General features: G+C 73.3%; 46 protein-coding genes and 1 pseudogene (2 of these 47 running past the window's edge). 25 read left to right on the top strand and 22 right to left on the bottom strand.

Annotated elements, in window-relative coordinates; genetic code table 11:
• Positions 1 to 2,002 carry the 5' portion of an ATP-dependent Clp protease ATP-binding subunit gene (locus tag IE244_RS09275; protein ID WP_191872387.1) on the bottom strand. 539 nt of this gene lie to the left of the window's left edge, so 2,002 of the gene's 2,541 nt are visible here — the first part of the coding sequence; it begins with the start codon at positions 2,000 to 2,002; its stop codon lies off the left edge, out of view.
• Between the two features lie 101 nt (positions 2,003 to 2,103).
• Positions 2,104 to 2,907: a type I methionyl aminopeptidase gene (gene map, locus IE244_RS09270; protein ID WP_191872385.1), complete on the bottom strand. Its 804-nt coding sequence runs from the start codon at positions 2,905 to 2,907 to the stop codon at positions 2,104 to 2,106.
• Between the two features lie 61 nt (positions 2,908 to 2,968).
• Here map and IE244_RS09265 point away from each other — a divergent pair, with 61 nt between their 5' ends.
• The 9 genes from IE244_RS09265 to IE244_RS09225 all read left to right on the top strand — a co-directional run bounded on the left by IE244_RS09265 (position 2,969) and on the right by IE244_RS09225 (position 14,465).
• Positions 2,969 to 3,220 (top strand): helix-turn-helix domain-containing protein, encoded by a 252-nt coding sequence (locus IE244_RS09265; RefSeq protein ID WP_191872383.1) that lies wholly within the window; start codon positions 2,969 to 2,971, stop codon positions 3,218 to 3,220.
• 138 nt (positions 3,221 to 3,358) lie between these two features.
• Positions 3,359 to 5,365 carry a hypothetical protein gene (locus IE244_RS09260; RefSeq protein ID WP_191872381.1) on the top strand — a complete coding sequence of 669 codons (2,007 nt, stop codon included), beginning with the start codon at positions 3,359 to 3,361 and terminating at the stop codon, positions 5,363 to 5,365.
• 207 nt (positions 5,366 to 5,572) lie between these two features.
• On the top strand, positions 5,573 to 6,415 hold the full coding sequence (locus tag IE244_RS09255) for a nitrilase-related carbon-nitrogen hydrolase (protein WP_191872379.1): 843 nt from the start codon (positions 5,573 to 5,575) through the stop codon (positions 6,413 to 6,415).
• The gene (locus tag IE244_RS09250; RefSeq protein ID WP_191872377.1) at positions 6,412 to 7,695 is read left to right on the top strand and encodes an aspartate aminotransferase family protein; all 1,284 of its coding nucleotides are present in this window, start codon (positions 6,412 to 6,414) and stop codon (positions 7,693 to 7,695) included. Before IE244_RS09255 ends, IE244_RS09250 begins: the two co-directional genes overlap by 4 nt.
• A 17-nt stretch (positions 7,696 to 7,712) precedes the next feature.
• A complete protein-coding gene (locus IE244_RS09245; protein WP_191872375.1) occupies positions 7,713 to 9,284 on the top strand; it encodes a PucR family transcriptional regulator in 1,572 nt (523 codons plus the stop codon).
• A gap of 155 nt (positions 9,285 to 9,439) precedes the next feature.
• On the top strand, positions 9,440 to 10,282 hold the full coding sequence (locus tag IE244_RS09240; RefSeq protein WP_191872372.1) for a nitrilase-related carbon-nitrogen hydrolase: 843 nt from the start codon (positions 9,440 to 9,442) through the stop codon (positions 10,280 to 10,282).
• Positions 10,283 to 10,388: 106 nt separating this feature from the next.
• A complete protein-coding gene (hydA, locus tag IE244_RS09235; RefSeq protein ID WP_191872370.1) occupies positions 10,389 to 11,792 on the top strand; it encodes a dihydropyrimidinase in 1,404 nt (467 codons plus the stop codon).
• A gap of 11 nt (positions 11,793 to 11,803) precedes the next feature.
• On the top strand, positions 11,804 to 12,823 hold the full coding sequence (locus tag IE244_RS09230; protein ID WP_191872368.1) for a TIGR03842 family LLM class F420-dependent oxidoreductase: 1,020 nt from the start codon (positions 11,804 to 11,806) through the stop codon (positions 12,821 to 12,823).
• Between the two features lie 115 nt (positions 12,824 to 12,938).
• A complete protein-coding gene (locus tag IE244_RS09225; protein ID WP_191872366.1) occupies positions 12,939 to 14,465 on the top strand; it encodes an NCS1 family nucleobase:cation symporter-1 in 1,527 nt (508 codons plus the stop codon).
• Positions 14,466 to 14,486: 21 nt separating this feature from the next.
• Here IE244_RS09225 and IE244_RS09220 read toward each other — a convergent pair whose 3' ends face one another.
• Together IE244_RS09220 and lplAB are read right to left on the bottom strand one after the other, a co-directional pair.
• Positions 14,487 to 15,194: a hypothetical protein gene (locus tag IE244_RS09220; RefSeq protein ID WP_191872364.1), complete on the bottom strand. Its 708-nt coding sequence runs from the start codon at positions 15,192 to 15,194 to the stop codon at positions 14,487 to 14,489.
• Positions 15,195 to 15,409: 215 nt separating this feature from the next.
• On the bottom strand, positions 15,410 to 16,474 hold the full coding sequence (gene lplAB, locus IE244_RS09215) for a lipoate-protein ligase LplAB (RefSeq protein WP_191872888.1): 1,065 nt from the start codon (positions 16,472 to 16,474) through the stop codon (positions 15,410 to 15,412).
• A 162-nt stretch (positions 16,475 to 16,636) separates the two neighbouring features.
• On the opposite strand from lplAB, the gene IE244_RS09210 reads away from it, so the two are divergent.
• The 4 genes from IE244_RS09210 to IE244_RS09195 all read left to right on the top strand — a co-directional run bounded on the left by IE244_RS09210 (position 16,637) and on the right by IE244_RS09195 (position 21,609).
• A complete protein-coding gene (locus IE244_RS09210) occupies positions 16,637 to 18,451 on the top strand; it encodes a gamma-glutamyltransferase family protein (protein ID WP_191872886.1) in 1,815 nt (604 codons plus the stop codon).
• Positions 18,452 to 18,544: 93 nt separating this feature from the next.
• Positions 18,545 to 19,390: an inositol monophosphatase family protein gene (locus IE244_RS09205; RefSeq protein WP_191872362.1), complete on the top strand. Its 846-nt coding sequence runs from the start codon at positions 18,545 to 18,547 to the stop codon at positions 19,388 to 19,390.
• 294 nt (positions 19,391 to 19,684) lie between these two features.
• On the top strand, positions 19,685 to 21,103 hold the full coding sequence (locus IE244_RS09200; RefSeq protein ID WP_191872360.1) for a phytoene desaturase family protein: 1,419 nt from the start codon (positions 19,685 to 19,687) through the stop codon (positions 21,101 to 21,103).
• A complete protein-coding gene (locus IE244_RS09195) occupies positions 21,100 to 21,609 on the top strand; it encodes an O-acetyl-ADP-ribose deacetylase (RefSeq protein WP_191872359.1) in 510 nt (169 codons plus the stop codon). Before IE244_RS09200 ends, IE244_RS09195 begins: the two co-directional genes overlap by 4 nt.
• A gap of 56 nt (positions 21,610 to 21,665) precedes the next feature.
• Here the strand turns inward: IE244_RS09195 and IE244_RS09190 are convergent, their stop codons facing one another.
• The 3 genes and pseudogenes from IE244_RS09190 to IE244_RS09180 all read right to left on the bottom strand — a co-directional run bounded on the left by IE244_RS09190 (position 21,666) and on the right by IE244_RS09180 (position 24,494).
• Entirely contained in the window at positions 21,666 to 23,132 is a 1,467-nt protein-coding gene (locus tag IE244_RS09190) for an aminotransferase-like domain-containing protein (protein ID WP_373305732.1), read from the bottom strand.
• A 396-nt stretch (positions 23,133 to 23,528) separates the two neighbouring features.
• A pseudogene (locus IE244_RS09185) lies at positions 23,529 to 23,756 on the bottom strand (GntR family transcriptional regulator); the annotation flags it as partial.
• A 36-nt stretch (positions 23,757 to 23,792) separates the two neighbouring features.
• Positions 23,793 to 24,494 carry a B3/B4 domain-containing protein gene (locus IE244_RS09180; protein WP_191872357.1) on the bottom strand — a complete coding sequence of 234 codons (702 nt, stop codon included), beginning with the start codon at positions 24,492 to 24,494 and terminating at the stop codon, positions 23,793 to 23,795.
• A 305-nt stretch (positions 24,495 to 24,799) separates the two neighbouring features.
• Between IE244_RS09180 and IE244_RS09175 the strand changes: the two genes are divergently transcribed.
• From IE244_RS09175 to IE244_RS09145, 7 genes are all read left to right on the top strand, one after another.
• Complete coding sequence (locus IE244_RS09175; RefSeq protein ID WP_191872355.1) at positions 24,800 to 25,696, top strand: methylenetetrahydrofolate reductase; 897 nt, start codon at positions 24,800 to 24,802, stop codon at positions 25,694 to 25,696.
• 257 nt (positions 25,697 to 25,953) lie between these two features.
• Entirely contained in the window at positions 25,954 to 27,222 is a 1,269-nt protein-coding gene (locus IE244_RS42740; RefSeq protein WP_191872353.1) for a hypothetical protein, read from the top strand.
• A gap of 8 nt (positions 27,223 to 27,230) precedes the next feature.
• On the top strand, positions 27,231 to 28,988 hold the full coding sequence (locus IE244_RS09165; protein WP_191872351.1) for an FHA domain-containing protein: 1,758 nt from the start codon (positions 27,231 to 27,233) through the stop codon (positions 28,986 to 28,988).
• A complete protein-coding gene (locus IE244_RS09160) occupies positions 28,985 to 30,577 on the top strand; it encodes a serine/threonine-protein kinase (protein ID WP_191872350.1) in 1,593 nt (530 codons plus the stop codon). Before IE244_RS09165 ends, IE244_RS09160 begins: the two co-directional genes overlap by 4 nt.
• A gap of 17 nt (positions 30,578 to 30,594) precedes the next feature.
• Positions 30,595 to 32,403 carry a serine/threonine-protein kinase gene (locus tag IE244_RS09155; RefSeq protein WP_191872348.1) on the top strand — a complete coding sequence of 603 codons (1,809 nt, stop codon included), beginning with the start codon at positions 30,595 to 30,597 and terminating at the stop codon, positions 32,401 to 32,403.
• Positions 32,404 to 32,490: 87 nt separating this feature from the next.
• On the top strand, positions 32,491 to 33,969 hold the full coding sequence (locus IE244_RS09150) for a DNA-3-methyladenine glycosylase 2 family protein (RefSeq protein WP_191872346.1): 1,479 nt from the start codon (positions 32,491 to 32,493) through the stop codon (positions 33,967 to 33,969).
• A 31-nt stretch (positions 33,970 to 34,000) separates the two neighbouring features.
• Positions 34,001 to 34,492, top strand: coding sequence for a methylated-DNA--[protein]-cysteine S-methyltransferase (locus IE244_RS09145; protein WP_191872884.1), 492 nt, complete (start codon positions 34,001 to 34,003; stop codon positions 34,490 to 34,492).
• A gap of 51 nt (positions 34,493 to 34,543) precedes the next feature.
• On the opposite strand, the gene IE244_RS09140 is transcribed toward IE244_RS09145, so the two are convergent.
• Both IE244_RS09140 and IE244_RS09135 read right to left on the bottom strand, forming a co-directional pair.
• A complete protein-coding gene (locus tag IE244_RS09140) occupies positions 34,544 to 35,503 on the bottom strand; it encodes a D-2-hydroxyacid dehydrogenase family protein (protein WP_191872344.1) in 960 nt (319 codons plus the stop codon).
• Between the two features lie 145 nt (positions 35,504 to 35,648).
• Entirely contained in the window at positions 35,649 to 36,386 is a 738-nt protein-coding gene (locus tag IE244_RS09135) for an SIR2 family NAD-dependent protein deacylase (RefSeq protein WP_191872342.1), read from the bottom strand.
• Positions 36,387 to 36,495: 109 nt separating this feature from the next.
• Here IE244_RS09135 and IE244_RS09130 point away from each other — a divergent pair, with 109 nt between their 5' ends.
• Entirely contained in the window at positions 36,496 to 36,876 is a 381-nt protein-coding gene (locus IE244_RS09130) for an antibiotic biosynthesis monooxygenase family protein (RefSeq protein WP_191872340.1), read from the top strand.
• 82 nt (positions 36,877 to 36,958) lie between these two features.
• Here IE244_RS09130 and IE244_RS09125 read toward each other — a convergent pair whose 3' ends face one another.
• Positions 36,959 to 37,453 carry an NUDIX domain-containing protein gene (locus tag IE244_RS09125; protein WP_191872338.1) on the bottom strand — a complete coding sequence of 165 codons (495 nt, stop codon included), beginning with the start codon at positions 37,451 to 37,453 and terminating at the stop codon, positions 36,959 to 36,961.
• 28 nt (positions 37,454 to 37,481) lie between these two features.
• Positions 37,482 to 38,558, bottom strand: a complete 1,077-nt coding sequence (locus IE244_RS09120) for an ADP-ribosylglycohydrolase family protein (RefSeq protein WP_191872336.1) — start codon at positions 38,556 to 38,558, stop codon at positions 37,482 to 37,484.
• Between the two features lie 165 nt (positions 38,559 to 38,723).
• On the opposite strand from IE244_RS09120, the gene IE244_RS09115 reads away from it, so the two are divergent.
• Positions 38,724 to 39,860 carry a glycerate kinase gene (locus tag IE244_RS09115; RefSeq protein WP_191872334.1) on the top strand — a complete coding sequence of 379 codons (1,137 nt, stop codon included), beginning with the start codon at positions 38,724 to 38,726 and terminating at the stop codon, positions 39,858 to 39,860.
• A gap of 156 nt (positions 39,861 to 40,016) precedes the next feature.
• On the opposite strand, the gene IE244_RS09110 is transcribed toward IE244_RS09115, so the two are convergent.
• Positions 40,017 to 40,928: a hypothetical protein gene (locus IE244_RS09110; protein WP_191872332.1), complete on the bottom strand. Its 912-nt coding sequence runs from the start codon at positions 40,926 to 40,928 to the stop codon at positions 40,017 to 40,019.
• Positions 40,925 to 41,320, bottom strand: a complete 396-nt coding sequence (locus IE244_RS09105) for a hypothetical protein (RefSeq protein WP_191872330.1) — start codon at positions 41,318 to 41,320, stop codon at positions 40,925 to 40,927. Before IE244_RS09105 ends, IE244_RS09110 begins: the two co-directional genes overlap by 4 nt.
• A gap of 99 nt (positions 41,321 to 41,419) precedes the next feature.
• Here IE244_RS09105 and IE244_RS09100 point away from each other — a divergent pair, with 99 nt between their 5' ends.
• Positions 41,420 to 44,734, top strand: a complete 3,315-nt coding sequence (locus tag IE244_RS09100; protein WP_191872328.1) for a CHAT domain-containing protein — start codon at positions 41,420 to 41,422, stop codon at positions 44,732 to 44,734.
• Between the two features lie 92 nt (positions 44,735 to 44,826).
• Positions 44,827 to 45,987 carry a tetratricopeptide repeat protein gene (locus IE244_RS09095; protein ID WP_191872326.1) on the top strand — a complete coding sequence of 387 codons (1,161 nt, stop codon included), beginning with the start codon at positions 44,827 to 44,829 and terminating at the stop codon, positions 45,985 to 45,987.
• Between the two features lie 93 nt (positions 45,988 to 46,080).
• On the opposite strand, the gene pssA is transcribed toward IE244_RS09095, so the two are convergent.
• The 9 genes from pssA to IE244_RS09050 all read right to left on the bottom strand — a co-directional run bounded on the left by pssA (position 46,081) and on the right by IE244_RS09050 (position 57,073).
• Positions 46,081 to 46,902 (bottom strand): CDP-diacylglycerol--serine O-phosphatidyltransferase, encoded by an 822-nt coding sequence (gene pssA, locus IE244_RS09090; protein WP_191872883.1) that lies wholly within the window; start codon positions 46,900 to 46,902, stop codon positions 46,081 to 46,083.
• Between the two features lie 22 nt (positions 46,903 to 46,924).
• Positions 46,925 to 47,581, bottom strand: coding sequence for a phosphatidylserine decarboxylase (locus IE244_RS09085; RefSeq protein WP_031168229.1), 657 nt, complete (start codon positions 47,579 to 47,581; stop codon positions 46,925 to 46,927).
• Between the two features lie 169 nt (positions 47,582 to 47,750).
• On the bottom strand, positions 47,751 to 48,956 hold the full coding sequence (locus IE244_RS09080) for an acyl-CoA dehydrogenase family protein (protein WP_191872324.1): 1,206 nt from the start codon (positions 48,954 to 48,956) through the stop codon (positions 47,751 to 47,753).
• Positions 48,957 to 48,959: 3 nt separating this feature from the next.
• Complete coding sequence (locus IE244_RS09075) at positions 48,960 to 49,487, bottom strand: MaoC family dehydratase (protein WP_031168225.1); 528 nt, start codon at positions 49,485 to 49,487, stop codon at positions 48,960 to 48,962.
• Between the two features lie 15 nt (positions 49,488 to 49,502).
• Positions 49,503 to 50,468 (bottom strand): HpcH/HpaI aldolase/citrate lyase family protein, encoded by a 966-nt coding sequence (locus IE244_RS09070; RefSeq protein WP_191872322.1) that lies wholly within the window; start codon positions 50,466 to 50,468, stop codon positions 49,503 to 49,505.
• Complete coding sequence (locus IE244_RS09065; protein WP_191872320.1) at positions 50,465 to 52,492, bottom strand: ethylmalonyl-CoA mutase; 2,028 nt, start codon at positions 52,490 to 52,492, stop codon at positions 50,465 to 50,467. The genes IE244_RS09070 and IE244_RS09065 overlap by 4 nt, the downstream gene beginning before the upstream one ends.
• A gap of 9 nt (positions 52,493 to 52,501) precedes the next feature.
• Positions 52,502 to 53,839, bottom strand: a complete 1,338-nt coding sequence (gene ccrA / locus IE244_RS09060) for a crotonyl-CoA carboxylase/reductase (RefSeq protein WP_191872882.1) — start codon at positions 53,837 to 53,839, stop codon at positions 52,502 to 52,504.
• Positions 53,840 to 54,288: 449 nt separating this feature from the next.
• Positions 54,289 to 55,107, bottom strand: a complete 819-nt coding sequence (locus tag IE244_RS09055) for a TetR family transcriptional regulator (protein ID WP_229854020.1) — start codon at positions 55,105 to 55,107, stop codon at positions 54,289 to 54,291.
• A 154-nt stretch (positions 55,108 to 55,261) separates the two neighbouring features.
• On the bottom strand, positions 55,262 to 57,073 hold the full coding sequence (locus IE244_RS09050; protein ID WP_191872316.1) for a 3-hydroxyacyl-CoA dehydrogenase family protein: 1,812 nt from the start codon (positions 57,071 to 57,073) through the stop codon (positions 55,262 to 55,264).
• A 418-nt stretch (positions 57,074 to 57,491) separates the two neighbouring features.
• On the opposite strand from IE244_RS09050, the gene IE244_RS09045 reads away from it, so the two are divergent.
• Positions 57,492 to 57,671, top strand: partial view of an adenylosuccinate lyase gene (locus tag IE244_RS09045; RefSeq protein ID WP_191872314.1) — the beginning only. Its footprint extends 405 nt past the window's final position; only the first 180 of its 585 coding nucleotides appear in the window; it begins with the start codon at positions 57,492 to 57,494; its stop codon lies off the right edge, out of view.

The raw sequence follows: 57,671 nt of genomic DNA, 5'->3' as shown, positions 1-57,671 counted from the left end.
GGCCGTCGTCCAGGACCTGGAGCAGGATGTTGAAGACGTCCGGGTGCGCCTTCTCCACCTCGTCGAGCAGGAGCAGCGAGTACGGGTGCCGGCGCACCACCTCGGTGAGCTGCCCGGCCTCCTCGTGCCCGACGTATCCGGGCGGGGCGCCGACCAGCCGGGAGACGGTGTGCCGCTCCTGGTACTCGCTCATGTCCAGGCGGACCATGCGGTCCTCGCTGCCGAACAGCGCGTCGGCGAGCGCCCGGGCCAGCTCGGTCTTGCCGACACCGGTCGGGCCGAGGAAGAGGAAGCTGCCGATCGGGCGGTGGGGGCTCGCGAGCCCCGCGCGGGAGCGCAGCACGGCCTCGGAGACCACGCCGACGGCCTCCTCCTGGCCGACGACCCGCCGGTGCAGATGCTCCTCCAGGCCGAGCAGCCGTTCCTTCTCCTCCTGGGTGAGGCGGCTGACCGGGATGCCGGTCCGCCGGGACACCACCTCGGCGACGGCCTCCGCCGTCACCTCCAGATCGAGCCCCTCGTCGGCCTTGTCGTCGCCGCTCGCCTCGGCGATCCGCTGCTTCAGCTCGCCGATCCGGTCGCGCAGCTGCTTGGCCTGCTCGTAGTCCTCGTCGGCGACGGCCTGGTCCTTGTCCCGGACCAGCTGCTCGGCCTCCCGCTCCATCGCGCGCACGTCCGTGCCCTTGGTCCGCGCGCCGAGCCGTACCCGGGCGCCGGCCTGGTCGATCAGGTCGATCGCCTTGTCCGGCAGCCGCCGGTCGGTGAGGTAGCGGTCCGACAGCTCCACGGCGGCCAGCAGCGCCTCGTCGGTGTAGCGGACCTGGTGGTGGGCCTCGTACCGGTCGCGCAGCCCGCGCAGGATCTCGATGGTGTCCTCGACCGTCGGTTCCGGCACCAGGACCGGCTGGAAGCGGCGGGCCAGCGCCGCGTCCTTCTCGATCCGGCGGAACTCCTCCAGCGTGGTCGCGCCCACGATGTGCAGCTCGCCCCGGGCGAGGGCGGGCTTGAGGATGTTGCCGGCGTCCATCGCGCCGCCCTCGCCGCCGGAACCCGCACCGACGACGGTGTGCAGCTCGTCGATGAACACGATCAGCCGGTCGGAGTGGGCGCGGATCTCCTCCACGATGTTGTTCAGGCGCTCCTCGAAGTCGCCCCGGTAACGGGTGCCGGCCACGACCCCGGTGAGGTCCAGGGCGACGACCCGGCGGCCCGCCAGCACGTCCGGGACGTCCCCGTCCGCGATGCGCTGCGCGAGGCCTTCGACGATGGCCGTCTTGCCCACGCCGGCGTCGCCGATGAGCACCGGGTTGTTCTTGCCGCGCCGCGACAGCACCTCGATGGTCTGCTCGATCTCGGCGTCCCGGCCGATCACCGGGTCGATCCGGTCCTGCCGGGCCAGGTCGGTCATGTCACGGCCGTACTTGTCCAGCGTGGGCGTGCCGGTGGCGCGCTGCCGTTCCGGGCGCGTCTGGGTGGTCTCCGGGGCCTCGGCCGGCAGCGAGCCGGCCGAGAACCGGGCCGCGTGCAGGATGTGGCCGGCCGCCGAGTCCGGGTTGGCGGCCAGCGCGCTCAGCACGTGCTCGGGGCCGATGTACCCGGCGCCGCTCGCCCGCGCCATGTCGTGCGCGTCCAGCAGGGCGCGCTTGACGGCCGGGGTGAGCGACAGCGAGGTCGGCGGCGGCACCTCGCCGGGCGGGTGCTGCACCGGACCGGCCCGGTCGTCGATCTCCGTCGCGAGCGAGTCCGGGTCCGCGCCCGCCCGGCTCAGCAGGCTCCGGGTGGGCTCGGCCGCCACCGCCGCGCGCAGCAGGTGCTGGGTGTCCAGATCCCGGCTGCCGTGCTCGGCGGCGTACACGGCGGCCCCTCTGACCAGCTCGCGAGCCGGCTGGCTGAGCAGGCGGCCGATGTCGATGTGGCGGGGCCCTTGCGCTCCGCTCGGGGGGCCGCCGAAGAAGCGGGCCATGAATTCACCGAAGGGGTCAGGAGGGTAGCCGTTGGTCATCGCATGGTTCCTTCGCTGACGGCATGCGGAGCGGCCGGGTAACCCGGGGGCGGGTTGCTCATGCCCACCTTGTCACGATCCGTGGGGGTGGGCATGTTCGCCTACGGGCGAGGCGCTGGTGCGCGGCCTGCGGGCGCCTGCCTCGCCGTGAGGATCCGGGGACCGGAGTGCGTGACGGCCACGGTGTGCTCGACGTGGGCCGCGCGGGAGCCGTCGCTCGTGCGCAGGGTCCAGCCGTCGCCGGCCTCGTAGTAGGCGTCCTTGCCGCCGGCGATGAGCATCGGCTCGATCGCGAGGACCATGCCGGGGCGCAGCGGCAGTCCGCGCCCCGGACGGCCCTCGTTGGGGACGTCGGGCTCCTCGTGCATACGACGGCCCACGCCGTGGCCGCCGAAGCCCTGCGGGATGCCGTAGCCGGCCGTACGGCACACCCGGCCGACGGCGTGGGCGATGTCGCCGACGCGGTTGCCGGCGACGGCCGCCTCGATGCCCGCCGCCAGGGCGCGCTCGGCCGTCTCGATCAGCCGGAGGTCCGCCGGACGCGGGCGGCCCACCGTGAAGCTCAGCGCGGAGTCGCCGGCCCAGCCGTCCAGCTCCGCGCCGCAGTCCACGGAGAGCAGGTCGCCGTCACGCAGCCGGTACCGGGTGGGGATGCCGTGCACGATCGCGTCGTTCACGGAGGCGCAGATCACCGCCGGGTAGGGGGTCGTGGCGAAGGAGGGGCGGTAGCCGAGGAACGGCGACGAGGCCCCGGCCTCGCGCAGCACCTCCCGTGCCACCTCGTCCAGCTCCAGCAGCGAGACGCCGACGTCCGCGGCCTGCCGTACCGCCGTCAGGGCCCGCCCGACGACCTGGCCCGCCGCGTGCATCGCGTCGATCGATGTGTCCGTCTTCAGTTCCACCATGCCAATTACTATACCGGTATTTAAATGGGGGCGAGGGAGGGGGCGGTATTAGAATGGGTGCATGGTGCGCACCCCCCTCACCCCCGAAGAGCGCGAACGCGGCGAGCGGCTCGGGCAGTTGCTGCGCGAGGCGCGCGGCGGCCGGAGCATGGCCGAGGTCGCCGCGCGGGCGGGCGTCTCCGCCGAGACGCTCCGCAAGATCGAGACGGGCCGGGCGCCGACGCCCGCGTTCTTCACCGTGGCGGCGCTCGCCCAGGTCCTCGGGCTGTCGATGGACGAGCTGGTCGCGCTGTGTGTGCCCGCGCCCGTGTGAGGTGCCGGCTCCGCGCAACGGCCCCCGGCCCGCGATGAGGCGCCCGCGCACTGCCGGAAAACTCTGTGTAGCAGTGCCGTAACACGACTGGTGTTGCCTGCCCGATGGAAGTGCCGGCGGTCGGGCGGGAGCTGAGCGATGGCGGTGGATCGACTCCCCGGTGGGGAGCGGGAGTTCGCGAGCTACCTGGACGGCCTGCTGGCGCGCCTGGAGCCGGGCGGTGGCTGGAGCGGGGTCTTCTGGCAGCGCGACCCCGACGGCATGCGGGCCTGCCTGGACGGCAGCGAGGTGCCGCCGTGGGACGTCGTGGAGGCGCTGCTGGCGGACCTCGCCGCGGGGTACGGTCCCGCCGCCGCGGCGGCCGAGCGGGAGCGCGCCCGCGCCCTGCACCGGGCCGCGCTCACGGCGTACGACGCCCGGCCCGGCGCGCGGGACACCCTGGCCGACCGCCTCGACGTCATGCTCCGCGAGCAGCGCTACGCCGTCGAACGCCAGGCCGCGCTGACTCGCCTGCTGTCCGCCCCGGCCTCCGCCGATGAGGCCGACTCCCTGCGCCTCGACCTCGCCTGGGCCCGGGACGACCACGCCCGCGCCACCGCGAGGTGCGCGGAACTCCGGGGACGCTTGGCGGAGCTGGCCCGCCGGGAGGCGGGCCCCCCGGCCGTGCCCCCGAAGACGCCACCCCGCAGACCCCTCGACGGGGCCCAGCGGGACGGGGCCGGGCGTTTTGAGGGGGTGGCCCGGGATGCCGCCGGGCCTCTTGGCGGGGTCGAGCGGGATGTGGCCGGGCCTGTCCGGGACGCCGCCCGGCGCCCGTCCGAGTCCGCCCCCGCCTCCGCGCGTACCGAGCCCCCTGTCCGCTGCGAGGCCGGCTCGGAGTCCTGGGCCGCCGGTCCCGCCTCCGACGCCGCTGGTCGTGCCGCCGCGTCCGCCTTCGACGAGGGCTTCCGATCGGCTGCCTCCATGGCGGGTCCTCCTGCTGCGGCCCAGCGGTCCCCGTTCGCCGATGCGGCTGCCGGGGGCCGGTCCTCGTATCCGGTCGCGTCCGGTGCCGGTGAGGAGTCCGACGTCTTCGGCCTCACGGCGGGTCCTCCTGCTGCGGTCCAGCGGTCCCCGTTCGCCGATGCGGCTGCCGGGGGCCGGTCCTCGTATCCGGTCGTGTCCGGCGCGGGTGAGGACTCCGGCCCCGTCGGCTACGCCGCGGGCGCGCCCGCCCCGGCGCGGCCCTTCCCGCTGACGGACGCCGCCGCCCCCGCCTTGTCCGCGCAGGTGCCCACGGACGCCGCCGCCCCCGGCCTGTCCGCGCAGGTGCCCACGGACGCCCCTGACATCGGCCCGTCCGCCCAGAGGGCCGTTCAGGCCCCCTCGGCGGACGGCCTCGCGCCGCCTGTGGTGGGCCCAGGGGAGGCCGGGCCCCGGGCAGGGGGGTCTTCGGCGTCGGCCAAGCCGCGCAGGCGGCGTCGTGGCGGTGCACGGTTCGCCGGGATGGCGGAGGACGGGGACCTCGTGCAGCAGGTGCCGTCCGTCATGCCGGAGGCGCCCGCGCGTGGGGCCCGGTTCGCCGGGGGTGCGGAGGCCGTCGAGGCGGAGCCGGACGGTGGCGGGACGGTGGACGCGGCGGCGGGGGCGGCCGTCGCCGGGGTCGTGGAGCGGCTGGCGCGGTTGCGGGCCGAGGGTCGCAGCGGGGAGGCGCACGTACTGCTGACCGAGGCCGCGCAGTGGCCGGCCGGCCGGTTCCCGCCGCTGGCGGACGCGCTGGACCGCGCCGGGCTCGGTGCCGACTGGGTGACGCTGCTGTGGGAGGCCGCCTCGCTGCCCGCGGAGCGGCTGGTCGCCGTCTCCGACGCGCTGACCGCCGTCGGCCGGGACGCCGACGGGCGGCAGCTGCTGCGGCAGGGTGTGGCCCGTCCGCCGGAGCAGATCGGCGCGGCCGTGCTGCGGCTGGAGGAGGAGGGCCGCCAGCGGGAGGCGGGAGCCTTGCTGGACGCGTGCGTACGGGTCCGTACCGCCGAGGAGGCCGCCCGCAGCGCCGCCCCCGTCCCCCACCGGCTCGTCCCGCTGCTCCTCCGTGCCGCGCGGGCCGTCTCCGACGAGCGGTACTGGGACCTCGTGCACGCACTGCGGGTGGCCGGGCACACCACGTGACCGGCGCCCAGGGAGGAATGCCCCTGTCTGCCCCGCTTCACCCCTGCGGGCGGTCGTGGTGCTCACCCACAGGAGTGTGAAACGTGATCAACTCCGCGGGTTGGTGACGATGGTCTTGGCAAGGGCCTCCAGGAGGCTTACTTTCGTCCCTCTACGGCCTGCTCTACGGGCGTAGAGGCTCTGACGGTCGCGTCGAAGGAGCAGCTCATGACCAACGTCGTACGAGCCGCACTGGTCCAGGCCACCTGGACCGGCGACACCGAGTCCATGGTGGCCAAACACGAGGAGCACGCCCGCGAGGCGGCCCGCGCGGGCGCGAGGATCATCGGGTTCCAGGAAGTCTTCAACTCGCCCTACTTCTGCCAGGTTCAGGAACCGGAGCACTACCGCTGGGCCGAGCCGGTGCCCGACGGGCCGACGGTCCGCCGGATGCGGGACCTCGCCAGGGAGACCGGCATGGTCGTCGTCGTCCCGGTCTTCGAGGTCGAGCGGTCCGGTTTCTACTACAACACCGCCGCCGTGATCGACGCCGACGGCAGCTACCTCGGCAAGTACCGCAAGCACCACATCCCGCAGGTCAAGGGCTTCTGGGAGAAGTACTACTTCAAGCCCGGCAACCTCGGCTGGCCCGTCTTCGACACCGCCGTGGGCAAGGTCGGCGTCTACATCTGCTACGACCGGCACTTCCCGGAAGGCTGGCGGCAACTCGGCCTGAACGGCGCCCAGTTGGTCTACAACCCCTCCGCCACCCACCGCGGCCTCTCGGCTCACCTGTGGCAGCTGGAGCAGCCCGCGGCGGCCGTCGCCAACGAGTACTTCGTCGCCGCCATCAACCGGGTGGGGCAGGAGGAGTACGGCGACAACGACTTCTACGGGACCAGTTACTTCGTCGATCCGCGCGGGCAGTTCGTCGGCGAGGCCGCGAGCGACAAGTCCGAGGAACTCCTCGTCCGCGACCTCGATTTCGGCCTCATCGACGAAGTGCGGCAGCAGTGGGCCTTCTACCGCGACCGCCGCCCCGACGCCTACGAAGGGCTGGTGCAGCCGTGAACGACCTCTACTCCCGCCACCGCCAGGTCCTCCCCGACTGGCTCGCCCTGTACTACGACGAGCCGATCGAGATCACCCACGGCGAGGGCCGCCACGTCTGGGACTCCGCCGGCAACAAGTACCTGGACTTCTTCGGCGGCATCCTGACGACGATGACCGCCCACGCGCTGCCCGAGGTGACCAAGGCGGTCAGCGAACAGGCCGGGCGGATCATCCACTCCTCGACGCTGTACCTGAACCGGCCGATGGTCGACCTGGCCGAGCGCATCGCCCAGCTCAGCGGCATCCCGGACGCCCGGGTCTTCTTCACCACCTCCGGCACCGAGGCCAACGACACCGCGCTGCTGCTCGCCACGACCCACCGGCGCAGCAACACGGTCCTGGCGATGCGCAACAGCTACCACGGCCGCTCCTTCAGCACGGTCGGCATCACCGGCAACCGCGGCTGGTCGCCGACCTCGCTGTCGCCGCTGCAGACCCTGTACGTCCACGGCGGCGTCCGCACCCGGGGACCGTACGCCGAGCTGGACGACCGGGCGTTCATCGACGCGTGCGTCGCCGACCTGAAGGACATCCTGGGGCACACCCGGCCGCCCGCCGCGCTGATCGCCGAACCCATCCAGGGCGTCGGCGGCTTCACCTCCCCGCCCGACGGCCTCTACGCCGCCTTCCGCGAGGTCCTGGACGAGCAGGGCGTCCTGTGGATCGCCGACGAGGTGCAGACCGGCTGGGGCCGTACCGGCGAGCACTTCTGGGGCTGGCAGGCGCACGCCCGCAGCGGCCCGCCGGACATCGTCACCTTCGCCAAGGGCGTCGGCAACGGAAGCTCGATCGGCGGGGTGATCGCCCGCGCCGAGATCATGAACTGCCTGGACGCCAACAGCATCTCCACCTTCGGCGGCACCCAGCTCACCATGGCGGCCGGGCTGGCGAACCTGACGTATCTGCTGGAGCACGACCTGCAGGGCAACGCCCGCCGGGTCGGCGGCCTGCTCATCGAGCGGCTGCGTGCCGTCGCCGCCCAGCTGCCCGGCGTGCGCGAGGTGCGCGGGCGCGGCCTGATGATCGGTGTCGAACTGGTCAGGCCCGGCACCGACGAGGCCGACCCGCGGGCGGCCGCCGCCGTACTGGAGGCGGCCCGCGAGGGCGGCCTGCTCATCGGCAAGGGAGGCGGGCACAACACCAGCGCCCTGCGCATCGCCCCACCGCTGTCGCTCACCGTCGCGGAGGCGGAGGAGGGCGCGGCGATCCTGGAACGGGCGCTCAGGAGCACGTACTAGAGAACGGGTGTACGGCCATGACGACCACCTGGGAATCCCGGCACGTCCCTGCCCCGGAACCCGCCCTCTCCGTCCGCCAGGTGCTCACCCTGGAGCGGGTGCTCGCCGGGGAGCCGGAGGTGGTGGCCGGGGCCGGGCAGCTCGACCGGCCGGTGCGCTGGGTGCACGTCGCCGAGGCCGCCGACGTCGGCGTGATGCTCAGCGGCGGCGAGATGGTGCTCACCACCGGCGTGCTCCTGGCCGGCGACGAGGCCAAGCAGGCCGAGTACATCCAGTCGCTGCACCGGGCGGAGGCCGCCGCCGTCGTACTCGGCCTCGGACGGGCCTTCCCGGCGCCGCCCGAGGTGATGCGCCGGGCCGCCGAACGGTGCGGACTGCCGATGGTCGTCCTGCACCGGCCCTTCCCCTTCGCCGAGCTGACCGAGGAGGTCCAGTGCCGGCTGGTGCGGCGCAAGTTCGCCGCCGTCAGCCTCTCGGAGGCCGTACGCACCGAACTCACCGCCCTGATCACGGCCGGTGCTCCGCTGCAGCGCCTGCTCGACGAGGTCGCCCGGCACAGCGGCTGCCCGGTCGTGGTCACCAACCTCGCCCACCGCGTCCTCGCCACGGCGGGGGAGCGGTCCGCGGTGGACGACGTGCTGCGCGACTGGGAGCGGGTCGCCCGGCAGGCCGGCGCGGGCGCGGGCGGCGGCTGGATCAGCGCCGAACTGGGCGGACGAGGGGAGCGCTGGGGCCGGCTGCTGCTGTGCGGCTACCGGGGCGAGACGGCCACCGGGCGACTGCTCGCCGACCGCGCCGCCGAGGCACTGGTCCTGCACCGCATGCTCGGCGGCGGCTCCGCGCACTCCTGGGAGGAGGAGTCCGCACAGAGCCTGCTGACCGACCTGGTCTCCGGTGTCGTACCGGCCTGCCGGCTGCTGCCCAGGGCACGCGCGGCCGGGCTGCCGGTCAACCGGCGCACCTTCGTCCCGCTGGTCGTCCTGGACCGCACGGCGGCCGAACTGGACCGTGTGCTGCGCCTGCTGGGCCTGTCCGGGCTGGCCGCCGAACTGGCCGACGGCGCGGCCGCCGTGCTGCTCAGCCTCGCCCGTGACCAGGACGCCGAGGTCCTCACCGCCCACTTCGCGGCCCGGCTCAGCGCCGGGTCACAGGCCGTGGTCGCCGCCGCCGGCCCCCGCACCGCCTGGGACGACGTGCCCGCCGGACTGCGCGAGGCCCGGCATGTCGCCGACGCCGTCGCCGACTCCTCGGCCGCCCTCGCCCTGCCGGCCGTCGTACGCCTCAAGGACGTACACCTGCGCGGTCTGATCCGCCTGCTGCGCGACGACCCGCAGGTGCAGTCCTTCGCCGAGCGGGAGCTGGACGGGCTGCTCGGCGACACCGAGCCGGAGTTGCTGAACGTCCTGCGGACCTATCTGGCGACCGGCCGCAACAAGTCCCGCACCGCCCAGCTCCACCATGTCTCCCGGCCCGCCCTCTACCGCCGCCTGGAGGCCATACAGGGCCGCCTCGGTGTCGACCTGGACGACTTCGAACAGGCGGCCTCCGTGCACATCGCGCTCCTCGCGCATGATGCGCAACAGGGGTGAAACATGCGACGACCTGCGAAAACGGCGGTGAAACATGGGACTGCGCAGACGTGACACGGTGGCACGCCGCACGCCCGCAGACGTGACACGCTGCCCATCGAACGCTCCCCGCGGGCTTTCTAGGCTCACGGCACACCGAGCTACCGGAGGTCCCGATGAGCCGAGTGATCCGTGCCGCCCTCTTCCAGACCGCCTGGACCGGCGACAAGGAATCCATGATCCAGGTGCACGAGCAGGCGGCCCGCGACGCCGCCGCGCAGGGCGCCCAGGTCCTCTGCTTCCAGGAGCTGTTCTACGGCCCCTACTTCTGCCAGGTCCAGGACAAGGCCTTCTACGAGTACGCCGAGCGGATCCCCGAGGGTCCGACCGTCCGGCGCTTCCAGGCACTCGCCCGCGAGCTGGGCATCGTCCTGGTCCTGCCGATGTACGAGGAGGAGCAGCCGGGAGTCCTCTACAACACCGCGGCCGTGATCGACGCGGACGGCTCCTACCTCGGCAAGTACCGCAAGACCCACATCCCCCAGGTGCGGGGGTTCTGGGAGAAGTTCTACTTCCGTCCGGGCAACAGCGGCTGGCCCGTCTTCGACACGGCCGTCGGCCGGATCGGCGTCTACATCTGCTACGACCGCCACTTCCCGGAGGGCTGGCGGGCGCTGGGCCTCGCCGGTGCCGAGATCGTGTTCAACCCGTCGGCCACCTCGCGCGGCCTGTCCCGCTACCTGTGGCAGCTGGAGCAGCCCGCGGCGGCCGTGGCCAACGAGTACTTCGTCGGCGCGATCAACCGGGTCGGTGTGGAGGACCTGGGCGACAACGACTTCTACGGCACGACCTACTTCGTGGACCCCGAGGCCCAGTTCGTCGGCGAGGTGGCGAGCGACAAGGAGACCGAACTGGTGGTCCGCGACCTGGACCTGGCGAAACTCCGCGAGGTCCGCGACCGCTGGCAGTTCTACCGGGACCGGGCGCCGGGGGCCTACGAGCCTTTGACGGCGCCGTGAGCAGCGCCCCGTAGGGGGCGCGGGACCGCGCCCGATATGCGGCTGCCGCCGCGTGGGCGCGCTCAGCCACAGACAACCGCACGCGACCAACGAAGGAGTGGGCCCCATGACTGGTCGTACCGTCATCCGCGGAGGCCTGGTCATCACCGCATCCGACGAGATCCACGCCGACGTCCTGATCGAGGACGGCCGCGTCGCCGCCCTCGCCGCGTCGGGCACCCCCGCCGCCGGGGCGTTCACCGCCGAGCGGGCCATCGACGCCACCGGGAAGTACGTCATCCCGGGCGGTGTCGACGCCCACACCCACATGGAGCTGCCGTTCGGCGGCACCTTCGCCTCCGACACCTTCGAGACCGGCACCCGGGCCGCGGCCTGGGGCGGTACGACGACGATCGTCGACTTCGCCGTGCAGAGCGTCGGCCACACCCTGCGCGAGGGCCTGGACACCTGGCACGCCAAGGCCGAGGGCAACTGCGCGATCGACTACGCCTTCCACATGATCGTCTCCGATGTGAACCAGGAGACGCTCAAGGAGATGGATCTCCTCGTGGAGGAAGGCGTGACCTCGTTCAAGCAGTTCATGGCCTACCCGGGCGTCTTCTACTCGGACGACGGGCAGATCCTGCGCGCCATGCAGCGCTCCGCCGAGAACGGCGGGCTGATCATGATGCACGCCGAGAACGGCATCGCCATCGACGTCCTGGTCGAGCAGGCGCTCGCCCGGGGCGAGACCGACCCCCGCTACCACGGCGAGGTCCGCAAGGCGCTGCTGGAGGCCGAGGCCACGCACCGCGCCATCCGGCTCGCGCAGGTCGCCGGCGCCCCGCTGTACGTCGTGCACGTCTCGGCCATGGAGGCGGTGGCCGAGCTGGCGCGGGCACGCGACGAGGGACTGAACGTCTTCGGCGAGACCTGCCCGCAGTACCTGTTCCTGTCGACCGACAACCTCGCCGAGCCGGACTTCGAGGGTTCGAAGTACGTGTGCAGCACGCCCCTGCGGCCGAAGGAGCACCAGGCCAGGCTGTGGCAGGGGCTGCGGACGAACGACCTGCAGGTCGTCTCCACCGACCACTGCCCCTTCTGCTTCGTGGGCCAGAAGGAGCTCGGCCGGGGGGACTTCTCGAAGATCCCCAACGGCCTTCCCGGCGTCGAGAACCGCATGGACCTGCTCCACCAGGCCGTCGTCGACGGGCACATCTCCCGCCGCCGCTGGATCGAGATCGCCTGCGCCACCCCCGCCCGCATGTTCGGCATGTACCCGAAGAAGGGCACCATCGCCCCGGGTGCCGACGCCGACATCGTCATCTACGACCCGCACGCCGAGCAGGTCATGTCGGCCGGGACGCACCACATGAACGTCGACTACTCGGCCTATGAGGGCAAGCGCGTCACCGGCCGGGTCGAGACCGTGCTCTCACGCGGCGAGGCGGTCATCACCGAGCGCGAGTACACCGGGCATGCCGGCCACGGCGTCTTCACCCCGCGCTCCACCTGTCAGTACCTCAACTAGGAGTGGCGCCCATGGACTTCGGACTCGTCCTGCAGACCGACCCGCCCGCCTCCCGCGTCGTCAGCCTGATGAAGCGGGCCGAGCGCAACGGGTTCACGTACGGCTGGACGTTCGACTCCGCCGTGCTCTGGCAGGAGCCGTTCGTGATCTACAGCCAGATCCTCGCGAACACCACGAAGCTGACGGTCGGCCCGATGGTCACCAACCCGGGCACCCGCACCTGGGAGGTCACCGCCTCCACCTTCGCCACCCTCAACGACATGTTCGGCAACCGCACCGTCTGCGGCATCGGCCGCGGCGACTCGGCGATGCGGGTCGCGGGCCGCAAACCGAACACGCTCGCCCGGATCAGCGAGGCCATGAAGGTCATCCGCGCCCTCGGCCGGGGCGAGGAGGCCGACCTCGGCGGCACGGTGATCAGGTTCCCGTGGATCAAGCCGGGCGCCGAACTCCCCGTCTGGATGGCCGCGTACGGGCCCAAGGCGCTGAAGATGACCGGCGAGGAGGCCGACGGGTTCATTCTCCAGCTGTCGGACCTGTACCTGACCGAGTACATGGTGAAGGCGGTCAAGGACGCGGCGGTCGCGGCGGGGCGCGACCCCTCGGAGGTGACGATCTGCGTGGCGGCGCCCGCGTACGTCACCGAGGACGACTCGCCCGAGGCCCTCGCCCACGCCCGCGAACAGTGCCGCTGGTTCGGCGGCATGGTCGGCAACCACGTCGCCGACCTGGTCGCCAAGTACGGCGAACACTCCGCCCAGGTCCCCGACGCGCTCACCGACTACATCAAGGCACGGCAGGGCTACGACTACGCCCACCACGGACGCAGCGGCAACCCCGACACCCAGTTCGTGCCGGACGAGATCGTCGACCGGTTCTGCGTCATCGGGCCGCCCGAGGCACACATCGAGAAACTGAACGCGCTCCGCGCGCTGGGCGTCGACCAGTTCGCGGTGTACGACATGCACGACGCGCAGGAGGCCACCATCGACGCGTACGGCGCGACGGTGATCCCGGCCGTCAACTCCTGACCCCCCCGTCCGAGTTCGAGTCCCCCACCTCCTGGTCACCCCTCCCCGCTGCCGAAGGGGAGGGGCTGGTGCCCGCACGGCCTCTCCCGTCCCACCTCGTTTGATTGGCCTGCCCATGACCGACACCGCTCCCCCCGCCATACCGCCGTCCGCCCAGGTCACCCTCCCCGACGGCCGGGTGACGATCGCCCCCGGTGCGCCCCAGCCCAGCGGCCCCTACGCCAACGCGGACCTGCTGCCGGTCCCGGCCGAGAAGCGCACCTGGACCACGTACAACTTCTCGGCGCTCTGGGTCGGCATGGCCCACAACACGGCCTCCTGGACGCTGGCCTCCGGCCTGATCGCCGTCGGCATGGACTGGAAGCAGGCGGTGTTCACCATCGCCCTGGCCAACCTGGTCGTGCTGGTGCCGATGCTGCTGACCGGGCACGCCGGCCCCAAGTACGGCATCCCCTTCCCGGTCTTCGCGCGCGCCTCCTTCGGTGTGCGCGGCGCCAATCTGCCTGCGGTCGTACGGGCGTTGGTGGCGTGCGGCTGGTTCGGCATCCAGACCTGGATCGGCGGCGAGGCCATCTACTTCCTCGCCGGGAAGCTGATCGGCGGCAGCTGGTCGAACGCGGCGCACGTCGGCGGTTACGCCTGGACCATGTGGCTGTCGTTCGCGCTGTTCTGGGCGATCCAGGTCGCGATCATCCACCGGGGCATGGACACCATCCGCCGCTTCGAGAACTGGGCGGCGCCCTTCGTGCTCGTCGGCGCGTTCGTGATGCTGTGGTGGATGAGCGGCAAGGCCGGTGGCGTCGGCCCGCTGTTCGACCAGCCGTCGAAGCTGGGCTGGGGCGCACACTTCTGGAAGCTGTTCTGGCCGTCCCTGATGGGCATGATCGGCTTCTGGTCGACCCTGTCGCTGAACATCCCGGACTTCACCCGCTACGGGCGGAGCCAGAAGGCCCAGACCTGGGGCCAGGCCCTCGGCCTGCCGACCACGATGACCCTGTTCGCGTTCCTGTCCGTCCTGGTCACCTCCGGCTCGCAGGCGGTGTACGGCAAGCCGGTCTGGGATCCGGTACAGCTGGCGGCGAAGACGGACAACGTGGTGGGCCTGCTCTACGCCCTCGTCACGGTGCTGGTGGCCACCCTCTCGGTGAACATCGCGGCCAACCTGGTCTCCCCGGCGTTCGACTTCTCCAACGTGGCGCCGAGAAAGGTGAGTTTCCGCACCGGAGCGCTCATCACCGCCGTCCTCGCGGTCCTCATCTTCCCCTGGAAGCTGTACTCCGACCCGCAGGGCTACATCTTCACCTGGCTGGGCCTGGTCGGCGGCCTGCTCGGCACGGTGGCCGGGATCCTCGTCGCCGACTACTGGCTCCTGCGCCGCACCCGCCTGGACCTCGCCGACCTCTACCGCGCCGGCGGCCGGTACTGGTACGCGGCCGGCTGGAACTGGCGGGCGGTCGCCGCCTTCCTGGCGGGCGGTGTCCTCGCCGTCGGCGGTGCCAGCTTCAAGCCTCTGATCGACGGCCGCCCCATTCCCGCCCTGTCCGCCCTCGCCGACTACGGCTGGGCGGTGGGCCTGGGCACGTCCCTGGTCCTGTACCTGACCCTCACCCTGCTGACGGGCCGCGGGCGGACCACGCCCTAGCCGATCCGCGGGGGCGGGTGCTCAGCCGGCCTGCGACCGCCCGCCCCCGAGCGCGCCGACCGCGGCCCGCGCCGCCTGGATGGCCCCCTTGTTGATCTCGTCCGCACCGGGCGCCTTCTTCGTCTCGAAGTCGCTGCCGTTGTAGGTGACGACCACCACGGCGTTGGACACCCGGACCAGCACCACACCCTCCCGGGTCTGCTGCTTGTCCTCGGTGGTCAGGTTCACCACGGAGTAGGCGCCGTCCCCGAGCCCCGGCACCGTCCCGCCGCCGCTCTTCTGGCTCACCCGCTGCTGGTACTCCTGCTGCGCCTCCTGCTCCGACGAGCTGATCTCGAACGACACGTCGAGCCAGCGGTAGTCGTAGCCCTGCAGCGCGTTCCAGGAGCAGGTGCGGCGCAGTGTGGTGTCCGTCGACGGGATCTCCTTGCCCGTCGTCTTCGCCCCGGGCACCAGGGACTTGACGATCGCCGCCGGCACGCTGGTGCAGGGGGAGGGGGCCGCGGAGTACGCCTTCGCGCTCGCGCCGCCCGGCGAGTCGGACGAACCGGATGAACCGGACGATGAGCCGGAGGGGGCGGACTGGGTGGACGTCTTCTGGGCCGCCTGGTGCCCGGCCTCCGCCGGCGGCGCGGCCGGGCCGGACGTCAGCGCCCAGCCGGCACAGGCGAGAACGGCGACCGGCGAGATCCGCGCGGTGAGGGCGAGCGGCAGAGGAAGAGAACGCACGGCGCACTTCTCGTGGGGGAGGGGGCGGGGCGGGATACGGAGGGGTCCGCGGGGGTGGACGGGGGACGACAGTGTCACACGACTCCCTGTGGGGCGGAAGTGAAAACTCGCAGCGTGCCCGCGCGGTCACGACAGCACGCTCACGACGTCCCGCTCTGCCCGTTATGCGGCTCCAGTCGTCGGCGGGCGCCCAGTTCACCGGGGGGGGCGGGTGGCTAGGGCACCCGCTCCGTCCACTGCGCGGAGGCGAACTTCGTGCGGGCCAGTTCCGCCGCGCGTGCCCGCTCCTCGTCCGTGATCGTGCCCGGTGCCAGGCCGTACCGCCCGCGGAACGACTCGATCATCCGGTCGATGACCGCCGCACGCGACAGCCCCGTCTGCCGGCGCAGGGGATCGACACGCTTCTTCGCGCTGCGCGTCCCCTTGTCGGACAGCTTCTCCCGCCCGATGCGCAGCACCTCCGTCATCTTGCCGGCGTCGATGTCGTACGCCATGGTCACGTGGTGCAGTACGGCACCCGGGCCCCCGCCGGGCCCGACGATCCGCTTCTGCGCGGCGCCGGCGATCTTGCCCTGGTCGGTCGCGATGTCGTTCAGCGGCTGGTACCAGGCCCGGACGCCCATGTCGCCGAGGGCGCCCAGCACCCAGTCGTCCAGATAGGCGTAGCTGTCCTGGAAGGACAGGCCCTGGACCAGGGACTCGGGCACCGACAGGGAGTAGGTGATCGTGTTGCCGGGCTCCACGAACATCGCGCCGCCGCCGGAGATCCGCCGCACCACCTCGACGCCGTGCCGCGCGGCACCCTCGGGGTCCACCTCGTTGCGCAGGGACTGGAAGCTTCCGATGATCACGGCCGGGGCGCCCCACTCCCACACCCGCAACGTCGGCGGCCGCCGGCCCGCGGCGACCGCGGCGGTCAGCACCTCGTCCAGGGCCATGTGCAGCGCGGGCGGCTGCGGGTCCTCGTGGATCAGCTGCCAGTCGTAGTCGGTCCAGTCCGTGGCGCCCGCGAGGGCCCGGCGCACCGCGATGCCGATGCCTTCGCAGGTCAGGCCGTACATCACCGTCCCGGCGGGCAGGGCCGCCTCGATCCGGGCGGCCAGGCCCGCCGCGTCCGTGTCCGCGGGGGCGCCCTCCAGCGCGGCGTTCGCCGCGTCCAGCGCCTCGTCGGGTTCCAGGAAGAAGTCGCCCGCCACGCGCACGTGCCGCAGCACGCCGTCCTCGGTGTCCACGTCCACGACGACGAGCTTGCCGCCCGGCACCTTGTACTCACCGTGCACCGCCTGGCCCTCCGTCATCCACCGCTTGAGACCGGCTTGAGAAGAACGCGGCGGGTCGTCTTCGTGTTCCCCGGACGGCGATCACGCTCGTACGATCACCCGGAAGAGGCAGCCGAGCCAGACGTACCCGTGCCAGACGTACCGAGCGAGGAGACGATGCCCGTGTTCACCAGCCGGCCCACCCTGCAGGGCACCTTCGGAATGGCGTCCTCCACCCACTGGCTGGCCTCCCAGTCGGCGATGGCGGTGCTGGAGAGCGGCGGCAACGCCTTCGACGCCGCCGTGGCCGGGGCGTTCGTGCTGCACGTGGTGGAGCCGCATCTGAACGGGCCGGCCGGTGAGGTACCGATTCTGCTCGCCCCGGCGGGCGGTGCGGTCCAGGTGCTGTGCGGCCAGGGCGTGGCCCCGGCCGGCGCGAGCGGCGCCCACTTCCGGGGGCTCGGGCTGGACCTCGTACCCGGCACCGGACCGCTCGCCGCCGCCGTGCCCGGCGCCTTCGACGCCTGGCTGCTGCTCCTGCGCGACCACGGCACGAAGTCCCTGGACGACGTCCTGCGGTACGCCATCGGATACGCCGAGCACGGGCACGCGCCCGTGGAGAAGGTCGGCGCGACCGTGGAGACCGTCCGGGAGCTGTTCGAGACCGAGTGGACCTCGTCCGCGGAGGTCTACCTCCCGGGCGGCCGGGCGCCCCGGCCCGGTGAGCGCTTCCGCAACCCCGCTCTCGCCGCCACCTGGAAGCGGCTCCTGGCCGAGACCGCGGGCAGCGGCGACCGGGAGGCCCGGATCGACGCCGCGCGGGAGGTGTGGCGCTCCGGCTTCATCGCGCAGGCCCTGATACGGCAGTCGCGGCGGCCCACGATGGACACCAGCGGGACCCGGCACACCGGCGTCCTCACCGAGGCCGACCTCGCCGGGTGGTCGGCGACCTACGAGGCTCCGGCGACCTACGACTGGAACGGCTGGACCGTGTGCAAGGCGGGCCCCTGGAGCCAGGGCCCCGCCCTGCTGCAGCAGCTCGCCCTGCTCCCGCCGGAGCTGCCCGCCCACGGCTCCGCCGACTACGTCCACCTGCTGGTCGAGGGCTGCAAGCTGGCGATGGCCGACCGGGAGGCCTGGTACGGGGACGCGGCCGAGGTGCCGCTCGCCGAGCTGCTCTCGGACGACTACAACGCCGGCCGGCGGACCCTGATCGGCGCCAAGGCCTCCTGGGAGATGCGGCCCGGCAGCCCCGGCGGACGCACCCCGCGGCTGCCGGCGCAGGCGTACGCGCGCGTGGACGGCAGCGCCCCCGAGTTCGACCCGATGGGCGCGGGTGAGCCGACGGTCGCGCGCGTCCCCGGCGAGCCGCACGTGGCGGCCGACGGCACGACCCGTGGCGACACCTGCCACCTGGACGTCGTCGACCGCTGGGGCAACATGGTCGCGGCCACGCCCAGCGGCGGCTGGCTGCAGTCCAACCCGGTCGTGCCCGAGCTGGGCTTCCCGCTCGGCTCCCGGCTGCAGATGACCTGGCTGGAAGAGGGGCTGGCGAACTCCCTCACCCCGGGCCGCCGCCCCCGCACCACGCTCACCCCGTCCCTCGCGCTGCGCGACCACGTGCCGGTCCTGGCGTTCGGCACGCCCGGCGGCGACCAGCAGGACCAGTGGCAGCTGCACTTCTTCCTCGCCGTCACCCTGGGCGCCCCGGTCCGCGGCGGCCTCGACCTCCAGGGCGCCATCGACGCCCCGAACTGGCACAACGACAGCTTCCCCAGCTCCTTCTACCCGCGCGGCCGCCGCCCCGGCAGCGTCACCGTGGAGTCCCGTCTGGGCGCGGACGTGATCGAGGAGCTGCGGCGGCGCGGCCACGACGTCACCGTCGCCCCGGCCTGGTCAGAGGGACGCCTGAGCGCGGTGGCCCGGGACCCGGAGACCGGCGTGCTGTCGGCGGCGGCGAACCCGCGCGGGATGCAGGGGTACGCCGTGGGCCGCTGAGCGAGCATCCGGCACCTGTTCTTCATCCCGATTCCACCGGGTGTGTACCGGGCGGGCCGGGGGATTGTCAGAGGGGCGTGCTCTCATGGAGGCATGATCGAAGACACGGAAACCATCGACGAGTTTCTCGACCGGTGCGCGGTCGACGTGGAGGAAGCGGTCCGCAAGGCGGCCGAGGCCGAGATCCTGCCCCGCTTCCGCCGGCTCGCCGAGCACGAGGTGGACCAGAAGAGCGGCCCCCACGACCTGGTGACGGACGCCGACCGGCTCGCCGAACTGCGGCTCACCGAAGACCTCGGCGCCCTGCTGCCCGGCTCCGTCGTGGTCGGCGAGGAGGCGGTGCACGCCGACCCGGCGACGTACGCGGCGCTGCAGGGCGACGCACCGGTGTGGATCGTCGACCCCGTCGACGGCACCCGCCAGTTCGTGCACGGCGACGACGGGTTCTGCACCCTGGTCGCGCTCGCCCACCGCGGCGTCGTCCTGGCCTCCTGGACCTACGCGGCGGCGCGCGACCAGCTGGCCACGGCGGTCCGCGGCAAGGGCGCCTTCCTCGACGGCGAGCGGCTGTTCGCGGGCCCGCCCGCGCCCGGCCGCGACCTCGTCGTCGCCACCTCCCACCCGGACTACACGACCGACGAGCAGAAGCGCGCGCTGTGCGCCCTGTGGACGGACGGCCTCGCCCCCCGCCCCTGCGGTTCGGCGGGCCTGGAGTATCTCGCCGTCGCCCGGGGCGAGTTGGACGCGGTCGCCTTCTCCTGGGAGGCGGCCTGGGACCACGCGGCCGGCCTGCTCCTCGTCGAGGAGGCGGGCGGCACGCATCTCACCCGCGCCGGCGAGCCGTTCCGCGTGACCGGCGGCAACGTCCTGCCGTTCACCGCGGCCCGGGACGCCGCGACCGCCGAGCGGGTGGCCGCGCTGCTGCGGACGACGGCCTGAGCCCCACCCGGGCCTCGTTCGGCCGGCGCTCGTCCGCCGGCGACCGGACAGGCGCCGCGGCGGCGCGACGGCCCGTGGGACACGGCCTGCGGGCGGGGCGGCGACCGCGACCCGCCAGGGGCGCGGAGCTGCGCCGAAGTGCGGCTCCGCCGCGATGCGGGTGCCCCGGTTCCGTCACCCGCCACCGCCCGCGGTCACCCGGCGCCGGGCCGCCCGGCCCCCGGGCCGGGGCGGTGTCGCTCCTCCGGCATATCCTGGCCCCGAGTGGCCATCGGCTGACGAAGGGGTCCGAAGGTGCCGTCGATGCTCGATGCGGTCGTGGTGGGTGCGGGACCGAACGGACTGACCGCTGCCGTGGAGCTGGCCCGCCGCGGCTTCTCCGTCGCGCTGTTCGAGGCGAAGTCCACGGTGGGCGGCGGCGCCCGCACCGAGGAACTGACCCTGCCCGGCTTCCGGCACGACCCGTGCTCGGCCGCCCACCCCCTCGGCGTCAACTCCCCGGCGTTCCGCGCCCTGCCCCTTGAGCGCTACGGCCTGCAGTGGCTGCACGCCGGGCTGCCGATGGCGCATCCCTTCCCCGACGGCACCGCGGCCGTGCTGTCCCGCTCGGTCGCCGAGACCGCCGCCTCCTTCGGACCGCGCGACGCCGGCGCCTACCGCAGACTGGTCGGGCCGTTCCTCCCCCACTGGGACACCCTCGTACGGGACTTCATGTCCCTGCCGCTCACCGCGCTCCCACGCGACCCCGTCACGCTGGCCCGCTTCGGCCTGGCCGGGCTGCCACCGTCCACCTGGCTGCTGCGCCGCTTCAAGGACGAGCGGGCCAAGGCCCTGTTCGCGGGCCTGGTCGCGCATGTGATCGCACCGCTGAACGGCCTGGCCACCGGCGCCATCGGACTCGTCTTCGCCCTGGCCGCCCACGCCCGCGGCTGGCCGGTGCCCCGCGGCGGATCCCAGGCCATCTCCGACGCCCTCGCCGCCTACCTCAAGGACCTGGGCGGCGCCGTCCACACCGACTACGAGGTCAAGCGTCTGGACGACCTGCCGCCCGCGCGGGCGTACGTCTTCGACACCTCACCCACCGCGCTGGCCCGTATCGCCGGCTTCGGCGACCACTACCGCGGCTACCGCTACGGCCCGAGCGTCTTCAAGATCGACTACGCGCTGGACGGCCCGGTGCCCTGGACCGCGCCCGAGGCCCGCGCCGCCACCACCGTGCAGGTCGGCGCGAGCCAGGCCGAGATCTCCACCGCCCTGCGCGCCGCCTCCCGCGAGGGCCGCGCCCCCGGCAGACCGTTCATGATCACCGTGCAGCCCGGTGTGGTCGACCCGACCCGCGCCCCCGAGGGCAAGCAGGTCTTCTGGGCGTACGGCCATGTCCCGAACGGCTGGTCCGGTGACCTCACCGACGCCATGGAACGCCAACTGGAGCGCTTCGCCCCCGGCTTCCGCGACCGCGTGCTCGCCCGCGCCGTCTCGGGCCCCGCCGAGCTGGCCGCCCACAACGCCAACTACGTCGGCGGCGACATCGCCTGCGGCGCGGCATCCGGACTCCAGCTGCTGCTGCGTCCCAGACTGTCCCTGTTCCCGTACCACACCCCGCATCCGGCCGTCTTCATCTGCTCCTCGGCCACCCCGCCGGGACCCGGCGTGCACGGCATGTCGGGGCACAACGCGGCCAAGGCCGTATGGCGAAGACTGAGGCAGACATGACCACCATCACCCTCGTCCAGGGCGACATCACCCGGCAGAGTGCCGACGCGATCGTCAACGCGGCCAACTCCTCCCTCCTCGGCGGCGGAGGGGTCGACGGCGCGATCCACCGGCGCGGCGGCCCCGCCATCCTGGAGGAGTGCCGCGCCCTGCGCGCCTCCCGGTACGGCAAGGGCCTGCCCACCGGCAAGGCGGTCGCCACGACGGCGGGCGCACTCGACGCCCGTTGGGTCATCCACACGGTGGGCCCGGTGCACAGCGTGAGCGAGGACCGCTCCGACCTGCTCGCCTCCTGCTACCGCGAGTCCCTGAAGGTCGCCGACGAACTCGGCGCGCGCACGGTCGCGTTCCCGGCCGTCTCCACCGGCGTGTACCGGTGGCCGATGGACGACGCGGCACGGATCGCCGTGGAGACGGTGCGGAACGCGGCGACGGCGGTCCAGGAGGTGCGCTTCGTCCTCTTCGACCAGCACGCCTACGACGCGTTCGCCCGCCAAGTGGGCTGAGCCGCACCGCCGTCCGCGGCGCACCCGGGAACAGGTGCCGCACCTCGCCCGTCCGGTCAGGACAGTTCGCGCAGGGTGCTGCCGAGCAGGGCCACGCCCTCGGCGATCACTCCCGGCGCGGTGGCCGCGTAGCCGAGAACGAGTCCGGGCGGCCCGGGCAACTGCCGGTGCCAGGACAGCGGTTGGCACTTCACGCCCCGGGCCAGCGCGGCGGCGGCCACCTCGGTGTCGGGTACGTCCGCCGGATAGGTGACCGTCAGATGCAGACCGGCCGCGGCGCCGTGCACGGTCCCGCCGGGCAGATGCTCGGCGAGGGCGGCGATCATCGCGTCGCGGCGGTCCCGGTGCCGGCGCCGCATCAGCCGTAGCCGCCGTTCCAGTCCGCCGGACTCCATCAGCCGGGCGAGCACCAGTTGCGGCAGCACCGGGTTGCCCAGGTCGTTGTACCGCTTCGCGTCCACCAGGGCCGCGCGGTAGCGGGGCGGGGCCACCAACCAGCCGATGCGCAGCGCCGGGGCGAGCAGCTTGGACACGCTGCCCATGTAGCACACCCGGTCGGCGAGCAGTGCCCGCAGCGCGGGGACCGGCGGACGGTCGTAGCGGTGCTCCGCGTCGTAGTCGTCCTCCAGGATCAGCCCGCCGTCCCGCGCCCAGCCCAGCAGCTCACGCCGGCGCTCTCCGCTGGTCACCACACCCGTCGGGAACTGGTGGGCCGGCGTGAGCAGCACCGCCGGGGCGCCGGTCGCGCGCAGCGCGTCCACCCGCACCCCGTGGTCGTCCACCGGCACCGGCGGGGTGTCGAGGCCCCCGTTCCGCAGATGCTGGCGGCCCCCGAGCGAGCCGGGGTCCTCCACCGCGACGGCGTCGACGCCGTCCGCCCGCAGCACCTGGTGCAGCAGGGTGAGCGCCTGGGCGGTCCCCGCGACGATCAGCACCTCGTCCGGCTCCACCCGCACACCCCGCATCCGCGCGAGCCAGTCGGCGACGGCCCGCCGCAGCGCGGGGGCGCCCCGGGGATCGCCGTAACCGAGGTGCTCGGCGGACAGCCCCGCCAGGACGGCACGCTCGGCCCGCAGCCAGGCGGTGCGGGGGAAGGTGCTGAGGTCCGGCCGACCCGGCGTGAAGTCGACGCCGGCCGGGGCGTCCCGCAGCACGTCGAAGACATCGGCGCCGGGCACCCGGGAGAACGGCGGTCCGACCGGGGCGGGGGACGGCGATCCGGGGCGGGCGGGGGACTGTGGGTGGGGTGGGTGAGGGGATTGGGGACCGGGTGCGGGACGGGTTGGTGAGCCGGCCGCGTGGGGGGTCTGCGGGCCGGGTGGGGCGGGGGTCTGTCGGCCTGGTGCACGAGGGGGCTGTGCGCCGGGCGCGGGACGGGTGGGTGGGCCGGGTGTGTGAGAGGCCTGCGGGGCAGGTGCGGGAAGGGCCTGTGGGCCCGGCGCGTGAGGGGCCGTCGGGCCGGGCGGGTAAGGGGCGTGTGGGACTGGTGCCTGAGGGGGCTGCGCGCCGGGCGCGGGACGGATCGGTGCGCCGGCTGCGCGGGAGGTCTGTGGGCCCGGTGTGCGCGGGAGCTGCGCGCCGGGTGGGGGGAGGGGCTGGGGGTCGGGTGGGGGAAGGGGCTGAGGGCCAGGCCCGTGAGGGGTCGTCGGGCCGGGTGGGACGGAGAAGCGCTCGTCGGGGAGGCGAGCAGGACGTGCCCGCGGCGCGTTCGGCGCGGCCGGCCTGTCCGGGGCGCCGGGCGCGGGGGTGCCCGGCGCTGCGGGTACGCCGGGGAGAGGCACGCCGTGAGTGGCGCGGCGGGGAAGCGCCGGCGCCCCGCCCTCGGGCGCGCCCCGCGCCGGAGCGAACGGAGCCGCCACCACCACGGTGCCCCCGCGGCGGCGGCCCTCCAGGTGCCCGTCCTCGGCGAGCCGGCGGTACGCCTCCGTGATCACCCCGCGGGAGACGCGGAGTTCGACGGCCAGCACCCGGGTCGGCGGCAGTCTGCTGCCGACCGCCAGCCTGCCGTCCGCTATCGCCTGCCGCAGTCGGCCCGCCAGCCACTCCGCCTTCCCGCCCGCGGGCACCTCACCGGCCGCCAGCTGCAGGAAGTCCGAGCCGCGGCCCGGGAGTTCACCGGCGGCGGGCGCGTCCGCCTCCTCGCTCATGCCGCTCATGCCGCTGATGCTGTCATGCCGCCGGGCTCAGTCGCCGAAGACGAAGTCCGGTGCGGCCCCGGTGAGCACGGCCGACTCCGTGACCGCCTCCCAGTGCGCCGCCACCTCCTCCTGTAGCGTCTTCAGCAGGTCGGAAACGGCCTCCGCGCCGTCGTCGTGCATGGCCTCCGTCACCACGAGCACCCGGCGGGTGTGCTCACCGACCGCGGAGTGGCCGCTCTGCCGGTGGGTCCAGCGTCGGGCGTGCGCCCGTCCCGCGGAGTCGACGAAGGTGACCTCGCCGGCCGCGGGCCGCTCGACGCCCCCGCCGAACGCCGTGTACGTCTCGTCGCCGGCGGCCGGCCGCACCTCCAGCAGCGGCCCGGCGATCCGGTCGACGTCCAGGACCGCCACAGGGACGGCGTACGCCACCGACAGCGCGTTGCACAGGTCGACCAGCGGATGGATGCGCGGCAGCGTCCCCTCCTTGCGCAGGCGCCGCAGCAGCGACTCCGAGGCACACCGGTACTGCGTCGGCTTCATGCCCATCCGGCTGAACGCCCGCCGCCAGGCCAGCACTTCGGGGAACTCGCCCTCGGTGGTGTCGGCCAGCCGGGCCAGGGCTCGGGCGGTGTACGCGGCGGCGCGCGGGCCGGTGTCCGCGGCGGCGCCGATACCGGTGGCGTACAGCGCGCCGGAGGCCAGTTCGGGGAACGTGGCCCAGATGGTGTCCGCGTGCCGGAATCGCATGGTCAGGCTCTCCTCGGGTTCGCTCCGCGGGTTCGGGAGCACCACCCTGCCGCGGCAGTGGTCCGGTCACCAGAGCCAAAGCGGGTCCGGTTCACCGGTCCATAACCGCCTCACCGGTGCCGCTGGCGGCCTCGCCGGAAACGGGGCGGCCGTCACCGGTACCGTTCGCCCGGCCCGCCGTGCAGGGCGGCGCCGCATGTCTCCGGAGGCGTCGGCACTCCGGCGGCGTGCCCCTGGGCCACGGTGTCCGTCGGGGGCGTGACATCATCGGCCGCGGTCAGGACCGCCGTCGTACGAGGAGCACGATGAACCCCGCTCTCACCGTCCCCCCGGTCGTCGGTGCCGCTCTGCTGGACGACTTCTCCCTGGAGATGACCGGCAAGGACGTGCCCCGGCTGGAGGAGGCGTGCGCCGGCATCCCGCGGGGGACCCGGATCAACATCACCTTCCTCGCCGGCGAGGACCTCGGGATGCGGCTCGCGGCCGCCCGCGCGGTCAAGCGCCTCGGTTTCGTCCCCGTGCCGCACATCTCCGCGCGCCGCCTGCCCTCCCGCGCCGCCCTGGAGGAGTTCCTGGCCGGGCTGGCGGAGGACGGTACCGCCGAGAACGTCTTCGTCGTCGGCGGCGACCCCGCCCGCCCCGAGGGCCCGTACGAGGACGCCCTCGCCCTCCTGCGCACGGGACTGCTGCAGAGGCACGGCGTCCGTCACGTCGGCATCAGCGGCTACCCGGAGGGCCACCCCGCGATAGCCGACCACACGCTGTGGTCGGCGCTGACCGACAAGGCGGCGGCCATCGGTGCGCACCGGTTCGGCGGCGACGTCATCACCCAGTTCGGCTTCGACGCCGACCCGGTGCTCACCTGGCTGGAGGCCGCCCGCGCACGGGGCGTGCACCTGCCCGTGCGCATCGGCGTGCCCGGACCGGCGGGGGTCCGCCGGCTGCTCGGCTACGCCACCCGCTTCGGCGTGGCGACCAGCGCCTCCGTCGCCCGCAAGTACGGCTTCTCGCTGACCAACCTCATGGGCACCACCGGCCCCGACCGCTTCCTGCACGCGCTCGCCCGCCGCTACGACCCCGAGCGGCACGGCACGGTGAAGGTGCACTTCTACACCTTCGGCGGACTGCGGACCACGGCGGAGTGGGTCGCCGCGTTCCGGCAGGGGGACGCACGAGGCTCGGGCGACCACCGGGGCGGCTGAACACCGGGGCCGTCCGCGATGGCCGTATGTGATCGGTGGACACGAGCCGTCTCGCAGCCACCGCGCCACCGGGTCGTGCGCCAAACCGGCTCTGATGCCCAGGCCGAAGCCCTTGCGCTGCTCATGCCACGACCTCTATAACGTCTCCAGCAGGTATCGGCGGGGATGGCCGGAAATGGCAGTTGCCGCCGACCAGGGGGATCCTCGGCTCCGCCGCGATCGGCATCACCGCCCGCAGACCGACGGAGACCTCAGCCATGACCGACGACGCCTACCGCGCTGCCATGATCCGGCTGGCCGCCGATCCCGCCTTCAGAGCCGAACTGGACGGCGACAGCGCCGAGGTGGCCCGAAGACTCGGGCTGACGCCCGCCCAGGTCGACGCACTGCGCTCCCTGCGCGTCGACTCCAGCGCCGACGGGGGACCGGCCGCACTGGATCCGCGCCTGTCCAAGTCCTCCTTGTTCTTCGGAAGCGCGGCGCACGCGCTGGCCCACCACGACGTTCCGGCGCACACCGACGTTCCGGTGCATACCGACGTGCAGGAGGGCCTCGGCGGTGTCGACGCCTCCCCGTCGGGCGCCCACAGCCTGCTGGGCGGTGAGCTGTTCGACGGGTCCCCGGGCGAAGCGGGCCGCAGCGCGGGCGAGTTCGGTGCATTCGGTGAGTCCGGTCAGTTCGGCGCGTCCGGTCAGCCGGGTGAGTTCGGTGAGTTCGGCGGTTTCGGGGGCGAGGCGGACGGCGCGGACCTCGGCGGTCTCGGAGGCCCTGCCGGGGGTGCCGAAGGGGGCTTCGGAGAGTTCGGTGACGGGGGCTTCGGCGGCGCCGGCGGAGGCTTCGGCGAGGGCGGATTCGGCGGGACCGACGGCGGTTTCGGCGAGGACGGTTTCGGTGACGGCGGCTTCGGCGGTGGCGCCGGTGGGGCGGGATCCAGGGACTTCGGCGGCCACGGAGACTTCGGTGGCCACGGGGGCTTCGGCGGGGCCGGCGGCGAAGACGGCGGCGACGCGGGCCATTTCGGTCACGGCGGCATCTATGACCGCGGCGAGGGCGGCGACGGCGGCGGCGACAGCGGCGGCGGCGCCGGTGGCGGTGGCGAAGGTGGCGGTGAGGGCGGCGGTGACGGTGGCGGTGCGGACCCGATGGAGAACGGCCGTCGTCCGAGCGGTGGTGGTGAGCCTGGTGGTGGTGGCGGTGAGGGCGGCGGTGATGGCGGTGGTGCGGACCCGATGGAGAACGGCCGTCGTCCGAGCGGTGGTGGTGAGCCTGGCGGTGGTGGCGAAGGCGGCGGCGGTTCCGACGACGGCGTAGGGGGTTCGGAGAACGGCCGGCGCTTCGGAGGTGGCGGTGGTGAGCCCGGTGGCGGTGGCCGCGAAGGCACCCTCGGCCGGGCCGGGACGACCGTGCGCGGCGGCATCGGCCTGCCCGGTGCCGGCGACGCGGCCACCCGCCTGTCGCCCTCCGCCCCCGAGGCGGACGGCGGCTTCAACGGCGGAACCTTCCTCAGCGGTTCCGGCGGAGGCTGAGCCACCGCATGCTCTGCCATGTCTGCCGCGTCCGCACGCGGCGCGACTTCCCCTACTGCCTGCGCTGCGGCACCCTCCGGCGCGGCGCGGCACCGACGGCCTACGCCGCGCCCCAGCTGCGCGGCCTCGACGACCCCGCCCTGCTGGTCCCGCTGACCGGCCCGGTCACCACGCTGGGCCGGGGCGCGGACAACGACGTCGTTCTCGCCGACGGCAGCGTCTCGCGCCGCCACGCCCGCATCGTCCGCACGGACGCGGGCTTCCGGATCGAGGACCTGGACTCCTTCAACGGCACGGCGGTCGCGGGCGTCGAACTGCACGGCGGCGTGGCCGGCCTCGCCGACGGTACCGAGCTGTCCGTGGGCGACGTACGCCTCGTGTTCGAGCAGCCGCGCGACGCGCGTATCGGCTCGCGCACGATGGTCGTCGGCACCCAGCTGACCCAACTCCCCACCGCCGCACAGGAGGAGGCCCCGGAGGCGGCCGGCCCGCTCACCGCGCGCCCCCGCCGCCGCTCCGGCTGGGCCCTCAAGCAGGTGCCCGGCGACCGCGCCGAGCCCCGCTGGGTGCTCAGCAGCACCCGCACCGGGCGCTATCTGGAGCTGGACGAACGCCAGGTCTTCCTGTGGCACGCGGTCGACGGCGAGAACACCGTACGGGACCTGCTGTTCGCGTACGCCGAGCGCTACGGCGAACTCGCCCTGCCCCGCATCGAGTCCGCGCTCGCCGCGTTCGCGGACGCCGGGCTGCTGCGCGGTCTGCCCGGGCGGGCGGAGGCGGAACGGCCCCGGGGCTGGCGCCGGGCGGCGCGCGCCGTCCACCGGGCCCTGTTGAAACTGGAGGTGTCCGTACCCGGCCTCGACCGGCTGGTGACCCGCCTCTACCAGTCCTTCGGCTGGCGGCTGTTCACCCGCACCGGGGTGACGCTGGCATGGCTGTCCGTCGTGGGCGGCCTCGTGGCCTTCTTCACCGCACAGGGACACCACCGCCTGCTGGACTTCGGCGGAGCGGGCGCGTGGGGCCCCGTGCTGCTCATCGCCGGATACGTGACGGCGCTGCTCGTCCACGAACTGACCCACGCGCTCGCCGTGAAGTCGTACGGCCGCACGGTCCGGCGCGGCGGGTTCCTGCTGATGATGGGCATGCCGTTCGCGTTCGTGGACACCAGCGACATGTGGTTCGGCTCCCGCTGGTCCCGGGTCGTGGTGGCCCTGTCCGGGCCGCTGTCCACGGCGGCCCTGGCCGGCTGGAGCGCCACGGGCGCGGCCCTGCTGCCCGCCGGACCGGCCTCCGCCGTCCTCTACCACCTGGCCTTCGGCCTGTACCTGAACACCCTCTACAACTTCAACCCCCTGATGCCGCTGGACGGTTACCAGGCGCTGACCGACGCGCTGCGCGTGCCCCGACTGCGCGAGGAGGCGAGCGCGTACTTCCGTAGCGGACTGTGGCGGGACCTGCGCGCCGGCAACCGGCCGGGCCCACGCCAGGCGGGCATGGCCGCCTACGGCCTGGCCGTCGTCGCCGGCACCTACGGCTTCCTCGCCCTGGCGGTGCTCGCCTGGCGCTCCCGGATCGGCGACCTCCTGGGCGACAGGCTGGCCGCACCGTGGACCACCGTGATCGAGACCGCCGTGGTCGCCCTGGTGGCCTTCCCGGTGTGGTCCGCGCCCGTGCGCACCCTGGCCCGCCTGATCCGCCGCCGGGAGGCGGCGCGCGCGGCGGTGCCCGGCACGGCATCCGGCGCCCCGGTGGAGGGGACGGCATGACACAGCCACCGGACGGGACCGGCTGGACCGTACCCGGCTACGAGCCGATCCGCACCCTCGGCGAGGGGTCCGGCGGCCGGGTCGTCCTGGCCCGGCACCTCGCTACCGGCGTGCCCGTCGCCATCAAGTACCTCAGCGGGCGCCTGTTCGCGGACCGGGAGTTCCTCGCCCGCTTCCGTGCCGAAGGCCGGCTGCTCGGCGAGTTGCGGCATCCCTGTGTGGTCCGGCTGTACGAGTACGTCGAGGCCCGCGCCGGTGCCGCCATCGTGATGGAGGCGGTGGACGGGGTCAGTCTGCGCGGGCTGCTGCGCCGGCACGGCACGACCGGCCCCGAGGCCGCGCTCGTCCTGCTCAAGGGCTCCCTGCTGGGGCTCGGCGCGGCGCACGCCGCCGGAGTCGTGCACCGCGACTACAAGCCGGAGAACGTGCTGGTCCGCGCCGACGGCAGCAGCACGCTCGCCGACTTCGGCATCGCGGTGCGCAGCGGACGCGAGACCGAATCCGCCGGCACGCCCGCCTACATGGCGCCCGAGCAGTGGCAGGGCGCGGCCGGCGGCCCGGCCGCCGACGTGTACGCGGCGTCGGTGGTGTTCTTCGAGTGCCTCACCGGCCGGCTGCCCTTCCCCGCCGGCGACCTCACCGCCCTGCGCCTGCAGCACTTGCGCGCCCCCGTCCCGCTGGACGACGTACCCGGGCCGGTGCGCGCACTGCTGCGCGACGGCCTGGCGAAGGACCCGGCGGACCGGCCGGGCATCGAGGCCCTCATCGCCGACCTCGAACGCTCCGCCACCGAGGGCTACGGCGCGGGCTGGGAGGAGCGGGGCCGACGGCGGCTGGCCGAACTGGCCGCGCTGCTCGCCCTGTTGTTCCCGCTGACCACGACCGCGGCACTCGACGGCTCCGCCCAGGCCCTGACCCTGCTGGGCAGGATCAGGCGCGGCGGCTGGAAGGTGGCGACCGGGGCGACGGCCGCGCTCGTGATCGTCGCGGGCGGGGCGACATACGCCAAGGACCGCCCGCACGAGACGGCGACGACCGTGGCCAGTTCCACCCCGTCTCTCCTCAACCCACCGACCACACCCGGCACTTCGGCCCCCGCCTCGCCGACCTCCGCCCCGACCTCCGCCCCGCCGACGACCGGCGCGACGCCCACCGCGGCACCCTCGGACGGCTCGCCCTCGTCCTCGCCGGCACCCTCGTCCTCGTCGCCCACCCCGTCCACGGGCACGACCGCACCGACCGTGGCACCGGGCACCACCTCGCCCGGTCCGGCCGGCGCCGGCACGGTCACGCTCACCATCGGCTCCTGGCAGCGCGGGCAGCGGCCGGGCACGCTGACCGCCGCGGTGACGGTCGAGACCACGGGCACCGGGCCGCTGACCGTCACGGCGAACTACTACGTCGACACCCCCGCCGACCCCTACGGCTCGCAGACGCAGCCCCTGTCCGGCAGCACGCGGTACGCCGTGACGTTCGAGGCCGACTTCTCGAACCACCCGTGCCGTGGCACCTGGGAGGTCACCCTCACCAGCGACCCGCCAGCCGCGAACGGCCCCCGGACGGCGTCCCTGGACGCACCGCCGTGCTGAACCCCGAACGGACCGACATGACGACGACAGCCACCACGGTGGCCGGCCGGCCCCTGTCCGACTGGACCCGGGACGCGCGCCACGGCACCTGGCACGCCCTGCTCCCGGCCCGGTCCGGCGAACCCGTGCGCGGCGCGCTGCGCGTCGACCGCGCCCTGCTCACGCCCGAGGGAGCGCGCGAGCGCCTGGCCGCCGCGGTGCTCGCCACCGCGAAGCTCCGGCTGCCCGGACTGCTCGGCACGGTCGACCTCGTCGCCGAGGCGGGCGAGGTGTGGCTGATCACCGCCCGCCCGCCGGCGCCCGTACTCGCCGACGTGCTCCACGCCGACGGCCTCGGCCAGGACGCGGGCAGCGCCGCGAGCGTCCTCAACGAGACCGCGCAGACCCTGCTCGCCCTGCACGCGGCGGGCTTCGCCCACGGCTGCTTCGGCCCCCACACCGTGGCCCTCGCCCCGGACGGCGTCGCCCTGCTGACCGAGGCGGCACTGGCCACGGTGCTGGGAGACACCCCGGCCGCCGACACCGGGCCGGTGGACGCGGGGGTGGCCGGCACGGGGCCGGTGGAGGAGCGGGTGGCCGGCACCCGCGCCGCGGACACACGGGCCTGGGCCGCCCTTGCGCGGACCCTCGCCACCGCCTGGGCCACCGCGGACACTCCCGCGGCGGACCTCCTGACCCGCTGCGCCGCCGCCGCGGACACCGAGGGCCTCGCGGCGGCCCGCGCCACCCTGGTCTCCGGCCGCGGCTGCCTCCCACCCGACTTCCTGCGCCGCACGGCCCTGCGCGCTGCGGTGACCAGGACGTCCCCCGCCTTTCCGCCGCCACCCACGCGATCACCGGCGGACGGCGCCGCTGGCCCGGTCGGCCCGCCGCTGGCCGACCACGCTGCGGGACCGGCGGCCCCGCCCCCCGACGCCGATCGCGCGGACGGCCCGGCCCTCCCGGCCGAACACGCCACCGTGCGTGCTCGTCGTGTCGCGGCGCCCGCCGAGCCTGATGCGGCTTCGGCCGAACAGCGCACCGCACGTGCCCGCCGCGTCCCTGCGTCCGCCGGGTCCGACGCGGCCTCGGCCGAACGGGCCACCGCGCTGGGCCGTACTCCGGCGTCCGCCGGGTCCGACGCGGCCTCGGCCGAACGGGCCACCGCGCTGGGCCGTACTCCGGCGTCCGCCGGGTCCGACGCGTCCTCGGACGAACAGGTCACCGTGCTCGGCCGTACCCGCCGCACCCCTGCGTCCGCCGGGTCCGACGCGGCCCCGGACCCACAGGCCACCGTGCTCGGTCGGCGCCACCAGGGCGGTCCGTCGGCGGGGCCCGTCGGGGAGGGGGGCGGCGGCGGGGAGATCCTGCTCCGGTTCGGACCCGGCGTGCCCGCCGACGCGACGTACACCCCGGCCGCCCCGGCACGCACCGCACCCCCGGGCCCCCGGCGCAGACGCCGCGGCCGGCTCGGCGCGGTGGCGCTCGCGGCGATCGCGGCGCTCCTGCTCTGGCTGTTCCTGCGTCCCACGCCCGCTCCGGCGGTCCTGGCCGTCCGGGTCCACGCCCCCGCCAAGGAGCTGCGCTGCGGCCAGACGGCCGACCTGACCGGTGACATCACCACGGACGGCACCGGCGGCCCCGTCACCTACCACTGGCTCCGCGGCGCCGGGCACGACACGGGTGAGCTGGTCAGCACCGCGCGCCGCGGCGCGCGCACGCTCCGCGTGCACCTGCGCTGGACGGTCCGCGGCCCCGGCCGCCTCCACGACACCGCGCGCCTGCGCGTCGCGCACCGGCCACGCCCGCTGGAGGCGACGGCGACCTTCACCTACGCCTGCCCCTGACCGCATTCCGCCGAAGCCCTGGCCAAGGCCAGGTACATGTCGGATTCTCGCCAGCGGGCGGGGGCCGCGGTGGCCGATCCTGGACACATGCAGACAGCGACCCACCTCGACCGGGAGCACTGCGTACGCGCCGTGCAGTCCAAGGACGCGCGGTTCGACGGGTGGTTCTTCACGGCCGTCCTGACCACCCGGATCTACTGCCGGCCCAGCTGCCCCGTCGTCCCGCCCAAGCCCGAGAACATGACCTTCTACCCGAGCGCGGCAGCCTGCCAGCAGGCCGGGTTCCGGGCCTGCAAGCGCTGCCGCCCGGACACCAGCCCCGGCTCCCCGGAGTGGAACCAGCGCGCCGACCTGGTGGCCCGGGCCATGCGGCTCATCGCCGACGGCCTCGTGGACCGCGAGGGCGTGCCCGGGCTCGCCGCCCGGCTCGGCTACAGCGCCCGCCAGGTGGAGCGGCAGCTGCTCGCCGAACTGGGCGCGGGACCCCTCGCGCTCGCCCGCGCCCAGCGCGCCCAGACCGCTCGGCTGCTCATCGAGACCACCCCGCTGCCCATGGCGGAGATCGCCTTCGCGGCCGGCTTCTCCTCCATCCGCGCCTTCAACGACACCGTCCGTGAGGTCTTCGGCCTGACACCGAGCGGGCTGCGCGCCCGCACACCGGGCTCCGGGGCCGGCACGCCGGGCGGGATCAACCTGCGGCTGCCGTTCCGCGCCCCGCTCAACCCCTCCAACCTCTTCGGCCACCTCGCCGCCACCGCCGTACCCGGCGTCGAGGAGTGGCGCGACGGCGCCTACCGGCGCACGCTCCGGCTGCCGTACGGCCACGGGATCGCCTCCCTCACCCCCCGCCCCGACCACATCGCCTGCCGCCTCACCCTGAGCGACCTGCGTGACCTGACCGTGGCGATCAGCCGCTGCCGCCGCCTGCTCGACCTGGACGCCGACCCCGTCGCCGTCGACGACCGGCTGCGCACCGATCCGCTGCTCGCGCCGCTGGTCGACCGGGCGCCGGGCCGGCGCGTGCCGCGCACGGTCGACGAGGCCGAGTTCGCCGTCCGTGCCGTCCTCGGGCAGCAGGTGTCCACGGCCGCCGCCCGCACCCACGCGGCCCGCCTGGTCACCGCCCACGGCAAGCCCCTGGACGACCCCGAGGGCGGCCTCACCCACCTGTTCCCGTCCCCCGAGTCACTGGCCGCCGTCGACCCCGAGACGCTGGCGATGCCCCGCACCCGGCGCACCACCTTCAGCACGCTGGTCCGCGAACTCGCCGACGGCACCCTCCACCTCGGCGTCGAGAGCGACTGGCCCCAGGCGCGCGCCAGGCTCCTCGCCCTCCCCGGCTTCGGCCCCTGGACCGTCGACGTCATCGCCATGCGCGCCCTCGGCGACCCCGACGCCTTCCTGCCCACCGACCTCGGCATCCGCCGTGCGGCGGGGGAGCTGGGCCTGCCCTCCACCCCGGCCGCGCTCACCGCCCGCGCCGAGGCCTGGCGGCCCTGGCGGGCGTACGCGGTGCAGTACCTGTGGGCGACCGACAGCCACCCGATCAACTTCCTCCCCGTATAAGAAGGTTCCGCCCGTGACCACCGAGTCCACCGTGACCTGCCACACCGTGATCGACAGCCCCTACGGCCCCCTCACCCTGGTCGCCGACGCCGAGGGCGCCCTGTGCGGGCTGTACATGGCCGGCCAGCGGCACCGCCCGGCCGAGGAGGACTTCGGCCCGCGCGACGACACCCCGGCCGCCTTCTTTGAGGCGGAGGAGCAGCTGACGGCGTACTTCGGGGGGCGGCTGACGTCGTTCACCGTCGAACTCGCCCTGCGCGGAACGCCGTTCCAGCGCAGCGTCTGGGAACAGCTCACCCGCATCCCGTACGGCGAGACCCGCACCTACGGCGAACTCGCCGACGCCCTCGGCAGCCCCGGGGCCTCCCGCGCGGTCGGCCTGGCCAACGGCCGCAACCCCGTCGGCATCATCGTCCCCTGCCATCGCGTGATCGGCTCCGACGGCAGCCTCACCGGATACGGCGGCGGCCTGGACCGCAAGCGCCGGCTGCTGGACTTCGAACGCGGTACGGCCCTCTTCTGACCGACGGCCGTACCGGCGGGCCCGCCCCCGCCGGTACGGCGCCACCGCGGGTCAGCCGAGGATCCGGACCGGGGCGCCGTCGAGGTAGGCCTGGATGTCCTCCACGGCCTGGCCGTAGTAGCGCGCGTAGTTGGCGCGGGACACATATCCCAGGTGCGGGGTGGCGAGCAGGCGCGGCGCGGTGCGCATCGGGTGGTCGGCGGGCAGCGGTTCCACGTCGAAGACGTCGACGCCGGCGCCGGCGATACGGCCGTCGCGCAGCGCGGCGAGCAGCGCGTCCTGGTCGACGATCGCGGCCCGCGAGGTGTTGATCAGATAGGCGGTCGGCTTGAGCAGGGCGAGTTCGGCGGCTCCGAGCAGCCCGCGGGTCCGCTCGCCCAGCGCGAGGTGCACGGACACGAAGTCGCTGTCCGCGAGCAGTTCCTCCTTGGCCGGGGCCAGCCGTACGCCGGCCTCGTCGGCGCGCTCCTTGGTGAGGTGCTGGCTCCAGGCGACGACGTCCATGCCGAAGGCGAGCCCGACCCGGGCGACCCGGCTGCCGATCCTGCCCAGGCCGAGCAGCCCGAGCGTGCGGCCGTGCAGGTCGGCGCCGACGGTCGACTGCCAGGGGCCGCCGTCGCGCAGGGCGTTGTTCTCCGGGACGATGCCGCGGGCGAGCCCGAGGAGCAGGGCCCAGGTGAGCTCGACCGGCGGGGTGCCGGAGCTCTCGGTCCCGCACACGGTGACGCCGCCGGCCTCGGCCGCCGCGTAGTCGATCACCGAGTTGCGCATGCCGGAGGCGATCAGGAGCTTCAGCCGGGGCAGCCGGTTCAGCAGGCCCGCCGGGAACGGCACCCGCTCGCGCAGCGTGATCACACAGTCGAAGTCGGCGAGCGCGGCGGCGAGCGCGTCCTCGCTCGCGAAGTGCTCGGTGAAGGAGACGACCTCCACCCGGTCGCCCAGCACCGACCAGTCGGCCGACGCGGCCGCCACGTCCTGGAAGTCGTCGAGTACGGCGCAGCGGAATCGCATGTCGTTCCTCCCCGGGGAAACGCGCTGTCGGTGCACGCGTGTGGGCATCGGCGGCCGCCCGGTCCGCGGCCGCCCGGCAGAAAGATCTTGCCCCAGTCGGTCCCGGCACCGGGGAACGGGTCCTCGTACGGGACCGGCGTACCCCCTACCTGCCGCTCTCCGCACGGATGCGGTCGAGCAGTTCGGGCAGCGCCGTGCCGATCGGCTCGCGTACGAGGTCGTCGGCGCGGTCGTCGTACGGCGTCGGCTCGGCGTTGACGATGATCAGCCGGGCGCCGTGGTCGGCGGCGACGCCGACGAGGCCGGCGGCGGGCTGGACCTGCAGGCTGCTGCCGACGGCGATGAAGACCGTGCAGGCCTTGCTGATCGCCACGGCCTCCCCGAGGACCACCGGGTCCAGGCGCTCGCCGAACATCACGGTGGCGGACTTGAGGATGCCACCGCACTCCAGACACGCCGGATCGTCCTCGCCGGCTTCGACCCGGGCGAGGGCGTCCTCCATCGGCCCCCGCGCCCCGCACCCGGTGCACACCACGCCGCGTGCGCTGCCGTGCAGCTCCAGCACCTTGCGGGCGGGCATCCCGGCCAGCTGGTGCAGCCCGTCCACGTTCTGCGTGATCACCCGCACCGGCACGCCGGAACGCTCCAGCTCGGCGACGGCCCGGTGCGCGGCGTTCGGCTCGGCCCGCAGCGTGCGGTTCTTCCGCCGCATCTGCCAGGACCGGCGCCGGATCTCCGGGTCCGCCATGTAGTACTCGTACGTCACCAGCTTCTCGGCCTCGGGATCCCGCCGCCACAGCCCGTTCGGACCGCGGTAGTCAGGGATCCCGGAATCGGTGGAGATGCCGGCGCCGCTGAGTAGGGCTACGAGAGGGCTGCTCATGGCCCGAGGGTAGGCCGCCCGCCTGCTCGGAGCGAACGGGTTTCGGGCGGCCCCGAGGGCCCCCGGCGGTGCCGGCCGCGAGGGGGCGCATCCGGTCTATGGTGGCGCCATGAGTGATCACTCCGAAGCTCCTGTCGCGCCCGTCGAGACCCCTGAACCCCCCTATTACGTCGCTGTCTTCACCTCGGTGCGGACCCAGGACCAGAGCGGCTACAGCGAGACCAGCGCACGCATGGAAGAGCTGGTGAAGGACGTCCCCGGGTTCCTGGGGATGGACCACGCGCAGACTCCCGGCGGGCTGGGCATCACCGTCGGGTACTTCCGCGACGCCGACGCCCTCGCGGAGTGGCGGAGCAACGCCGAGCACCGCGCGGCGCAGAAGCGCGGGCAAGCCGAGTGGTACCAGAGCTACACGCTGCACGTGGCGAAAGTGGAGCGGAGCCACGGTTTCACGCGAGCGTCGGTGCCGCAGCGCCCGGCAGCGGGCTGACCCGCCGAAGGGCGAAGGCTCTCCGACACGCCACCAGGTGCCGTGGGAGCGGAGAGGGCGGGTGCGCGCACCCGCCGCCCGGTCAGGCCACCCGGTGGCCGTTCTCCAGTTCCGCCGTGCCGGAGCCGTCCGCGAGGACGTCGAGGGCGGTCAGGACGCGGCGGCCGACGGCGCCGGGCAGGTGGGTGGTGATCTCCTCGCGCGGGACCAGGCGCCAGGAGAGCAGTTCCTCCTCCTGGAGGCGGATCGCCTTGAGGTCGGCGTCGGTGAGGACACCGCCGTCGTACAGGTACGCCACCAATGGCGGACGGGCCTCGCCGTGCACCCAGTCCACGGCCAGCAGCCGGCCGAGCTGCAGGTCCAGCCCGATCTCCTCCAGCGTCTCCCGGCGGGCGCCCTGGCGCGGGGTCTCCCCGTCGTCCGACTCGATCGTGCCGCCCGGCAGCGCCCAGCCCTCGCGGTAGTTGGGCTCGACCAGCAGCACGCGCCCCTCGGCGTCCCGGAAGAGCACGGCGGCACCGGCGAGGACACGGGGCAGGCTCGCGATGTACGTGGCGAAGTCAGGAGTCGTGGTCATTCAGGAAGGGTAACCAGCGGCCGTACGGCTACGGCGCGGGCGTCGCCAGGCGCAGGGTGCGTTCCGCCAGCGCACTGATCCGTACGCCGTCGAAGCCGAACACCGCGCTCCGTACCGTGTCCCGCAGCGGCTCCTTCCACTGGGCGGGGATCGCGTCCGCGCCGGTGAGGACCCCGGCCACCGAGCCGGCCGTCGCCCCGTTGGAGTCGGTGTCCAGGCCGCCGCGCACGGTCAGCGCGATGGTCCGGGTGAAGTCGCCGTCGCCGTAGAGCAGCCCGGCGGTGAGGACGGCGGCGTTCGGGACGGTGTGGATCCAGCCGAGCCCGGCGGTCTCCGCGGTCAGCGTGGCCAGGGTCTCCTCCCAGGGCAGCCGCGTCTCGTACAGGGTCATGACCCGTCGCACGGTACGGGCGAGCCGGCAGCTCGCCGGGACGACGGCGAGCGCGCACTCCAGCGCGTCCCGGACGGTCGGCGCGGTGAACGCCGCCGCGATCAGCGCGGCCGCCCACATCGCGCCGTAGACGCCGTTGCCGGTGTGCGAGAGCACCGCGTCCCGGCGGGCCAGGGAGGCGGCGCCGGCCGGGTCGCCGGGGTGGGTCCAGCCATGCACGTCGGCGCGGATCAGCGCGCCGATCCACTCCTGGTACGGGTTGTCGTACGTCGCCGTCAGCGGTGGCTTCAGCCCGTTCGCGAGGTTGCGGTACGCCGCCCGTTCCGCGGTGAAGGTCTGCAGGTACGGCAGCCTCAGCAGCCACAGATCGCCGACCTGCTCGGTGCTGAAGCCGAAGCCGTGCGTCTCCAGCAGGTGCAGGCCGAGGATCGCGTAGTCGACGTCGTCGTCGCGCACGCTGCCGTGGATCCGGCCGCGCACGCAGTCCCGCCACTCCGGGCGCAGTACGGCGGTCTCGGCCGGGTCGGCGGGCTCGGGCAGATAGTCGGTGAGGGGCAGCGCCTCGGCCTTGCGCAGATAGCGGTCGATGCGCTCGCGGGTCCACACCTCGCCCTGCTCGACCGGTTTGCCGAGCATGTTCCCCGCGATCCGGCCGAGCCAGCCGCCGTGGATGCGGTCGGCGAGGGCGGCGGGTCCGGGGCGCTGGCTGGTCATGGCTGGGGTCTACCCGTTTTCCCCAGGGTGCTCCCAGGTGCTTCCCAGCCTTCGGTCGGGGCATGACGGCGAGGGTGTCCTCCGGTTATGGTCGCAGCGGCGCGACTGGCCCTGACGTGCGCGGGGCCCGGAGAGCAAGGGGAAAGCAAGGTGGCGGACGCTGCAGTGAACGAGACCCGTCGGGTGCTCATCGCCGCGGACAAGTTCAAGGGCTCGCTGACGGCCGTGCAGGTCGCCGAGCGGGTGACGGCCGGGCTGCGCCGGGTCGTGCCGGATCTCCACGTCGAGGCGCTGCCCGTGGCCGACGGCGGCGACGGGACCGTGGACGCGGCGGTCGCGGCCGGTTTCGAGCGGCGGGAGGTCCGGGTCGCCGGACCGCTGGGCCAGGAGGTGACGGCCGCGTTCGCGCTGCGCGGCGACACCGCGGTCGTGGAGATGGCCGAGGCCAGCGGGTTGCAGCGCCTCCCGGCCGGCGTCTTCGCGCCGCTGACGGCCTCGACGTACGGCTCCGGCGAGCTGTTGCGGGCCGCGCTCGACGCGGGCGCGCGGACCATCGTGTTCGGCGTCGGCGGCAGCGCCACGACGGACGGCGGCGCGGGCATGCTGACCGCGCTGGGCGCACGGTTCCTGGACGAGGACGGGGAACCGGTCCCGCCCGGCGGCGGGGGGCTCGCCGATCTGGCGCGCGCGGATCTGTCCGGCCTGGACGCGCGGCTGTCGTCCGTGGAGCTGGTGCTCGCCAGCGACGTCGACAATCCGCTGACCGGGCCGAAGGGCGCCCCGGCGGTGTACGGCCCGCAGAAGGGCGCCTCGCCGGACGACGTGGCGACGCTGGACGCGGCGCTCGCCCACTTCGCCAAGGTGCTGGAGGCGGCGGTGGGGCCGCGTGCCGCCGAGCACGCGGTGGCACCGGGCGCGGGCGCCGCGGGCGGCATCGGCTACGGCGCCCTGCTCCTGGGGGCCGGGTTCCGGCCCGGCATCGAGGTCATGCTGGACGTCCTCGGCTTCGCGCCCGCGCTGGAGCGGGCCTCGCTGGTGATCACCGGTGAGGGGTCGCTGGACGAGCAGACGCTGCACGGGAAGGCGCCGGCCGGGGTCGCCGCGGCGGCCAGGGCCTCCGGCAAGGAGGTCGTGGCGGTGTGCGGGCGGCTGGCGCTGTCACCGGAGGCGCTGCGCGGGGCGGGGATCTCCCAGGCGTACCCGCTCACGTCCGTCGAGCCGGATGTCGCCCGGTGCATCGCGGACGCGGGGCCGATTCTGGAGCGGGTCGCGATCCGGATCGCCGAGGAGCACCTGAGCTGAGGCCCTGGGCGGCGCCGCCCCCGGAAGCGGCGCCTGTTCCGCCCGCCGGGGCGGAGCGCCGGAGCGGTCACCGGCGCCCGCCGGTGTCGTTCGGATCAGGCCGGCCGTGACGAACCGTACGGATCGGCGACGCCGGGATGAACCGGACGACTGCCCCTAGGCCACGTCCTTGCCCAGGACCCGCGTCATCTCCGCACCCACCTCGCGGCTGAGACCACCGTCGCAGGGGATGCCGAGGGCCAGCGCGAGATCCTTCCCGTGCAGGTCGGTGACCGCTTCGGCGAGGTCGGCGAACGCGGAGGCGGCGGCCCGTCCCCGGCCGGCCGCGGTCGCCGCGGCCAGCAGGCCGATGACCGCGGCGGGCCACCAGCACACCCCGAGCAGGAGGTAGGCCGCGGCCCAGGCGTGCAGGCGCGCCGCCGCGGCGAAGGCGGCGCGCGCCGTGTTGAGTTCGGCGCGGGTGCCGTCGGGGGCGAGGAGCCACAGGTGGGGCCAGGCGACGGTGAGGTCGAGCCGGTAGGCGTGCCAGACCCGGTGTTCGGGGGCGGTGATCCGGTCGCCGGCCCAGAACGGGTGCCGGGGCGCGGCGAGGGCGATACGGGCCCGGGCGGCGTGGTGGCGTTCGGCGGATTCGGTGAGCGGACCGGCGTCGCCGGCGCCGGCGATCGTGGCGCGACCGGCGGCCACCAGGGCGGTGCGGTAGGCGCGGTCGGCGTCCTGCCAGCGCCGCAGGCGACGGGCGGTCAGCCGGCGGGTGGCGGGTCCGCGCGCATCGGTGAGCCAGGCCTTCTCGCACCACGTTCCCACCGCCTGGACGGCGGCTCCCACGGCCGCGGCTCCGGCCAGGACGGCCAGCGCGGCCACCGCGAGGGCGCCCGGGCTGTGCGCGCCGGGGGCGGCGGCCAGGGCGTCCAGCCGGGCGCGCAGGCGTCCGGTGTCGTTCCAGTGCCGCTGGCCGAGGGTGCCGGCGGCGGCCAGCGCCGCCAGGTAGATCAGACCGGGGACCGCCAGGAGCGCCATCCAGCGTTCGGCGAGCCTGCCGCCGAGCGTGCTGAGGAAGGCGCTCACGGCCGCAGGGGGATCTCGCGCAGCGGCCGGTCGAAGACGAGGCACCGCGGCGTCCGGCCGGCGTCCGGGGCCTCGACCCGTGCGCAGTGCCCGAGGGGGCAGGCGAGCACATACAGCGGCGGGTGGCCGTGGCCGGCGCCCGGGAGGCGCTGGTAGGAGCCGGGGGTGGTGCGGTAGGAGCCGAGACCGGCGCTGTGCCCGGCGGCGAGGAGCAGGTCCTCCAGCTCGTCGAAGGCGTCCTCCAGTTCCCCGGGCGGACGGCCGCCGCGCACCTCGGCGAGGATGCGGTCGACGAGCTGCCGCATCGCCTCGTCGGCGGCCAGCTCGGCCGGCGTCGCCAGCAGCCTCCGGCACAGTTCCCCGAGCCGCTCGTGGCCCGGTCCGGGATCCATCACCGCTTTCTCCCTCCCCTGTGCGGATCAGCATAACGACCGTGCCCCTCGGGGCAGTTGGATATCGTGGAGTGTCATCTCGGCACACGGGGGCCGGTCATGCCGTATGAGGACGAAGCCACGTCGCCGGATCCGGCGCTGACAGCCGCGGCGTGGACGCGACGGTTCCAGCGCACGGGCGACCGCGGGGACCTGGACCAGGCGGTCGAGTGGTACCGGGCCGCACTGCGCCGCCCGATGGGCGCCGACCGGCGCAGGAGCTGCGAGGCGAACCTGCGCGCGGGCCTGTGGCTGCGGTGGCGGGCGTACGACGACGACCACGACCGGGACGAGCTGATCGCGCTGAGCGGAGCGGCGGCGGCCGAGGAGGGGGCGGCGGAGCAGGACCTCGTCTTCCTCGGGGTCGCGTCGGGCCGTCGCTTCGAGGACCTGCGCGACCGGCAGGACCTCGACCGGGCGGTCGGGGCGCTGCGGCGGGCCGTGGACCTCCCCCTGGAACGGAGCGACAACCGGGCGATGGCACTCGACTCCCTCGGCCGGCTGCTCGACATGCGGTACGAGGAGACGGGCGACCCGGGGGACCTGGCGGAGGCGGAGCGCGCGTTCCGCGGTGCGCTGAGCCATCTGCCGCCCGGCGACGCGGAACGCCCGACGAGCATGGACGGTCTCGCGCGGACCAGGGAGCACCGCTTCGGCCTGTCGGGGGACCTGGAGGCGCTGCGCGAGGGGCTCGACCTGCGGCGCGCGGCGTTGGCGGAGAGCCCGCCCGGGGCGCGGCACCGCGCCTTCGTCCTGGACGGCCTCGGTACGGCGCTGCGGACGTGGGTGGACGTCTCGCCCGACGAGTCCGCCGTCGCCGAGCTGCTCCGCGTCACCCGGACGGCCCTGGCCGAGGCCCCGGACCGGGCGGACTCCCCCCAGCGGCTGAACGCGCTGACCGGGCTGGGCGTGGCACTGCGGCTGGCCGCCGAGCACGGCGGCGACACGGCGCTGCTGCGTGAGTCGGTGGACCTGCTGCGCGCGGCCGTCCGGCACACGCCCCCGGCCGGCCGGGCCCGCGTGCACCGGCTGAACAGCCTGGGCAACGCCCTGCACCGGCTCGGCGAGCGGACCGGAGACGCGGCCCTGCTGGACGAGGCCGTCCAGGCGCTGCGGGAGGCCGTGGCCGGCAGCGGGCCCGGGCGGTCCGACGGCTTCGTGGCGAACCTCGCGGTCGCGCTGCGCGAGCGCTACCACCTGACCGGCGACCTGGCCGCCCTGCGCGAGGCCGCCGGCCTGGCCCGGCAGGCCGCCGGGTCCTCCGCCGCGCCCACCGACCTGGTTCATCTGGCCAACCTGGGAGTGGTCCTGCAGACCTGGTACGACCGGACCGGAGACGTCTCGGCGGCTGCCGAGGCCGTGGCGCTCGCCCGCGATGTGCTGGCCCGCACCGCCCAGGGCAGCCCGATGTGGACCGTCCGGGCGAACCACCTCGCCAACGCGCTGTCCGAGCGGTACGCCGCCGCGGGTCACCCGAACGACCTGGAGGAGGCGATCTCACTGCTGACCCGGGCAGCCGACGCCACGGCGTACGGCGACCCGGGTCAGGCCGACCTGCTGCACAACCTCGGCAAGACGCTGCTCACCAAGGCGCAGGCCACCGAGGACACGGCGGTGCTGGACCAGGCGGTCAGCACGCTGGGCCGGGCCGTGTGGGCGCCGTCCGGCGGGGACGCGGTGCACGCGAACCACCGGATGACGTACGCGAGCGCCCTGCGCACCCTGCACGAGGTCACCGGCGATCCGGGGGTGCTGCTGGCGGCCGAGGACGCCTACCGGCAGGTCGCCGCGATCGAGGCCCTCCCGGCCCACCGCCGGATCGAGGCGGCCCGCGACTGGGGCGTGGCCGCGGCCGACGCAGGGCGCTGGGACGAGGCGTTGCGGGGACACCGGCTGGCGGTGGAACTGCTGCCGTTCAGCGTCACGCGGCGGCTGGCGCGCAGCGACCGGGAGCACCGGCTCACACGGGCGCACGGTCTGGCCGCCGACGCCGCGGCGTGCGCCGTCAACGCAGGAGCGCCGGAACTGGCCGTCCAGCTGCTGGAGCACGGCCGGGGTGTGCTGCTCTGGCAGGCCGTCTCCGCGCGCGGGGAGTGGGAGCGGCTGCGCGCCGCGCACCCGGAGCAGGCCGGACTCTTCCTGCGCCTACGGGACCGCATCGACGCGCTGGACGCCGAGGAGCGGGAGCGGCCGGACGAGGAACGGTACCGGCTGGCCGCGGAGTGGGAACGGCTCGTCACCCGGATCCGCGCGCTGCCCGGCTTCGCCGACTTCCTCGCGGCACCGACGCTCGCCAGTTTGCTGGCCTGCGCAGACCGCGGGCCGGTGGTGCTCGCGTACTGCAGCGGGTACCGCAGCGACGCGCTGGTCCTGCGGCCGGAGGGGGTGCTGGTGGTGCCGCTGCCGCAGGTCACCCCGGTGACGGTGGAGCACCAGGTGACCCGGCTGGACGAGGCGCTCGCGGCGGCCACCGACCCCGCCGGGGAACGGCAGGCCCAGCGGACCCTCGCGGATGTGCTGGGCTGGGCGTGGGACCACGTCGCCGAACCCGTTCTCGCCCGCCTCGGTCTGCTCGACGCGCCGTCCGGCGACGACTGGCCCCGGCTGTGGTGGTCGCCGGGCGGCGCGCTCGCCGCGCTGCCGCTGCACGCGGCAGGCCGTCCCGGCGGACACCGCTCCGTCCTGGACCGGGTGGTCTCCTCGTACACGCCGACCGTGCGCACGCTGGCGTACGCCCGGGCCCGGGCGGCGGGGCCGGTGCCCCCGGGCCGTCTGCTGGCCGTGGCGCAGCCCGTGACACCCGGCGCCCGGCCGCTCGGCGGTGCCCGGCGCGAGGTCGCGGAGCTGGCGAAGCTCCTGCCGTTCGACCTGATCACCGGCGCCGACGCGACGCTCGAACGGGTGGTGCGGGCGCTGCCCGAGCACCCGTACGCCCACTTCGCCTGCCACGGGGTGAGCGATCCGGACGATCCGTCGAACGCCCGCCTGCTCGTCCACGACCACCGGCGAGAGCCCTTGACGGTCCGCCGGATCTCCCGGCTGGACCTGCCGCGGGCGCGGCTCGCGGTCCTGTCGGCCTGTGAGACCGCGCGGGGCGCCGAACGGCTGGCGGACGAGTCCATCCACATCACCTCGGCGTTCCAGGTCGCCGGCTACCCCCACGCCATCGGAACGCTCTGGCCGGTGCACGACGCGGTGGCGGTGCGGGTGGCCAGGAGTCTGTACCGGCACCTGCGCGACGGCCGTGAAGCCGACGCGCCGGGCCTCGACACCGGGCGGAGCGCCCTCGCCCTGCACCAGGCCGTCAGGGAGTGCCGCGCGGCCTTCCCCCGTACGCCCAGCCTGTGGGCCGCCCATGTGCACTCAGGCCCCTGACGGACAGAACAGGCAGAACAGGCAGAACTGGCAGGACGGATAGAACGGACAGGACGACAGGGTAAAGAGGACGGGAAGGGAGCTGATCCGCCATGGCCCGGTGGTGGCACGGCCGTTCGAGGAACCCGGACGATCCACCCGAACCGGGGACGGAGGCAGAACCGGAGCCGGGGTTCCCGTCGACGGCCGAGTGGGTCGCCACGCTGACGGGCCCGGACGGAACCGAGGAGGAGCTCTTCCGGCTCCCCATCCCCGCCGACCAGCACTTCGGCATGAAGGCCAACGCCGCTCTGGAGCGGCTCGGGCCGGACCACCCCGAGACGCTGGCCGCCTTCCGCGACTACGCCCGGGTGCTCGCACAGGTGAAGGAGCGCCGGGCGGAGGCCTGCGAGCGTCTGACGGAGCTGGTGCGGGTGCAGTCGCGGGTGCTGGGCTACGCGCACGAGGACACCCTGACGACGGCCGCGGACCTGGCCGGTCTGTTCAAGACGATGGGAGAGCTCGGCCGGGCGGAGGAGCTGGGCCGCAACGTCTGGGACAACCGAGCCGCGCTGCTGGGCCGCGACCACCCCGACACCCTCCGCAGCGCCGTCCACCTCGCCGAGGTGCTGGAGGCCCTGCGACGCGTGCCGGAGGCCACCGCGCTGCGCAGGGACGTCCTGGAACGCCGCAGGCGCGCGCTCGGACCGGACCACCCCGACACGCTGTCCGCCGCCAACGGCCATGCGATCTCCCTGATCAAGGCGGGCCGCTGGGAGGAGGCCGAACGGGAGCTGAGGGACCTGATCGGCCGGCTGGAGCGACGTGGCGAGCGCGAGGACGAACTGCTCCACGCACGGGCCAACCTCGGCGCCGCCCTGTGCCGGATCGGCCGGCTGCGCGAGGCGCAGACGGTGCTGCGCGAGGTCCTGGCCGAGTACGAGCGCACCAAGGGCCGGGATCACAGGGACGCCCTGCCGGTCCGCAACAACCTCGCCGCCGTCCTGCACGCCAGGGGCCGCTGTGCGGCGGCCGTGGTCGTGCTGCGCGAGGTCGAGGCCGGCACGGTCCGGCTGTACGGCGACAGTCACCCCGAGACCCTGCACGCCCGGGAGAACCTGGCGAACGTCCTGGTCGACGCCGGGCGACGGCAGGAGGCGGCTCGACTGCTGGGCAGCTGCCTCGACGGTTACCGCCGGGTGTTCGGCCCCGGCCACCCCCTGGCCCGCTCCGCCGCCGAGCGCCTCGAGCAGCTGCGCGACCCCTCGGCCTAGCGGCGGCGCCCGTGTCCCGCCGCGGCGGCACAGGCACAGGCGAAGGGCCCTGGACCAACCCGGTCCAGGGCCCTTCGCGCGGTCGGTCCGCGGTTACGGCAGCTGCGCCGTCCGCGCCTCGCGCCGATTGTCACGGAAGTTGTTCACCCGCCGAGCCGTGGCGAACAACGGGATGACCGCGCCCATGACCAGTTGCAGCGCACAGCCCGTCTGCAGCAGGAGCTGGCCGCTCGGCGCGTCGAAGGCCCACGCCGCCAGCAGACCCATGGACAGCACGATCCAGGACAGCATGGCCCCGGCCAGGCGTCCCCTCGGCTTCGGGTACTCCACCCGGCTCACCATCAGCCAGGCCGTCCCGAGGATCGCCAGCAGCGTCGCCACGAAGGGCAGCTCCAGCAGCACGATCGAGACGACCGTCAGCGCGCCGAACGGCGAGGGCATGCCCTGGAACATGCCGTCCTTCATCGTCACGCACGAGAAGCGCGCCAGACGCAGCACGACGGCCAGGAGCACCACGATTGCCCCGAGCGCCGCGACTCTCTGGTGCGCGTCGTCCGCGACCATGCCGTAGACCAGCACGAAGTACGCGGGCGCGAGCCCGAAGCTGATCAGGTCGGACAGGTTGTCCAGCTCCGCGCCCATGGGCGACGAGCGCAGCTTGCGCGCGACCAGGCCGTCGAACAGGTCGAAGACGGCCGCGCAGAGCATCAGGATGACGGCCGTGGCCGCGCTGTGCCGCGCCATGCCCGCGGACTCGTCGTTGCCTGTCAGATGCGGGATCAGGATGCCGGTGGTGGTGAAGTACACCGCCATGAAGCCGCACGTGGCATTGCCCAGGGTGAGGGTGTCCGCTATCGACAGGCGGAGCGAGAGGGGCATCTCCTCCTCGTCGTCCACCTCGTCGGCCTCGGGCACCCAGCCGGCCTGGGTCTCCGGATCAATCACGGTCAATGCGAGTCACCCCAGCCACGGTCTTCTGCCCGACCTCGACCGCGACCTCCACGCCCTCGGGCAGGTAGAGGTCGACACGCGAGCCGAAGCGGATCAGACCGATTCGGTCGCCCTGCTCGACCTTCGTGCCCTCGGGAAGGTAGGGCACGATGCGGCGGGCCACCGCGCCAGCGATCTGGATCATCTCGATGTCGCCGAGTTCGGTGTCGAAATGCCAGACTACGCGCTCGTTGTTCTCGCTCTCCTTATTGAAAGCCGGAACAAAGCCGCCGGGGATGTGCTCGACGGACGTCACCGTGCCCGCGAGGGGCGCGCGGTTGACGTGGACGTTCAGCGGGCTCATGAAGATCGCGACGCGGGTGCGTCCGTCCTTCCACGGCATGATGCTCTGCACCACACCGTCGGCGGGCGAGATGACCCGGCCCTGGGCGATCTCGCGCTCGGGGTCGCGGAAGAACCACAGCATGCCGGCCGCGAGCGCGGTGGCGGGTACGGCCACGGCACGGGCCGCGCCGGAGCGGCGGGCACGGGCCAGGCTGAGGGCTGCGGTGGCGACGGTCGGGAGAAGCCACGGCGATGCTCCGCGCGCGAGGCGTACGCCGGCTCGGCTGTCGCGAGGTGCAGAGGTTTGGCTGTGGGGCATGGATGACCTTCGTAGCGGATGATGCCGCGCTAGACGGGGGACGGCGGCTTTCCGGGGATCGTACCGGGCGCGGGCCGCAACTGGGCAAGCTGGGAAGCCGAGTCGGCGGCCGAAGACCGTCTACGGGGTGTGATCTTCTTCTCGAAGAAAACACCCCGTATCCGGACAATCAGCCCTGGAACCGATACTCTTCGAGCAGTCTGCGCCCAATGATCATTTTCTGGATCTCGGCGGTACCTTCACCGATGAGCAGCATCGGGGCCTCGCGGTAGAGGCGCTCGATCTCGTACTCCTTGGAGAAGCCGTAGCCGCCGTGGATCCGGAAGGCGTCCTCCACGACCTCCTTGCAGTACTCGGAGGCCAGGTACTTCGCCATCCCGGCCTCGAGGTCGTTCCGCTCGCCGGAGTCCTTCTTGCGTGCCGCGTTGACCATCATCGCATGCGCGGCCTCGACCTTGGTCGCCATCTCCGCCAGTTTGAACTGGATGGCCTGGTGCTGGGCGATCGGCTTGCCGAAGGTGTGCCGCTGCTGGGCGTACTGCACACCCAGCTCGAAGGCGCGCTGGGCGACCCCGCAGCCACGCGCCGCCACGTTGACGCGGCCGACCTCCACGCCGTCCATCATTTGGTAAAAACCTCGGCCGGTGACCCCGCCGAGCACCCGATCGGCGGGCAGCCGCAGGCCGTCCATGATCAGCTCGGTGGTGTCGACGCCCTTGTAGCCCATCTTCTCGATCTTGCCGGGGATGGTGAGGCCGGGGCGGACCTCGCCGAAGCCCGGCTCCTTCTCGATCAGGAAGGTCGTCATCGACTTGTGGGGCGCCGTACCCTCGGGGTGTCCTTCGTCACTCCGGACGAGAACGGCCACGAGCGACGAGGTGCCGCCGTTCGTCAGCCACATCTTCTGACCGTTCAGGACGTACTCGTCGCCGTCCTTGACCGCCTTCGACGTGATCGCCGACACATCGGAGCCCAGACCCGGCTCCGACATCGAGAAGGCGCCCCGGATGTCGCCGGCCGCCATGCGGGGCAGGAAGTGGTCCTTCTGCTCCTGCGTGCCGTGCTGCTTGAGCATGTACGCGACGATGAAGTGGGTGTTGATGATGCCGGACACCGACATCCACCCGCGGGCGATCTCCTCCACGCACAGCGCGTACGTGAGGAGCGACTCGCCCAGGCCCCCGTACTCCTCGGGGATCATCAGACCGAACAGGCCGAGTTCCTTCAGGCCGTCCACGATCTGCTGCGGGTACTCGTCGCGGTGCTCCAGCCCGGTGGCGACAGGAATGATCTCCTTGTCGACAAAGTCCCGAACCGTGGAGAGGATCTCCTGCTGGACGTCGGTCAGACCGGCGGTCTGGGCGAGACGGGCCATGGCTTACTTCTCCGACTTCTTTTCCGCAGGTGCGGTCAGCTCCGGGCGGCCCGGCTGCTCGCCGCCGCGCTCCTTGATGTACGTCTCGGTGGGCACCATCACCTTGCGGCGGAAGACGCACACCAGGGTGCCGTCCTGCTTGTAGCCCTTGGTCTCGACGTAGACGATCCCGCGGTCGTTCTTCGACTTCGACGGCCACTTGTCCAGCACGGTCGTCTCGCCGTAGATCGTGTCGCCGTGGAAGGTCGGCGCCACGTGCTTGAGCGACTCGATCTCCAGGTTGGCGATCGCCTTGCCCGAGATGTCCGGGACGGACATGCCGAGCAGCAGGGAGTAGATGTAGTTCCCGACGACGACGTTCTTGCCGAAGTCCGTCGTCTTCTCCGCATAGTTCGTGTCCATGTGGAGCGGGTGGTGGTTCATGGTGAGGAGACAGAACAGGTGGTCGTCGTACTCCGTGACCGTCTTGCCCGGCCAGTGCTTGTACGTCGCCCCGACCTCGAACTCCTCGTAGGTGCGTCCGAACTGCATCGCGCTCAGGGCTCCTTAGCTGGCGGGGATCTCGAACTTCGACGTGCGCTGCATGCCGGCGGCCCGGCCCTTGCCCGAGATGACCAGGGCCATCTTGCGGCTCGCCTCGTCGATCATCTCGTCGCCGAGCATCGCGGAGCCCTTCTTGCCGCCCGCCTCGGACGTGTAGTAGTCGTACGCGTCCAGGATCAGCTCGGCGTGGTCGTAGTCCTCCTGGGACGGCGAGAAGATCTCGTTGGACGCCTCGACCTGGCCCGGGTGCAGCACCCACTTGCCGTCGAAACCGAGCGCGGCGGCGCGCTGGGCGACCTCGCGGTAGCCCTCGACGTTGCGGATCTGCAGGTAGGGGCCGTCGATCGCCTGGAGGTTGTTGGCGCGGGCGGCCATCAGGATCTTCATCAGGATGTAGTGGTAGGCGTCCGCCGGGTAGCCGGGCGGCTGCTCGCCCACGACCAGCGACTTCATGTTGATGGAGGCCATGAAGTCGGCCGGGCCGAAGATGATGGTCTCGACGCGCGGGGAGGCCTGCGCGATCGCGTTGACGTTGTTCAGGCCCTGGGCGTTCTCGATCTGCGCCTCGATGCCGATCTTGCCGACCTCGAAGCCCATGGTCTTCTCGATCTGGGTGAGGAGGAGGTCGAGCGCGACGACCTGCTCGGCGCTCTGCACCTTCGGCAGCATGATGCAGTCGAGGTTCTGGCCGGCGCCCTCGACGACCGTGACGACGTCCCGGTACGTCCACTCGGTCGTCCAGTCGTTCACGCGCACGACCCGCGTCTTGCCCGTCCAGTCGCCCTCGTTGAGGAACTTGACGATGGTGTGCCGCGCCTCGGGCTTGGCGAGCGGCGCGCAGGCGTCCTCCAGGTCCAGGAAGACCTGGTCCGCCGGGAGGCCCTGCGCCTTCTCCAGGAAGCGCGGGTTCGAGCCCGGCACGGCCAGGCAGGAGCGCCGCGGGCGAAGGCGGTTGACGGGGGTGGTCATGCGGGGACCTCCAGGGGGTCGAGCTTGTTCGCTTTCCGGATCTCGTCGACGATGCGGCCGATGATTCCGGTGATGTCGAAGTCCTTCGGGGTGAAGACGGCGGCCACTCCGGCTGCCCTGAGCTGCTCGGCGTCACCGTTGGGGATGATGCCACCAGCGATCACCGGTATATCTGTGGCACCGGCCACACGCAGCCGCTGGAGCACGTCCGGGACCAGCTGGGCGTGCGAGCCGGACAGGATCGACAGGCCCACCGCGTGCACGTCCTCGGCCAGAGCCGCGTCCACGATCTGCTCGGGCGTCAGCCGGATGCCCTGGTAGACCACCTCGAAGCCGGCGTCACGGGCGCGCACGGCGATCTGCTCGGCGCCGTTGGAGTGCCCGTCCAGGCCCGGCTTGCCGACCAGGAAGCGCAGCTTGCCGACGCCCAGGTCGCGGGCGGTGGCGTCCACCTTGGCCCGCACCTCGGCCAGCGCGGAGCCCGGCTCGGCGGTGACCGCCACCGGCGCGGAGGAGACCCCGGTGGGCGCCCGGAACTCGCCGAACACCTCGCGCAGGGCCCCGGCCCACTCGCCGGTCGTGACCCCGGCGCGGGCGCACTCCAGCGTGGCCTCCATCAGGTTGTCCGTGCCCTTGGCGGCCTCCTTCAGCCGCTCCAGCGCCTTGCAGGGGCGCGGGTGGTTGAAGGGCGGCTGGTAGCGCGTGTCGCGCCAGTTCTGCAGCGAGGCGATGACCTGGGCCTCGACCGCCGGGTCGACCGTCTGGATCGCGGTGTCCAGGTCGGCCGTCAGCGGGTTCGGCTCGGTGCCCTCGAAGGCGTTGACACCGATGATCTTCTCCTCGCCGGACTCGATCCGGGCCCGGCGTTCGGCGTGCGAGGAGACCAGCTGGGACTTCAGGTAGCCGGACTCCACGGCGGCCATCGCGCCGCCCATCTCCTGGATCCGGTCGATCTCCGCGAGGGCGTCGCCGACGAGCTGGTCGACCTTCGCCTCGATCACCTTCGAGCCCTCGAAGATGTCCTCGTACTCCAGCAGGTCGCTCTCGTAGGCGAGCACCTGCTGGATGCGCAGGCTCCACTGCTGGTCCCAGGGCCGGGGCAGGCCCAGCGCCTCGTTCCAGGCCGGCAGCTGCACGGCACGCGCGCGGGCGTCCTTGGACAGCGTCACGGCCAGCATCTCCAGCACGATCCGCTGGACGTTGTTCTCCGGCTGCGCCTCGGTCAGGCCGAGCGAGTTGACCTGGACGCCGTAGCGGAAGCGGCGCTGCTTGGGGTTCTCGATGCCGTACCGCTCGCGTGTGACCTTGTCCCAGATGCGGCCGAACGCCCGCATCTTGCACATCTCCTCGATGAAGCGGACGCCCGCGTTCACGAAGAAGGAGATACGGGCGACGACATCACCCATGCGCTCCTGCGGCACCTGGCCGGAGTCGCGCACGGCGTCCAGGACGGCGATCGCGGTGGACATGGCGTACGCGATCTCCTGCACCGGCGTGGCCCCGGCCTCCTGCAGGTGGTAGCTGCAGATGTTGATCGGGTTCCACTTCGGGATGTGGGAGACCGTGTACGCGATCATGTCCGTCGTCAGGCGGAGCGACGGGCCCGGCGGGAAGACGTGCGTCCCGCGGGACAGGTACTCCTTGACGATGTCGTTCTGGGTCGTGCCCTGGAGCTTGGTGATGTCCGCGCCCTGCTCCTCGGCGACGACCTGGTAGAGCGCCAGCAGCCACATGGCGGTGGCATTGATCGTCATCGAGGTGTTCATCTGCTCCAGGGGGATGTCCTGGAACAGCCGGCGCATGTCACCGAGGTGCGCGACGGGCACGCCGACCCGGCCGACCTCGCCGCGGGCGAGGATGTGGTCGGAGTCGTAGCCGGTCTGTGTCGGCAGGTCGAAAGCCACCGACAGACCGGTCTGACCCTTCGCCAGGTTGCGCCGGTACAGCTCGTTGGACGCCTCCGCCGTCGAGTGACCGGCGTACGTCCGCATGAGCCACGGACGGTCCTTCTGACGCTCTGTCATCTAAGGCCCTCAGATGTTCCGGAAGCGGTTGATGGCGTCGATGTGCTTGGCGCGCATCTCCTCGTCGCGCACGCCCAGGCCTTCCTCGGGCGCGAGGCACAGCACGCCGACCTTGCCCTGGTGCAGGTTGCGGTGGACGTCGTAGGCGGCCTGGCCGGTGTCCTCCAGGGAGTACACCTTCGACAGGGTCGGGTGGATCTTGCCCTTGGCGATGAGGCGGTTGGCCTCCCAGGCCTCGCGGTAGTTGGCGAAGTGGGAGCCGATGATCCGCTTCAGGGACATCCACAGGTAGCGGTTGTCGTACTCGTGCATGTAGCCCGAGGTCGAGGCGCAGGTGGTGATCGTGCCGCCCTTGCGGGTGACGTAGACGCTCGCGCCGAAGGTCTCGCGTCCGGGGTGCTCGAAGACGATGTCGATGTCCTCGCCGCCGGTGAGTTCGCGGATGCGCTTGCCGAAGCGCTTCCACTCCTTCGGGTCCTGGGTCTGCTCGTCCTTCCAGAACTTGTAGCCCTCGGCGCTGCGGTCGATGATCGCCTCGGCGCCCATGGACCGGCAGATGTCCGCCTTCTGGTCGCTGGAGACGACACAGATCGGGTTGGCGCCACCGGCCAGCGCGAACTGGGTGGCGTACGAGCCGAGGCCGCCGCTCGCTCCCCAGATCAGGACGTTGTCGCCCTGCTTCATGCCGGCGCCGTTGCGGGAGACCAGCTGGCGGTAGGCGGTGGAGTTCACCAGGCCCGGGGCCGCGGCCTCCTCCCAGCTGAGGTGGCCCGGCTTCGGCATCAGCTGGTTGGACTTGACCAGCGCGACCTCGGCGAGGCCGCCGAAGTTGGTCTCGAAGCCCCAGATGCGCTGCTCGGGGTCGAGCATCGTGTCGTTGTGGCCGTCCGAGGACTCCAGCTCGACGGAGAGGCAGTGGGCGACGACCTCGTCGCCCGGCTTCCAGGCGTTGACACCCGGGCCGGTGCGCAGGACGACGCCCGCGAGGTCGGAACCGATGATGTGGTACGGCAGGTCGTGGCGCTTGGCCAGCTCGTTGGTGCGGCCGTAGCGCTCCAGGAACCCGAAGGTGGACAGCGGCTCGAAGATCGAGGTCCACACCGAGTTGTAGTTGACCGAGGACGCCATGACGGCCACCAGGGCCTCTCCGGGGCCCAGTTCGGGCACCGGCACCTCGTCGAGGTGGATCGACTTGCGCGGGTCCTTGTCGCGGGTCTGCAGGCCCGCGAACATCTCCGTCTCGTCCTTGTGCACGGTGATCGCGCGGTACGACTCGGGGAGCGGCAGGGCGGCGAAGTCGGCGGACGTGGCGTCCTTCGACTGGATCGCGTCCAGGATGTCCTTCACGGTCACGGTGTTGCCTCCGGCGGTGAGCGCCCTGAGGGAGGGGCGCTGAGGGTTCGTCGGTGCTGCGATGAGTGCTGCTGAGGGTTTTGGGAGGTGCCGTCGGTTCGGCTAGGTGGTGCTTCGGCAGCGCTTTGTGGCGCGGGAGGTTGCCTGTGACGCAGGCGTCCGGGCGCGCGGGCCGTGGGCCTTTGGGGACAGCCGGCGAACGAAAGGTCTCTGCTCGCCGGCCGCCCGGACTCCTTCAACGTATGACACCGCGTGTCAGGTGACAAGGCACTGAGTGCCAGAACTTGGCCTCAGATGAAATCTTTACGTAACAAATGAGCGATGATCGATCGAACGTGCCCTGAAATCTGCTTGAAAACGGCCTCTGACATGCCAAAACGGCCACCCGGTCGGGTGGCCGTCGTCACAGGCTGGACAGGCGGGGAGGAGCGCCGGAAGCGGGCTCAGCGCTCCTTCAGCGCCTCCTCGATGGTCCGCATGACCTCGTCCAGCGGAGCGTCGGTGCGGGCGACCGTGACGAGTACCTCGCCGTGCGCCGACACCGTGGCGGGGGCGGTGGTGGCCGGCTTGGGGGCCGAGCTCCGGCCGGCTCCGATGCCGGTGCCGAAGGTCTTGCGCACGATCGCGAAGGCGTGGTCGAGTTGCGCCTCCACGTCCCCCTGGCCGCCCGCCCGCAGCCAGCGCCTGAGGACGTGGTTGTGGGCGGTGACGACCGCGGAGGCGGCCACCTCGGCCAGCAACGGGTCGTCGTTGGCGTCGTCGGCGTGCGCGTGCTCGTCGAAGTGGCCGAGGAGGTAGCGGGTGAACAGGCGCTCGTAGCGGGCGACCGACGCGATCTCGGCCTCCCGCAGGGTGGGCACCTCGCGGGTGAGCTTGTAGCGGGCGACCGAGATCTCCGGCCGGGCCGCGTACATCTTCATGACTTCCTTGATGCCGCGGCACACGGTGTCGAGCGGGTGCTCGTGCGCGGGGGCGGCGTTGAGGACCGCCTCGGCGCGGATCAGCGTGTCGTCGTGGTCCGGGAAGATCGCCTCTTCCTTGGAGCGGAAGTGGCGGAAGAAGGTGCGGCGGGCGACCCCGGCGGCGGCCGCGATCTCGTCGACGGTGGTCGCCTCGTACCCCTTGGTCGCGAACAGCTCCATGGCTGCGGCCGCCAGTTCTCGGCGCATCTTGAGCCGCTGGGCGGCGGCGCGACTGCCTGCGGCACTTTCCGGCGCGTCGGGCGTAGCTGGTGTACGTGAGGACTTGGCGGGCTGGGACATGACCCGAACGTACTGCATGTGCGCAGTTCGGTGCGCGGGTGAGGGGTTCCCCCCGCCCGGGGGGCTTCCCCCGCCCCAGGAGGGCGGGGGTGTGTCCACGGGGCCGAGCAGTCCGCCCCAGTCCGTCTCCGCGGGGGACCAGTCGCCGGCGCCGTCAGCGGCGGGCATACTCGCGGAAGCCGCGGCCGGTCTTGCGGCCGAGGCAGCCCGCGGCCACCAGGTGCTCCAGCAGCGGGGCCGGGGCCAGGCCGGGGTCGCGGAACTCGCGGTGCAGGACCTTCTCGATGGCCAGCGAGACGTCCAGGCCCACCACGTCGAGCAGTTCGAAGGGCCCCATCGGGTAGCCGCCGCCGAGCCTCATCGCCGCGTCGATGTCGTCCAGGGACGCGTAGTGCTCCTCGACCATCTTGATCGCGTTGTTCAGGTACGGGAACAGCAGCGCGTTCACGATGAAGCCGGCCCGGTCGCCGCAGTCCACCGCGTGCTTCTTGATCTTCGCGCAGACCTCGCGGACGGTCGCGTGGACGTCGTCCGCCGTCAGCACCGTCCGCACGACCTCGACCAGCTTCATCGCCGGGGCCGGGTTGAAGAAGTGCATGCCGATCACGTCCTGCGGGCGCGAGGTGGCGCGGGCACAGGCGACGACGGGCAGCGAGGAGGTGGTGGTGGCGAGCACCGCGCCGGGCTTGCAGACCTTGTCCAGCGTGGCGAACAGCTGCCGCTTGATCTCCAGGTCCTCGGCGATCGCCTCGACGGCCAGGTCGACCCCGGCGAAGGCGTCGTAGGAGCCGGCCGGGGTGATCCGGTCCAGGATCTGGGCCGCGGCCTCGGCGGTCAGCCGGCCCTTGTCGACGGAACGCGAAAGCGACTTGCCGATCCGGGCCTTGGCGGTCTGCGCCTTCTCCTCGCTGCGGGCGGCCAGGACGACCTCGTAGCCCGCCTTGGCGAACACCTCGGCGATGCCGGAGGCCATGGTGCCGGAGCCGGCGACGCCCACCGAGCGGACCTCGCGCCCCTGGACCGCGGAGCCGTCCGCCGCCGGGGTCAGCGTGTCCGGCACGACCGTGTCGCTGCCCGGAGCCGCGTAGGTGTAGAAGCCGCGCCCGGACTTGCGGCCGGTCAGGCCCGCCTCACTGAGCTGCTTCAGGATCGGGGCCGGGGCGTGCAGCCGGTCGCGGGACTCGGCGTACATGGCTTCCAGGACCGTACGCGCGGTGTCGATGCCGATCAGGTCCAGCAGCGCGAGCGGGCCCATCGGCAGGCCGCAGCCGAGCCGCATCGCGGCGTCGATGTCCTCACGGGAGGCGTACCGGGCCTCGTACATCGCGGCGGCCTGGTTGAGGTAGCCGAACAGCAGGCCGTCCGCGACGAATCCGGGGCGGTCGCCGACCGCGACCGGCTCCTTGCCCAGTTCGATCGCGAGGTCCGTGACCGCGGCGACGGCCTGCGGCGCGGTCAGCACCGAGGAGACCACCTCGACCAGCTTCATCGCCGGGGCCGGGTTGAAGAAGTGCAGGCCGAGCACCCGCTCGGGGTGGGCCGAGTCGGCGGCGAGGCGGGTGACGGAGAGCGCGTTGGTGCCGGTCGCGAGGATCGTCTCCGGGCGGACGACGCCGTCCAGCTCACGGAAGATCTGCTGCTTGATCTCGTACGACTCCGGGGCCACCTCGATGACGAGGTCGGCGTCGGCCGCCGCGGCGAGGTCGGTGCCGGTGCGGACCCGGGCGAGGGCCTCGGCGCGTTCCTGTTCGGTGAGCCGGCCGCGCTCGACGCAACGGGCGGTGGAGGCCTCCAGGGCGGCGAGCGACCGCGCGGCCTGGGCCTCGCTGACGTCGATGCCGATCACCTCGCGGCCGGCCTTCGCGAGGACCTCGGTGATGCCGGTGCCCATGGTGCCGAGGCCCACGACGGCGATCGTCTTGAGGGGCACAGAGGTGCCGGACTGGGGGGACAGGGGAGTGGCCATCGCGGGACTCCAGGAATGAGGGTGACGACGAGGAACGCGCCGGGTGCGCCGAGGGGCGCACCGCGGAGCGGAATGGAGTGCGGGTGTTGCCGGGCTGCGAGCGCACACGCCCGGTGCCTGCCGGTGCCGCGGGCGTGCACACGCCCACGAGCGGCAGCGGATCCGACCGGCCCTGTCCCGGAGCCGGGTCGTGCTGCGGTACACGTACGTACCGAACCGACTTCCCCCACTGCCCGCAAGGGAGTGGGAGGTGCCCCCGACGACGGCCGCGTCACCAAACCGTCGTCGGCGGAAGCGCGAGTGGGTAACTCGCTCGTCTGAGCTTAACCCGCGGGTAACGAGCGCGCCAGACCTCAGCCCGCACCGGACTTTGTGATGTGGCTCCCTCGGCCCCCGCCACCCACCTACGCTGGACTTCGTGGACGAAGAGTTGCGATCACTCACGGAGCGCTTACGGCAGGAGTCGCGCGGCTCGGCGGCGTTCGACCGGCTGCTGGCGACCGAGGACCACGACGAACTCGCGGAGGTGCTCACCGCGCCCGGCCAGCCGCTGTGGGCCAGGGAACTGGCCGCGTTCCGGTTGGGCCTCACCGGTGAC

Source organism: Streptomyces filipinensis, assembly GCF_014649495.1.
Classification (GTDB): Bacteria; Actinomycetota; Actinomycetes; order Streptomycetales; family Streptomycetaceae; genus Streptomyces; species Streptomyces filipinensis.
The sequence above is the reverse complement of the archived record's forward strand: the minus strand, read 5'-3'. Positions and strand labels throughout refer to the sequence as shown.

Bases quoted from the DNA above. Each gene is read 5' to 3' on its own strand.
- map (WP_191872385.1), bottom strand. From the start codon at position 2,907: ATGGTGGAACTGAAGACGGACACATCGATCGACGCGATGCACGCGGCG.
- IE244_RS09265 (WP_191872383.1), top strand. From the start codon at position 2,969: ATGGTGCGCACCCCCCTCACCCCCGAAGAGCGCGAACGCGGCGAGCGG.
- IE244_RS09260 (WP_191872381.1), top strand. From the start codon at position 3,359: ATGGCGGTGGATCGACTCCCCGGTGGGGAGCGGGAGTTCGCGAGCTAC.
- IE244_RS09255 (WP_191872379.1), top strand. From the start codon at position 5,573: ATGACCAACGTCGTACGAGCCGCACTGGTCCAGGCCACCTGGACCGGC.
- IE244_RS09245 (WP_191872375.1), top strand. From the start codon at position 7,713: ATGACGACCACCTGGGAATCCCGGCACGTCCCTGCCCCGGAACCCGCC.
- IE244_RS09240 (WP_191872372.1), top strand. From the start codon at position 9,440: ATGAGCCGAGTGATCCGTGCCGCCCTCTTCCAGACCGCCTGGACCGGC.
- hydA (WP_191872370.1), top strand. From the start codon at position 10,389: ATGACTGGTCGTACCGTCATCCGCGGAGGCCTGGTCATCACCGCATCC.
- IE244_RS09230 (WP_191872368.1), top strand. From the start codon at position 11,804: ATGGACTTCGGACTCGTCCTGCAGACCGACCCGCCCGCCTCCCGCGTC.
- IE244_RS09225 (WP_191872366.1), top strand. From the start codon at position 12,939: ATGACCGACACCGCTCCCCCCGCCATACCGCCGTCCGCCCAGGTCACC.
- IE244_RS09205 (WP_191872362.1), top strand. From the start codon at position 18,545: ATGATCGAAGACACGGAAACCATCGACGAGTTTCTCGACCGGTGCGCG.
- IE244_RS09195 (WP_191872359.1), top strand. From the start codon at position 21,100: ATGACCACCATCACCCTCGTCCAGGGCGACATCACCCGGCAGAGTGCC.
- IE244_RS09180 (WP_191872357.1), bottom strand. From the start codon at position 24,494: ATGCGATTCCGGCACGCGGACACCATCTGGGCCACGTTCCCCGAACTG.
- IE244_RS09175 (WP_191872355.1), top strand. From the start codon at position 24,800: ATGAACCCCGCTCTCACCGTCCCCCCGGTCGTCGGTGCCGCTCTGCTG.
- IE244_RS42740 (WP_191872353.1), top strand. From the start codon at position 25,954: ATGACCGACGACGCCTACCGCGCTGCCATGATCCGGCTGGCCGCCGAT.
- IE244_RS09165 (WP_191872351.1), top strand. From the start codon at position 27,231: ATGCTCTGCCATGTCTGCCGCGTCCGCACGCGGCGCGACTTCCCCTAC.
- IE244_RS09160 (WP_191872350.1), top strand. From the start codon at position 28,985: ATGACACAGCCACCGGACGGGACCGGCTGGACCGTACCCGGCTACGAG.
- IE244_RS09155 (WP_191872348.1), top strand. From the start codon at position 30,595: ATGACGACGACAGCCACCACGGTGGCCGGCCGGCCCCTGTCCGACTGG.
- IE244_RS09150 (WP_191872346.1), top strand. From the start codon at position 32,491: ATGCAGACAGCGACCCACCTCGACCGGGAGCACTGCGTACGCGCCGTG.
- IE244_RS09140 (WP_191872344.1), bottom strand. From the start codon at position 35,503: ATGCGATTCCGCTGCGCCGTACTCGACGACTTCCAGGACGTGGCGGCC.
- IE244_RS09135 (WP_191872342.1), bottom strand. From the start codon at position 36,386: ATGAGCAGCCCTCTCGTAGCCCTACTCAGCGGCGCCGGCATCTCCACC.
- IE244_RS09130 (WP_191872340.1), top strand. From the start codon at position 36,496: ATGAGTGATCACTCCGAAGCTCCTGTCGCGCCCGTCGAGACCCCTGAA.
- IE244_RS09125 (WP_191872338.1), bottom strand. From the start codon at position 37,453: ATGACCACGACTCCTGACTTCGCCACGTACATCGCGAGCCTGCCCCGT.
- IE244_RS09120 (WP_191872336.1), bottom strand. From the start codon at position 38,558: ATGACCAGCCAGCGCCCCGGACCCGCCGCCCTCGCCGACCGCATCCAC.
- IE244_RS09105 (WP_191872330.1), bottom strand. From the start codon at position 41,320: ATGGATCCCGGACCGGGCCACGAGCGGCTCGGGGAACTGTGCCGGAGG.
- IE244_RS09100 (WP_191872328.1), top strand. From the start codon at position 41,420: ATGCCGTATGAGGACGAAGCCACGTCGCCGGATCCGGCGCTGACAGCC.
- IE244_RS09095 (WP_191872326.1), top strand. From the start codon at position 44,827: ATGGCCCGGTGGTGGCACGGCCGTTCGAGGAACCCGGACGATCCACCC.
- IE244_RS09085 (WP_031168229.1), bottom strand. From the start codon at position 47,581: ATGCCCCACAGCCAAACCTCTGCACCTCGCGACAGCCGAGCCGGCGTA.
- IE244_RS09080 (WP_191872324.1), bottom strand. From the start codon at position 48,956: ATGGCCCGTCTCGCCCAGACCGCCGGTCTGACCGACGTCCAGCAGGAG.
- IE244_RS09075 (WP_031168225.1), bottom strand. From the start codon at position 49,487: ATGCAGTTCGGACGCACCTACGAGGAGTTCGAGGTCGGGGCGACGTAC.
- IE244_RS09070 (WP_191872322.1), bottom strand. From the start codon at position 50,468: ATGACCACCCCCGTCAACCGCCTTCGCCCGCGGCGCTCCTGCCTGGCC.
- IE244_RS09065 (WP_191872320.1), bottom strand. From the start codon at position 52,492: ATGACAGAGCGTCAGAAGGACCGTCCGTGGCTCATGCGGACGTACGCC.
- IE244_RS09055 (WP_229854020.1), bottom strand. From the start codon at position 55,107: ATGTCCCAGCCCGCCAAGTCCTCACGTACACCAGCTACGCCCGACGCG.
- IE244_RS09050 (WP_191872316.1), bottom strand. From the start codon at position 57,073: ATGGCCACTCCCCTGTCCCCCCAGTCCGGCACCTCTGTGCCCCTCAAG.